This window comes from Kitasatospora sp. NPDC023176 (assembly GCF_055560495.1).
In genome coordinates, this window is the sequence record NZ_JBVHIP010000036.1 from 1 (window position 1) to 57121 (window position 57121).

The window sequence follows — 57121 nt, forward strand, 5'->3', positions numbered from 1 at the left end:
ATCCGATAAAAGGCGCACGCCGAATAAGCACCGAGCCGCCACGCGAAAAGCGAAACGACCGGCACGAACCGGAAGTGGTGTTTCAAGGGATTGGCTACCTCGGGACCGTCCGCGCAGACGCGTGTCCGGTGCTCCCTGCCAGGCAGCTCGAAGAACTGTACGCGCATCTGCGTCCGGATGCAAACGACCTGCAAAAGGGGCAGGCCGGGCCCCGGAGAGAGGGGTCCGGCCTGCTGGACGGGAGGGCTCAGCTGTTGGTGGGGAAGCCGAGGTTGATGCCGCCGTGGGACGGGTCCAGCCAGCGCTGGGTCACGGCCTTGCCACGGGTGAAGAACTGCACGCCGTCCGGACCGTACGCGTGGGCGTCGCCGAACAGCGAGGCCTTCCAGCCGCCGAAGGAGTAGTAGGCGACCGGCACCGGGATCGGCACGTTGATGCCGACCATGCCGACCTCCACCTCGAACTGGAAGCGCCGGGCCGCGCCGCCGTCGTTGGTGAAGAGGGCGGTCCCGTTGCCGTACGGGTTGGCGTTGATGAGCGCCAGGCCCTCGTCGTAGGAGGCGACGCGCACGACGGAGAGGACCGGGCCGAAGATCTCGTCGTTGTAGACGGACATGCCGGGCTTCACGTGGTCGAACAGCGTGGGGCCGAGCCAGAAGCCGTCGGTGGTCGGGCTGCCGTTCTTGTCCTCGGCGGTGACCGGGTGCTTGCGGCCGTCCACGGCGAGCTCGGCACCGTCGGCGACGCCGGACTCGACGTAGGAGGTGACCTTGTCGCGGTGCTGGCCGGTGACCAGCGGGCCCATCTCGGATTCGCCGTTGCAGCCGGGGCCGACCTTCAGGGTGGCGATCCGCTGCTTGATCTTGTCGACCAGCTCGTCACCGATCGGGTCGACGGCGACCAGGACGGAGACGGCCATGCAACGCTCGCCGGCCGCGCCGAAGCCGGCGTTGACGGCGGCGTCGGCGGCGAGGTCGAGGTCGGCATCGGGCAGCACCAGCATGTGGTTCTTGGCGCCGCCCAGGGCCTGCACGCGCTTGCCGTAGCGGGTGCCGGTCTCGTAGACGTAGCGGGCGATCGGGGTGGAGCCGACGAAGCTGACCGACTTGATGTCCGGGTGCTCCAGCAGGCGGTCGACGGCCACCTTGTCGCCGTGCACGACGTTGAAGACGCCGTCCGGCAGGCCGGCTTCCTTCCACAGCCCGGCCAGGAAGTTGGCCGCGGACGGGTCCTTCTCCGAGGGCTTCACCACGACGGTGTTGCCTGCCGCGATGGCGATCGGGAAGAACCACATCGGCACCATGGCCGGGAAGTTGAACGGCGAGATGATCGCGACCGGGCCGAGCGGCTGGCGGATCGAGTAGACGTCGACGCCGGTGGAGGCCTGCTCGGTGAAGCCGCCCTTGATCAGCTGCGGGATGCCGCAGGCGTACTCGACGACCTCCAGGCCGCGGGCGATCTCGCCCAGCGCGTCCGAGTGCACCTTGCCGTGCTCGGACACGATGATCGCGGCCAGCTCGTCGCGGCGAGCGTTCAGCAGCTCGCGGAAGGCGAAGAGCACCGTGCTCCGCTTGGCCACCGAGGCGGTGCGCCATCCGGCGAAGGCCGAGGCGGCGGCGGCCACGGCCTGGTCGACCTCGGCGATCCCGGCGAAGTCCACCTGGCCGGCGACCTGGCCGGTGGCCGGGTCGAAGATGTCACCGCGGCGGGGCGCCGCACCGGCGGTGGCGACCGACTGGCCGCCGATCCAGTGAGTGATGTGCTTGCTCAAGTCCGTCTGCCTCCGAAGTCCCGGGCGGCGTCCTGCCACCGGTCCGGTCTGGCGCCGCCCGCGAGTGGGCCGGGCGACGGAAATTCACGGGGCTACCGCGCTACGTCTTCCAGTCTGGTGGCCGCCGGGGCACGGCTCAACGAACAGGCTGACGGGGATCGCGGATTCAGCCTTACAGGTCGTCCGGTCGCTGCGCCGGACGGGTGAAGCAGGACGGGAGCAGCCTCAGGGCTCCTCGTCCTCCAGGTACGGGTCGTGCAGCCCGTCCGCCGCCTCCTGGGTCTCCAGCAGGTCGAGCCGGAGGTCCTGCGCCCAGGCGAGCGCCCACCGCTTGAGCCCGTCCACCGCCCCGGCCTCGACGCCCCGGGCGCGGAACCGGCCGTCCGCCGCCTCGGCCAGCGTCTCCAGCCGGTCGGCGAGCGCGCCCGGCTGGAAGTCCGGGTCCAACTCCCCCGCCAGGGCGAGCAGTTCACCCTCGCGGTAGTTGCGGGTGAGGGCGTGCACATCGATCAGGTCGCGCGGCATGCCCCGGTCGACCAGCAGCGTGGTGGTGAGTGCCGCCGCGTCCTCCAGGGCGACCACCGGCAGCACCACCGGTGGCTCGCCCGGCTCCGTCACATCGCGGTCCGCCCCCGGAGCACCGGCATCCGCCCCCGGAGCACCGGCGTCCGCCTCCGAAGTGCCGGGTCCTGCCTCCGGAACGCCGAAGTCCAGCCGCACGGGCCGGTGGCCGAGCGGCTCCTTCCGCAGTTCCACCGAGTGCGACCGCCCGCCCAGCGCCAGCCGTACGGTCAGCTGTTCCAGTCGCGGCGTGCCGGGCCGCTCGACGGCCACGCCGCCGGCCGCGAGGTACGCCTCGGCCAGCGCGGCGGCCACCTCCGGCAGGTCGGCCCCGCCGGTGGCCAGGGTGAGTCCGTCCTGCGGGCAGGCGGCGACGCCGTGGGCGCGCAGCGCGTGCCCACCGGCCAGCGCCAAGCCGTACCGGGCGCAGACGGGCCTGGCGAGCGCGGCCAGGCGCAGTTGGGCGGGTCCCGGCCGGAGGGACGCGTCGACGGCGTGCGGGGCGGTGGTCACGCCTCCAGTCTGACCCGGCCCACCGGCCCGCGCGCTGCCGTCGGGAACCACGCGCTGCCGTCGGAGGCACCCCGCGCAGTACCAGTCCCCGCAGTACCCGTCCCCCCCAGTGCCAGCCCCGCGCTACCAGCCCCCGAGCCCCGCCGCCGCCTCGTGCAGGGCCAGCTCCAGCAGTACCGGGTCGTTGAGCCGCCCGGAGCCGTCGGGCGGCACCAGCCAGCGCACGCCCCGGCTGCTGCGCCCGGGATGGGGGACGACGATCCAGGTGCCCTCCCCCGCGCAGCGCACACCGGTGCCGACCCAGCGGGCGGCGGTGCCGACCGGCATCAGGAAGCTGACGTGCTCCTCGCCGAAGTCGGCGAGGACCGGACCGAGGACCGGGCCGCAGGACCCGGTGTGCAGGCCGCCCAGGACGTCCAGGGCGGCGCGCCCGAGCGGCCCGGCGACGGCGAGGACGTCCCAGCGGCGCCCGGCCGGTAGCAGCACCAGGCCCAGCCCGGTGCGTTCCCACTGCTCCCGGAAGTCCTCCGGGTCCGCTGCCACCTGGGCGAGCCAGTGCAGTCCGGTGCTCTCCATGTCGTGTCCCCGCTTCTCGCCGTTCGTGCTGGTCGGGCGCGGCGGGGATAACGAGACCCGCCGCCACCAAGGAGAGGCGGACGGCGGGTCCCTCTTACACAGGTCTCTTACACAGGTCTCTTACACAGGTCTCTTGGTCAGGTCTCCTGCACAGGTCTCCTCCCCGGGCTCTTGCGCGAGTCCCGGGACGTACCAGGTCCTACCGGGCGGGGGCCGGCGGTCAGCTGTCGAAGCCGAGCCCCAGCCGGTCGAGGGTGCGCAGCCAGAGGTTGCGGTGGCCGCCGTTGCGGTCGGCGCGCTCCAGCGAGCGGGTGGTGATCTCGATCCCGGCCCAGCGCACCGGCTCGGGCGGGAACGGCAGCGGCTTGGAGCGCACCATGTCCAGCGAGGTGCGTTCGGTGCGCTCGCCGGCGAGCAGGTCGAGCATCACCTCGGCGCCGAAGCGGGTGGCGCCGACGCCGAGCCCGGTGTAGCCGACGGCGTAGGCGACCTTGCCCCGGTACGCGGTGTCGAAGAACGCCGAGAACCGGCTGCAGGTGTCGATGGCGCCGCCCCAGGCGTTGGTGAAGCGCAGCCCCTCCAGCTGTGGGAAGCAGCGGAAGAAGTGGTTGGCCAGCGTGCGGAAGGTCTCCGGCCGCTGGTCGTACTCGTGCCGGACGTGGCCGCCGTAGTGGTAGACGGCGTCGTAGCCGCCCCAGAGGATCCGGTTGTCGGCGGAGAGCCGGAAGTAGTGGAACTTGTTGGCGCTGTCGCCGAGCCCCTGCCGGCCGCGCCAGCCGATCGCGGCGAGCTGCTCGTCGTCGAGCGGCTCGGTCATCAGCGCGTAGTCGTACACCGGCACGACGTACGGACGGACGCGCTTGAGCAGGGACGGGAACACGTTGGTGCCGAGCGCGACCCGACGGGCGAAGACCCGGCCGTACGGGGTGCGGGCCGCCATCCCGCTGCCGTGCTCCCGCAGCTCGGTGGCCCGGGTGTGCTCGAAGATCCGGACGCCCTGGCCCAGGCAGGCCTCCTTGAGGCCCCAGGCGAGCTTGGCGGGGTGGACCATCGCCACGCCGTCCTTGTCCCAGAGGCCGCCGAGGAAGGTCGGCGAGTTCACCTCGGCGCGCAGCTGGTCGGCGTCCAGGACGGTGAGGTCGAAGCCGTAACGGGCGACGGCCTCGGCGACCTCGTGGAGTTCCTCGACCTGGTGGGGCTGGGTGGCGACGTCGATCTCGCCGGTGCGCTCCCATTCGGCGTCGATGCCGTAGCGCTTGAGGGTGGCCTCGATCGCGTCCAGGTTGGCGGCGCCGAGGCGTTCCAGCTGGGCGAGTTCGGCGGGCCAGCGCTCCAGGCCGTTGCCGAAGCCGTGGGTGAGGCTGGCCGCGCAGAATCCGCCGTTGCGCCCGGACGCGGCCCACCCGACCTCGTTGCCCTCGACCAGGACGACGTCCAGCGAGGGGTCGCGTTCCTTGGCGATGAGGGCGGTCCACAGGCCGGAGTAGCCGCCGCCGACGACCAGCAGGTCGCAGGTGGTGTCGCCGACCAGGGCGGGCAGCGCCTGCGGCCGGCCGGGGTCCTCCAGCCAGAAGGGGGTGGGCCTGGCGTCACTGAGCGCGCGGGCGGAGTCCATGCATTATCAGCCACTTTCCACGGATAGGTGATGGTTCGGGCCACCGCTGACCGACCGTACGTCAGGCGGTGGCCTTCCGGCGGTTGCCGAGCCACTGGCCGGCCACGGTCAGCGCGACCGCGGCGACGAACATCGCGGTGCCGATGACGTTCACCTGCACCGGGATGCCGCGCTGCGAGGCGCCCCAGACGAACATCGGGAAGGTGACCGTGGTCGGGCCCGAGTTGAACTGGGTGATGATGAAGTCGTCGAAGGAGAGCGCGAAGCTGAGCAGCGCGCCGGCGGCGATGCCGGGGGCGGCCAGCGGGAGGGTGACCCGCAGGAAGGTCTGGACGGGGGTCGCGTAGAGGTCCTGGGCGGCCTGTTCGAGCCTCGGGTCCATGCTCATCACGCGCGCCTTGACGGCCGTCACCACGAAGCTGAGGCAGAACATGATGTGCGCGATGAGGATGGTGGTGAAGCCGAAGGGGATGCGCATGTTGAGGAACAGCGTCCCCAGCGAGGCGGCCATGACCACCTCGGGCATGGCCATCGGCAGGAAGATCATCGCGGTGGTGGCCGAGCGGCCGCGGAAGCGGTAGCGGGCCAGCGCGAAGGCGACCATGGTGCCGAGCACGGTGGCGCCGATGGTGGCGAGCACCGCGATCTGCAGGCTGAGTGAGAGCGACTGGCACATGTCGGCCACGCCGCAGGGGTTGGTCCAGGCGTCGGTGGAGAACTCGTTCCACTCGTAGTTGAACTTGCCGACCGGCTTGTTGAACGAGAAGGCCAGCACGACCAGGTTGGGCAGCACCAGGTAGGCCAGGGCCAACAGCCCGGCCAGCACCACCAGGCGGGCGCGGACCCACTTCAGGATGCGGGACATCAGACCAGTTCCTCCGTCCCGGCCTTGCGCATGTAGACCGTCACCATGCCCAGGATCAGGGCCATCAGGATGAAGCTCAGCGCAGCCGCCGTGGGGTAGTCGAGCACGTTCAGGAACTGCTTCTGGATGCCGTTGCCGACCATCTGCTCGCTCGGCGAGCCCAGCAGCTGGGCGTTGATGTAGTCGCCGGAGGCCGGGATGAAGGTGAGCAGGGTGCCCGCGACCACGCCCGGAAGCGAGATCGGGAAGGTGACCTTGCGGAAGGTGGTGAAGGGCCGGGCGTAGAGGTCCCCGGCCGCCTCGTGCAGCCGGGGGTCGATCCGCTCCAGCGAGGTGTACAGCGGCAGGATCATGAACGGCAGGAAGTTGTACGTCAGGCCGCAGACCACGGCGAGCGGGGTGGCGAGCACCCGGTCGCCGGAGGTGAGCCCGACGGCGTTGGTCACGTCCAGGACGTGCAGGGTGTTGAGCGCGCCGACCACCGGGCCGCCGTCGGACAGGATGGTCTTCCAGGCCAGCGTGCGGATCAGGAAGCTGGTGAAGAACGGCGCGATGACCAGGATCAGGATGACGTTGCGCCAGCGCCGGCTCGCCTTGAAGGCGATGGTGTACGCCAGCGGGTAGCCGATGGCCAGGCAGAGCACGGTGGCGATGGCCGCGTAGGAGAACGAGCGGACGAAGTGCCACTTGTACTCGACCAGGGCGTCCCAGTAGGTCGCGAGGTGCCAGGTGACCTTGAAGCCCGCTTCGAGCGAGCCGGTCTGCAGCGAGGTGGACGCCTGGTAGACCATCGGGACGGCGAAGAAGACGACCAGCCAGGCGATGCCGGGCAGCAGCAGCCAGTACGGCGTGAGCTTGCGCCGGGGCTTCGGGGTCCGGTCGCCCAGCGGACTGCTGTTCGGAGGTACGGCCTGCGGCGGCGCCGCCGGGGTGGTGGTGGTCACGCGGCCTCCTCCCCGGTGCCCGCGTCGATCGCCTGCGAGGCGTCCAGGGCGAAGGAGTGCGCCGGGTTCCAGTGCAGCAGCACCGGGGCGCCGGGGACGATCCGGGCGTCGCGCTCCATGTTCTGCTCGAACACGGTGACCTCCTGGCCGCCGTCGGTGCGCACCACGTACTGGGTGGAGACCCCGATGAAGCTGGAGTCGAGCACCGTGCCGGCCAGCCTGTTGCGGCCCTCGGCGACCTCCTCGGCGGCGTGGGTGATGGTGATCTTCTCCGGGCGCACGCCCAGGTGGACCTGCTTGGCCTCGGTGGCGCAGCGGGCCTTCGGCACCGCGAGCCGGGCGCCGCCCACGCTGAGCAGCAGGTCCTCGCCCGCGCCGCCGGTGACCTCGGCGGGCAGCAGGTTGGACTGGCCGAGGAAGTTGGCCACGAAGGTGCTGCCGGGGTTCTCGTACAGGTCGGCGGGCGCGCCCAGCTGCTCGACCCGGCCGCCGTTCATCACCGCGATGGTGTCGGCCATGGTCATGGCCTCCTCCTGGTCGTGGGTGACGTGCACGAAGGTGATGCCGACCTCGGTCTGGATCCGCTTGAGTTCCAGCTGCATCTGGCGGCGCAGCTTGAGGTCGAGGGCGCCGAGCGGCTCGTCCAGCAGCAGCACCTGGGGGTGGTTGATCAGCGCGCGGGCGACCGCGACGCGCTGCTGCTGGCCGCCGGAGAGCTGGTGCGGCTTGCGCCGGGCGTACTGGCCGAGCTCGACCAGCTCCAGCATGGACTCCACCTGCTTCTTGACGTCCTTCTTGCCGCGTCGGCGCAGGCCGAAGGCGACGTTCTCGAAGATGTCCAGGTGCGGGAAGAGCGCGTAGCTCTGGAAGACGGTGTTCACCGGCCGCTTGTACGGGGGCAGGGCGGTGACGTCCTGGCCGCCGATCAGGACGGTGCCGCTGGTGGGCTCCTCCAGGCCGGCGATCATGCGCAGGGTGGTGGTCTTGCCGCAGCCGGAGGCGCCGAGCAGGGCGAAGAAGGAGCCCTGGGGGACGGTCAGGTCGAGCGGGTGGACGGCGGTGAACGAGCCGTAGGTCTTGCCGATGCCGGTGAGGCGGACGTCGCCGCCGGCCGCGTCGCGCAGCTGGTCTGTCATGGGGTGTCTTCCTGGGTCTGTCGGCCGGGGGTGGGGTCAGGCGCCGATGAGCTTGGAGAACTTCTGCTCGAAGTCGCTCTCCTCGCCCTCGGTGAGGGTGCGGAACACGTGCGCCTTGGCCGCCATCTCGGGGGTGGGTACGACCAGCGGGTTGGCCGCGCTGTCCGGGGCGATGGTGGCGAGCTCGTCCTTCATCCCGGTGACGGCGGAGACGAAGCCGATGCCCGCGACCAGCTGCGCCGCGATCTTCGGCTGATAGTAGAAGTCGATCAGCTTCTCCGCGTTCGTCTTGTGCCGTGCCTTGGCCGGGACCAGCATGTTGTCGGTCGAGGCGAGGTAGCCCTTCTCCGGGATCACGAACTCGATGTCCGGGTTGTCGGCGCGCAGTTGGATCAGGTCACCGCCCCAGGCGACGCAGGCGGCGATGTCCCCGGAGGACAGCTCCTGGCCGTAGTCGTTGCCGGTGAAGCGGCGGATCTGCTTGTCGTCGACGGCCTTCTGCATCCGGGCGATCGCGCCGGCGTAGTCGTCCGCGGTGAACTTCGCCGGGTCCTTGCCCATGTCCAGCAGGACCATCCCGATGCTGTCGCGCATCTCGGAGAGGAAGGTGACCCGGCCCTTGAGTTCGGGGTCGTCCAGCAGTTGGGAGACGCTGGTGACCTCCTTGCCCCTGGTCGCCTTGCGGTTGTACGCGATGACGGTCTGGATGCCGGCCCAGGGGTAGGTGTAGAGCCGGCCCGGGTCCCAGTCGGGGGCGCGGAAGCGGGCGTCGACGTTGGTGATCGCGGTGGTGACGTTCGCCGGGTCGAGCTTCTGCGCCCAGCCGAGCCGGATCAACCGGGCGGCCATCCAGTCGGTGAGCACCACCAGGTCGCGGCCGGTGTCCTGGCCGGCCGCCAGCTGCGGCTTGACCTTGCCGAAGAACTCGACGTTGTCGTTGACGTCCTCGTTGTACTTCACCTTGACGCCGGTGGCCGCGGTGAAGGCGTCCAGGGTGCCGTGCTTCTGCTTGTCCTTCTCGTCGGTGTCGATGTACAGCGGCCAGTTGGAGAAGTCGACCTCCTTCTCGCTCTCCGAGAGGTCCTTGGCGGCGTTGGCGGTCGAGTCGCCGGTCGCCCTGGGGGCCGCCGGGATCCCGCAGGCGGCCAGGGTTCCCGCTCCGGCGGTCAGCGCGGCGGCGCGCAGCAGGCTGCGGCGGCCGACCGCGGCCCGCCCGCTGGTCAGACTGCGTTCCCAGGCCCTGCGGACCGGTTCGGGCAGACCGTCGGTGAGCTCGTCGAACGCCTTGAACGCCTTGAACGCCATGGAACGGGCCTCCTGGGGAAGAGGGGTGCGTGGGGGAGCACCCCGGTCTGGGGGGGTTATCTGTCTCCGAAGACGGTGCGGTGCCAGTCCTTGCGGGCCACCGCGGTGGTGTCGAACATGACGTGCTTGACCTGGGTGTACTCGTCCAGCGAGTACTGCGACATGTCCTTGCCGTAGCCGGACGCCTTGTAGCCGCCGTGCGGCATCTCGCTGATGATCGGGATGTGGTCGTTGACCCAGACGCACCCGGCCGCGATCTCCCGGGTGGCGCGCAGCGAGCGGTGCACGTTGCCCGTCCAGGCCGAGGCGGCCAGGCCGTACGGGGTGTCGTTGGCCAGCCGCAGGCCCTCGTCGTCGCCGTCGAAGGGCAGCACCACCAGCACCGGGCCGAAGACCTCGCCCTGGACGACCTCGCTGTCCTGGGCCGCGCCGGTGATCAGGGTCGGCGCGTAGTAGGCGCCCCGGGTGAGGTCGAATCCGTCGTGGCCCCGGGCCGGCGCGGGGCCGCCGGTGACGACGGTGGCGTAGCCGCGGGCGCGCTCCACGAAGCCGGCCACCCGGTCCCGGTGGGCGTACGAGACCAGCGGGCCGAGGTCGGTGTGGGGGTTAAGCGGGTCGCCGATCCGGATCGCCGCGTACAGCTCGGCGACCCCGGCCACGAAGGCGTCGTAGAGCGGGCGTTGGACGTAGGCGCGGGTCGCGGCGGTGCAGTCCTGGCCGCCGTTGATCAGCGAGGCGGCGACGGCGCCGTGCACCGCGGCGTCCAGGTCGGCGTCGTCGAAGACCACGAAGGGAGCCTTGCCGCCGAGTTCCAGGTGGGTGCGCTTGACGCCGGCGGTGGCCAGTTCGGCGACCCGCCGGCCGACGGCGGTGGAGCCGGTGAAGGAGACCATCGCGACGTCGGGGTGGGAGACGAGGTGCTCGCCGGCCGTACGCCCGGCGCCGGTGACCACGTTGACCACGCCGTCCGGGATGCCCGCCTCGGTGCAGGCCCGGGCGAACATCAGCGAGGTCAGCGGGGTCAGTTCGGCCGGCTTGAGGACGATGGTGTTGCCCGCCGCGATCGCCGGGAGGATCTTCCAGGCGGCCATCTGCAGCGGGTAGTTCCACGGCGAGATCGAGCCGACCACGCCGATCGCCTCGCGCCGTACGTAGGAGGTGTGGTCGCCGGAGTACTCCCCGGCCGCCTTGCCCTCCAGGTTGCGGGCGGCGCCGGCGAAGAACGCGGCGTTGTCGACGGTGCCGGGGACGTCGAACTCGGTGGCCAGCTTGACCGGCTTGCCGGTCTGCGCCGTCTCCACCCGGGCGAGGTCCTCCCCGGCGGCGCCCAGCACGGCCGCCAGCCGGGTGAGCGCCTCGGACCGGGCCCCGGGGGTGGCGGAGGACCAGCCGGGCAGGGCGGCCCGCGCGGCGGCGACGGCGGCGTCCACGTCCCCGGCGGTGGCCAGCGCGACCTGCTCGACCATGCTGCCGTCGGCCGGGTTGACGACCTGGAAGGGCTCGCCGCGCCCCCGGGTCCGGCCGCCCGCGATGTACTGCGCGCCCGCGCCGAAGTCGGTCAGGTCCATCTGGGTTCCTCCAAGTGCTCGCGGTTCGACCGCGCTGCGGCGAAACGCTTCCGCGGTGGGGGTCTGCGGTCCCGCTGACCTTGCCAACTGCGGGGTTGACGTGACAAGGGTCACTTCGACAGTCTCGACACGAAGGGCCTTACAGAGTGCAAGGCTCATCGCAGGGCAACAGGTCGTCGGGCCGATGGATGATTCACCTGACACCCTGTCCCCTCCCCTTCCGCTCACCCCCCGGCCCCAGGAGGCCCGCGATGCTCCCCACCGTCGCCCGAGTCCTCGACCTGGAGGTGATGCGGCGCGGCCTGCCCCAGGTGGTGGCCGGCGCCGACCGCCTGGAGCGGCCGGTCCGCTGGGTGCACGTCAGCGAACTGCCCGACGTCGCCGGGATGCTGCAGGGCGGCGAGCTGGTGCTGACCACCGGCATCGCCCTGCCCGAGGACCGCGAGGGCCTGGCCCGCTACGTCCGCGACCTCGACGAGGTCGGCGTGGCCGGCCTGGTGGTCGAGTTCGGCCGGCGCTACTTCGACTCGCTCCCGCGCGCCCTGGTGCACGCCGCCGAACAGCGCGGACTGCCGCTGATCGTGCTCCGCCGCGAGGTGCGCTTCGTCGCCGTCACCGAGGCCGTGCACGCCCTGGTGGTGAACGCCCAGCTGGAACAGCTGCGGATCTCCGAATCGGTCCACCAGGTCTTCAACGAGCTGGTGGTGGAGGGCGCCGAGCCGCCCGAGGTGATCCGCCAGGTGGCCCGGATGGCGGGCGCGCCGGTGGTCCTGGAGAACCTGGCCCACCAGGTGCTCGCCCACGACACCGCCGGACGCCCGGAGGCCGAACTCCTGGAGGACTGGGAGCGCCGCTCGCGCGGGGTCCGTCCGCCCGGCCGCACCGGCCACGACCCGCGCAGCGGCTGGCTGGTGACCACCGTCGGCGCCCGCGGCCAGGACTGGGGCCGGCTGGTTCTGGCCCTGGAGCCGGGCCCGCTGCCGGAGGGCGAGGCGCACCCGCACGCCATGCTGCTGGAGCGCGGCGCCTCCGCGCTGGCGCTCAACCGGCTGGTGGTGCGCGACCGGGAGAGCCTGGAGCGGCAGACCCACCGCACCCTGCTCTCCGGCATCCTCACCCACGCGCTCACCGTCTCCGAGGTGGCCCTGCGCGCCCAGGCGCTCGGCGTCCCGCTGGACGGCCGCCGGCTGGTCGGCGTGGTGCTGCGCCAGCGCCGCGGGCCGATCCCGGCCGCGCTGGAGGCGCAGGCCCGGCTGCGCGACTTCACCGAGCTGGCCGCCGGCGCGGTCCGGGCCTGCCGGCTCTCCGCCCTGGTCGGCGCGCTGGACGACGAGGGCGTCGGCCTGCTGATCGCGCTCGGCGCCCAGCAGGACGAGCACGTCGCCCTGGACTCCTTCTCCGCCACCCTGCGCCGGATGTCCGCCGAGGCCGGCCGGGAGGGCGCCGACGCCCCCGGCCCGGTGGTCGCGGTCGGCTCCTCGGTCGGCTCGGTCCGCGACGCCCGGCGCACCCTGCTGGAGGCCGCCCAGGTCGCCGACGCGGCCCTGCACGACGCGCCCGGCGGGGGCCGGACCGCCTCCTACTACCGGCTGCCGGACGTCCGGCTGCGCGGCCTGCTCCACCTGCTGCGCGACGACGCCCGCCTGCAGACGTACGTGGAGCGGGAGTTGGGCCCGCTGCTGGCCCACGACGCCGAGCACAACGGCCAGTTGGTGCAGATGCTGCGGATCTACCTGGAGCAGGGCCGGAACAAGTCGGCGGCGGCCGACGCCGCCCACCTGTCCCGGCCGTCCTTCTACGACCGGCTGCACAAGGTCGAGCGGATCCTCGGCGTCGACCTCGACCAGGTGGAGTCCTGCCTGTCCCTGCACGTGGCGCTGCTCGCGCTGGACGCCGTCCGCCGGTGAGCGTCACACCCCGGTGATGCGCCCCCACACCTTGTGCAGCTCCGGCCGCTCGGCCGAGGTGACGTCGCGCATGCCGTGCAGCCGGGCCCGCATCTCCTCGGTCGGGAACACCAGCGGGTTCTCGGCGAGATCGGCCTTGTCCTTGTCCCCGCTGTCCGCCAGCACCTCGCGGGCGGCCGGCACCGGGCAGATGTACTCGACGGCCGCGGCGAGTTCGGCGGCCACCTCGGGCTGGTAGTAGTAGTCGATCAGCAGCTCGGCGTTGCGCTTGTGCACGGCCCGGTTGGGGATCATCAGGCTCTCCGCCCACAGCTCGCCGCCCTCTTCCGGCACCACGAAGGCGATGTCCGGGTTCCCGGCGGTGAGTTGGACGGCGTCGCCGGAGTAGGCCTGGCAGGCGATCGCGGCACCGGAGGCGAGGTCGCTGGTGTAGTCGTTGCCGGTGAAGCGGCGGACGTGGCCGGTGTCGACCATCCGCTGCACCAGGTCCATCGCCTTGTGGGCGTCGTCGTCGTCGAAGCGCGCGATGTCCGCGCCCTGGGAGAGCATCAGCAGCCCGAGCGCCTCGTCCAGCCCGGCGAACAGCGTGATCCGGCCCTTGAGGTCGGGCGCCCACAGGTCGGCGGTGGACTTCAGCTCCCGGCCGAGCGCCTTGCGGTTGTACGCGATGCCGGTGATCCCGGACTGCCAGGGCACGCTGCGCCGGCGCCCCGGGTCGAAGACCGGGTTCGCCAGCTGCGGGTCCAGGTTGGCGGTGACGTTGGGCAGGTTGTCCCGGTCCATCGCCTGCACCCAGCCGAGCGAGACGTACCGCCCGGCCATCCAGTCGCTGATCACCATCAGGTCCCGACCCGGGTCGGCGCCCTGGGTGAGCACCGGGCTGATCTTGCCGAAGAACTCGTCGTTGTCGTTGATGTCCTCGGTGTAGGTGACCGCGATCCCGGTCTTCTCGCTGAAGGCGTCCAAAGTCGGGCGCCGACCCTGGTCGTCGGTGTCGATGTACTGCGTCCAGTTGGAGAAGTTCAGCCGCTTGTCGCGCTCCGAGCGGTCCGGCGCCGAGCGGCGGTCCTCGGCGACGTACGCGGACGGGATGCCGCAACCGGTCAGCGTGCCGGCGCCGAGCAGCGCGGCCCCGCCGAGCACCGAACGTCGGCGCATGACACGGAAGTCGGAGGGTCGGGTCAGGGTGGAGCTGCGGGACATGTGGGGCCTTCCGGAGCGTGGAACGGCCCCGGGAACACGCGGGTGCGCCCGGGGCCGTCCTGGTAGGTACGTCAGACGGTGTGCGCGTCGGTCAGCGACAGCACCTCGTCCAGCACCGCGAGGCCGGTCTTGGCCTCCTCCTCGGTGACGGTGCACGGCGGGACGACGTGGAAGCGGTTCATGTTGACGAACGGCCAGAGCCCGCGCCGCTTGCAGGCAGCGGCCAGCTCGGCCATCGGCGCGTTGTCGGCGCCCGCGGCGTTGTAGGGGACGAGCGGCTCCCGGGTCTCCCGGTCCTTCACCAGGTCCAGCGCCCAGAACACACCGAGGCCGCGCACCTCGCCGATCGAGGGGTGCCGCTCGGCCAGCTCGCGCAGGCCGGGGCCGAGCACCGTCTCGCCGATGTGCCTGGCGTTCTCGACGATGCCCTCCTCCGCCATGGCGTTGAGGGTGGCCACCGCCGAGGCGCAGGCCAGCGGGTGCCCGGAGTAGGTGAGCCCGCCGGGGAACGGCCGCTCGGCGAAGGTGGCGGCGATCTCCGCGTTGATCGCCACGCCGCCCAGCGGGACGTAGCCCGAGTTGACGCCCTTGGCGAAGGTCATCAGGTCCGGCACGACGCCCCAGTGGTCGGCGGCGAACCACTCACCGGTGCGGCCGAAGCCGGCCATCACCTCGTCCAGGATGAACACGATCCCGTACCGGTCACAGATCTCCCGCACCCCGGCCAGGTAGCCCGGCGGCGGGATCAGGATGCCGGCGGTGCCGACCACCGTCTCCAGGATCACCGCCGCGACCGTGCCCGGCCCCTCGAACGCGATCACCTGCTCCAGGTGCTCCAGCGCGCGCTCGCACTCCTGCGCCTCGTTCTCGGCGTGGAAGTTGGAGCGGTAGGCGTACGGGCCCCAGAAGTGCACCACGCCGGAGACGCCGGTCTCGTTGGCCCAGCGCCGCGGGTCGCCGGTCAGGGCGATCGCGTTGGCGGTGGCGCCGTGGTACGAGCGGTAGGTGGACAGCACCTTCTGCCGGCCGGTGTGCAGCCGGGCCAGCCGGATGGCGTTCTCGACCGCCTCCGCCCCGCCGTTGGTGAAGAAGATCTTGTCCAGGTCGCCCGGGGTGCGCTCGGCGATCAGCCGGGCCGCCTCACTGCGCGACTCGACCGCGAAGCCGGGGGCGATGGTGCAGAGCTTCGCCGCCTGCTCCTGGATCGCGGCGACCACCTTCGGGTGCTGATGGCCGATGTTGGTGTTGACCAGCTGCGAGGAGAAGTCCAGGTAGCGGTTGCCGTCGTAGTCCCAGAAGTACGAGCCCTCGGCGCCGGCCACCGCGAGGGGGTCGATCAGCGCCTGGGCGGACCACGAGTGGAAGACGTGCGCGCGGTCGGCGGCCTTGACGGCCTGGCCGGCGGCTGAGTCAGCGGTGGGGATGCTCATGCCGGTAAGGCTAGGGCCGCCCGCCCCCGAAGTGCAGTTTCATCCTGTCAGCCGGACGCACGACCCGCCGACAGGGTGCAAAGCGACAGGGCCCGGGTCGAAAAGACCCGGGCCCCTCGTCAGTTCGGACGATTCCCGACTAGATCGCGGTCATGACGTGCTTCACCCGGGTGTAGTCCTCGAAGCCGTACGACGACAGGTCCTTGCCGTAGCCGGACTTCTTGAAGCCGCCGTGCGGCATCTCGGCGACCAGCGGGATGTGGGTGTTGATCCAGACGCAGCCGAAGTCCAGGCGGCGGGACATCCGCATGGCGCGGGCGTGGTCCTTGGTCCACACCGAGGAGGCCAGCGCGAACTCGACGCCGTTGGCGTACTCGACGGCCTGGTCCTCGTCGGTGAACTTCTGCACGGTGATGACCGGGCCGAAGACCTCGTTCTGGATGATCTCGTCGTCCTGGAGCAGGCCGGAGACGACGGTCGGGGCGTAGAAGTAGCCCTTGTCGCCGACCTGGTGGCCGCCGGCCTCGACCTTGGCGTGGGCGGGCAGCCGCTCGATGAAGCCCGCCACCTGCTTCAGCTGGTTGGCGTTGTTCAGCGGGCCGTAGAGCACGTCCTCGTCGTCCACGCCGCCGGTCTTGGTCTCGGCCGCGGCCTTGGCCAGCGCCTCGACGAAGGCGTCGTGGATCGACTCGTGCACCAGCACGCGGGTGGCGGCGGTGCAGTCCTGGCCGGCGTTGAAGTAGCCCGCCACCGAGATGCCCTCGACGGCCTCGGCGATGTCGGCGTCCTCGAAGACCACGACCGGGGCCTTGCCGCCCAGCTCCAGGTGGACGCGCTTGACGTCTTTGGAGGCCGACTCGGCGACCTGGATGCCGGCCCGGACCGAACCGGTGATGGAGGCCATCGCCGGGGTCCTGTGCTCGACCATCAGCTTGCCGGTCTCGCGGTCGCCGCAGATGACGTTGAAGACGCCGGCCGGCAGGTCCAGCTCCTTGAGCACGCCGCCGATGATCTCGGCCAGCAGCACGGTGGAGGCCGGGGTGGTGTCCGAGGGCTTCAGCACGACGGCGTTGCCGGCCGCGATGGCCGGGGCGAACTTCCAGACCGCCATCATCATCGGGTAGTTCCACGGCGCGACCTGGGCACAGACGCCGACCGGCTCGCGGCGGATGATCGAGGTCATCCCGTCCATGTACTCACCGGCGGCCTTGCCCTCCAGCAGGCGGGCGGCACCGGCGAAGAAGCGGATCTGGTCCACCATCGGGCCGATCTCCTCGGAGAGGGTCAGCGCGCGCGGCTTGCCGGTGTTGCGCACCTCGGCGTCGACGATCTCGTCGGCCCGGGTCTCGATCGCGTCGGCGATCTTGAGCAGCAGCTTCTGCCGGGTGCTCGGGGTGGCATCGCGCCAGATCGGGAACGCGGCGGCCGCCGAGGCCATGGCGGCGTCCACGTCAGCGGCACCGGACAGCGGCGACGTCGCGTACACCTCGCCGGTGGTCGGGTCGACGATGTCGAGCGTGCGGCCGTCGGCCGCGTCGACGAACTCACCGTTGATGTAGTTGCGCAGCGTGCGAAGGTCGCTCACGGGTCTCTCCTCGGTCTGGGCCTGCGGCATTGCAGATTCCGGCGCCATGGTACGTCGGCGGATCCGGCCTACGAAGGGTGCCGAGTGGCCGGGCCCGGAGCGGCACCGTCCACTGGTGGCGGAATGCGCGCCGCCCTGCGGGGGCTCGCGCGTACCGTGCCAGGGTAGCCGCAACACTGCCGGGATCGACAGGTGCTGCCCGCTCACACGATGAAATCCGCATGCGTTTTCCCGGAGCGCGACGAAATCAGCAGTTTCCACGCTTGCGAACAGAGGAACGATCAGGCACAGTGGCCGCGTGGCCAACCGCGACCGGAACGCCAGCGTTCCCCTCGACGCCGCCTCCAAGGCGATCATCGAGCAGCTCCAGGAGGACGGGCGCCGCCCGTACGCCGCCATCGGCAAGGCCGTCGGCCTGTCCGAGGCAGCCGTACGTCAGCGCGTGCAGAAGCTGCTCGACCAAGGCGTGATGCAGATCGTCGCCGTCACGGACCCGCTCACCGTCGGCTTCACCCGCCAGGCGATGGTCGGCATCCGGGTCGAGGGCGACATCGAGCCCGTCGCCGACGCGCTGGCCGCCCTCGACGAGGTCGACTACGTCGTCTGCACCGCAGGCTCGTTCGATCTGCTGGCCGAACTGGTCTGCGAGGACGACGAACACCTGCTCGAAATGATCAACAAGCGCATCCGCGCGCTTCCCGGCGTGCGGAGCACCGAGAGCTTCGTTTACCTGAAGCTCCGGAAACAGACCTACACCTGGGGCACCCGATGACAGCCGACCCGGCGCAGAAGGACCTTTCCAAGACCGCCTACGACCACCTGTGGATGCACTTCACCCGCATGTCGTCGTACGAGAACTCCCCCGTGCCGACCATCGTCAAGGGCGAGGGCACCTACGTCTGGGACGACAAGGGCCGCAAGTACCTCGACGGCCTGGCCGGCCTGTTCGTCGTCCAGGCCGGTCACGGCCGCGAGGAGCTCGCCGAGGCCGCCGCCAAGCAGGCCAAGGAGCTCGCCTTCTTCCCGGTGTGGAGCTACGCCCACCCGAAGGCCGTCGAGCTGGCCGAGCGACTGGCCCACTACGCCCCGGGCGACCTGAACAAGGTCTTCTTCTCCACCGGTGGCGGCGAGGCCGTCGAGACCGCCTGGAAGCTCGCCAAGCAGTACTTCAAGCTGACCGGCAAGCCGACCAAGTACAAGGTCATCTCGCGTGCCGTCGCCTACCACGGCACGCCGCAGGGCGCGCTGTCCATCACCGGCCTGCCGGGCCTGAAGGCCCCGTTCGAGCCGCTGGTGCCGGGCACCCACAAGGCCCCGAACACCAACATCTACCGCGCCCCGGCCTTCCTGGCCGGCCCCGACGGCACGGTCGACCCCGAGGCCTACGGCCGCTGGTGCGCCGACGAGATCGAGGTGGCCATCCTCAACGAGGGCGCCGAGACCGTCGCCGCCGTCTTCGTCGAGCCGGTGCAGAACGCCGGCGGCTGCTTCCCGCCGCCGCCCGGGTACTTCCAGCGCCTGCGCGAGATCTGCGACCGCCACGACGTGCTGCTGGTCTCGGACGAGGTCATCTGCGCCTTCGGCCGCCTCGGCACCATGTTCGGCGCCGACAAGTTCGGCTACCAGCCCGACATGATCACCTGCGCCAAGGGCATGACCTCGGGCTACTCCCCGATCGGCGCCACCATCATCTCGGACCGCCTCGCCGAGCCGTTCTACAAGGGTGACAACACCTTCCTGCACGGCTACACCTTCGGTGGGCACCCGGTCTCCTCCGCGGTGGCGCTGGCCAACCTCGACATCTTCGAGCGCGAGGGCCTCAACCAGCACGTGCTCGACAACGAGGCCGCGTTCCTGGGCACCCTGAACAAGCTGCGCGACCTGCCGATCGTCGGCGACGTCCGCGGCAACGGGTACTTCTACGGCATCGAGCTCGTGAAGGACAAGGTCACCAAGGAGTCGTTCAACGACGACGAGGTCGAGCGCGTGCTCTACGGCTTCCTGTCGAAGGCCCTCTTCGACAACGGCCTGTACTGCCGCGCCGACGACCGTGGCGACCCGGTCGTCCAGCTGGCCCCGCCGCTGATCTCCGACCAGTCGACCTTCGACGAGATCGAGCAGATCCTGCGGACCAGCCTCACCGACGCGTGGGCGAAGATCTGACCTCCTGAGCCTTCTTCCCCACCCTCCGCCGAAGGGCGGTCCCGCTCCCGCGGGGCCGCCCTTCGGCGTTCACACCACCGGCACGGAACATCACAGTCGTACGACCAAACATGCCTGAATGCGGGTGATTTGCCCGTGATGGCCCAGAGCGCCGCAACCGCGACCGGCCCCGGTCGTTCTAATCTGACGACTGTCATATCCCTGCGGCCACCCAGGATGGAACCTCATGTCAGCGGCACCGCCTGACAACGACGTGCTGTGGGCCCGAGGGATCGTCAAGTCCCACTCCGGCACCCCCGCCCTGCGCGGCATCTCCATCGGCGTCCGCGAGGGCGAGGTGCTCGCCGTCACCGGCCCCCGCGGCTGCGGCAAGAGCACCCTGCTCGGCTGCCTCTCCGCCCAGCTCCCGGTCGACGAGGGCGAGGTCTGGTTCAACAGCGCCCCCGTCCACACCCTCGGCCGGGCCGGCCGCGAACGCCTCCGCCGCGACCGCTTCGGCTTCGTCGGCTCCGAGCCGCACCTGGTGCCCGAACTGACCGCCCGCGAGAACGTCGCCCTGCCGCTGCTGCTCGCCGGCGCCGGCAACAAGGCCGCCTACACCGCCGCCGACGAATGGCTGGAACGCCTCGACGTCGGCGAGATCGCCCGGCAGCGCCCCGACCGGCTGGTCCAGAGCCAGCGCCAGCGGATCGCCGTGGCCCGCGCCCTCGCCCCGCTGCCACCCGTCGTCTTCGCCGACGACCCCACCGCCCCGCTGCACCGCGAGGCCGCCGACCAGGTCCTGCGGATACTGACCAGCGCGGCCCGCTCGCACCAGCTCACCCTCGTCCTGGCCACCCACGACCCCGAGCTCGTCCGGTTCGCGGACCGCGCCGTCGCCCTCGTCGACGGACGGCTCACCGCACCCGCCGCCCCCGTCCCGCGCGGCACCGCCGCCCCCGGCACGGCCGGTGCCTCCGCCGTCACGGCCACCCGCCGCTGACGAAGCCGGGAGCGTGTCCTGTGGGTCCTCGCCGCTGAAAGAGTCGACGTGTTCTACCTCCGTCTGGCCCGGGGCTACCGGGTGCCCGACCTCGGCCGCTGGCTGCTCACCGCACTGGCGGCCGCCGTCGTCGCCGCCTTCCTGCTGCGCTCCCTCGGCCGGGCGCTGAGCGACCCGCTCGGCGGCGCCGACGCCCTGGTGCGACTGCTCTGGTGCCTGCCCCCGCTCGCCGCCGTCGCCTGGTTCGCCGCCGTCGCCGCCCGCTCGGTGCCCGCCCGGCGTCCCGAGCGGATGGCCGGCCTCACCGCCGCCGGGGCCGGCTCCCGCCGGATCCGCACCCTGATCGCCGGCGAGGTCGCCCTCGCCTGCACCCTCGGCAGCGTGCTCACCCTGCTGGTCTTCCTGGTGCTGCGCAACGACATCGCCGGGCCCTCGCTCGCCCCCGACCTCGGCATGGGCGTGCCGCTGCCAGCCGCCGCGCCGGTCACCCTGCTCGCCCTGGTCCCGCTCACCGCGGGCCTCGCCGCCGGCTGCGCGGTGCCCGTCGCCGAAACCCTGCCCGGCGGCCGCACCCACGGCCGGACCGACTTCGGCCCGCTGCGGATCGCCGTACCGGTCGGACTGGTCGTCATCGGCGCCGCACTCGAACTCATCGCGCTGCGCCCCGGCGCCCCCGCCGACGGCCGTCCGATCCACCTGCCGGCCGGACTCGGCAGCACCAGCACCGCCGCCCTCGGCGGCTGGACCGCCAGTGCGCTCGGCCTCGCCCTGCTCACCGGCCCGCTGCTCGCCTGGACCGGGCGGCTGCTCGCCCTCGGCCGGCCCACCCCACTGCGACTGCTGGCCGGACGCGGCCTCACCGCCCAGGCCCGCCGGCTCGGCCCGCCACTGGCCGTCCTCACCCTGGTCGTCGCCCTGGTGCTGACCACCGTCCGCTACTGGATCGGCACCCCCGACAGCGCCGACGCGCTGCCCGCCGTCGAGGCCTGCCTGGTGCTCGGCTGCGCGGCCGCCGCGGTGATCGCCCGGCTCGCCGAGGTCCGCACCGACCGACGGGAGATCACCGACGCGCTGCTGCGCCTCGGTGCCTCCCCCCGGCTGCTGTTCGGCGCGGTCGCGCTGCGCACCCTCGCGGTGGGCACCACCCTGCTGCTGACCGGCGGGGCGACCGCCGCACTGGCGGCCGCCGGGCTGCGCTAGCTCCCGCTCGGTTCCTCAGCCCGCCGGTCCCTCAGCCCGCCGCTTCCTCAGCCCGCCGCGGCGAGCTGGCCGCAGGCGCCGTCGATCTCCTGGCCGCGGGTGTCCCGGACGGTCGTCGGCACGCCGTGCGACTGCAGCCGGCGGACGAACTCGCGCTCGTCCTCGGGCCGGGAGGCGGTCCACTTGGAACCAGGGGTCGGGTTCAGCGGGATCAGGTTGACGTGCACCCGGTGGTTCTTGATCAGTCGGCCGAGCAGGTCGGCGCGCCACGCCTGGTCGTTGATGTCCTTGATCAACGCGTACTCGATGGAGATCCGGCGACCGGACTTCTCCGCGTAGTTCCAGGCCGCGTCCAGCACCTCGGCGACCTTCCACCGGGTGTTCACCGGGACCAGTTCGTCGCGCAGCTCGTCGTCCGGAGCGTGCAGCGACAGCGCCAGCCGGCAGCTGAGACCCTCGTCGGCCAGCCGGTTCATCGCCGGGACGAGACCGACCGTGGAAACGGTGACGCCGCGCTGGGACAGACCGAAGCCGTCCGGCGCCGGGTCGGTCAGCCGGCGGATCGCGGCCAGCACCCGGTTGTAGTTGGCCAGCGGCTCGCCCATGCCCATGAAGACCACGTTGGACAGCCGCGCCTCGCCGCCCGGGATCTCACCGGCCTTGAGCGCGCGCATCCCGGCGGCGATCTGCTCGACGATCTCGCCGGTGGACAGGTTGCGGGTCAGCCCCGCCTGGCCGGTGGCGCAGAACGGGCAGTTCATGCCGCAGCCGGCCTGCGAACTGATGCACATGGTGACCCGGTCCGGGTAGCGCATCAGCACCGACTCGACGAGCGTGCCGTCGAACAGCTTCCACAGCGTCTTGCGGGTGGCGTCGTCGTCACAGGACACGTGCCGCACCACCGACATCAGCTCGGGCAGCAGGCTCTCGGTGAGCTTCTCCCGGCTGGCGGCGGGGATGTCCGTCCAGCTCGCCGGGTCGTTCGACATCCGGCCGAAGTAGTGGTTGGAGAGCTGCTTGGCGCGGAACGGCTGCTCGCCCAGCTCGGCGACGGCCTCCTTGCGCTCGGCGGGGCTCAGGTCGGCGAGGTGTCGCGGGGGCTTGGCGCCGCGCGGCGCGACAAAGGTGAGTTCTCCGGGCTTAGGCATGGTTGTTCCAGTGTCGCAGACGCGCGAGGGCCCCGGACGCCTGGCGTCCGGGGCCCGTGCTCGGATCCGCGGGTCAGCTTCCGACGAAGGCCGCCAGCAGCAGCCAGACCACCGGAGCGGTCGGCAGCAGCGAGTCCAGCCGGTCCATGATCCCGCCGTGGCCGGGCAGCAGGGTGCCCATGTCCTTGATCCCGAGGTCGCGCTTGATCATCGACTCGCCCAGGTCGCCCAGGGTCGCGGTGACCGCGGCACAGCCGCCCAGGATCAGGCCCTGCCACCAGCTGCCGCCGTCGATGATCAGCTGCATCAGCAGGGCGCCCGCCAGCATCGACAGGCCGATACCGCCGGCCAGGCCCTCGCGGGTCTTGCCGGGGCTGATCGTCGGGGCCAGCTTGGTCCTGCCGAACTTGTAGCCCACCGCGTAGGCACCGGTGTCGCTGCAGATCGTGACGATCAGGAAGAGCACGATCCGTTGGGGGCCGTCGTCGGCCGCCAGCATCATCGCCACGAAGGTCGCCAGGAACGGCACGTAGAAGGCGGTGAACACACCCGCCGTTATGTCGCGCAGGTAGTTCTCCGGTGGCGCGGCCATCCGCCAGACCATCACCGCCAGCCCGGTCAGCGCGAGCGAGGCCGCGGCCCACTGGACGCCGGCCCAGTAGCCGGTGGCGACCATCGCGATGCCGCCCACCACCAGCGGGATCAGCGGCACCTTGATCTGCTTGCGCTCGGCGAGCCGGCTGGTCAGCTCCCAGCTGCCGACCGCGACCGCGGCCATCACGACGAACAGGAACAGCGCCTTGACCACGAACAGCGTGGCGACGATCACCACGCCGAGGCCCACCCCCACGCCTATGGCGGCTTGGAGGTTACGGCCACCGCGCTGCTTGCGCGGCTCCGGCTGCGGGGCGGGCTGGGCGGCCACGGGTGTCTCCTGCCCTGGATGGGACGACGGCACGAAGGGGGGCTGCCCGGCCGCCCAGTGGCTCTGCGGCGGCGCGGGATGCACCGGAGCCCCCGGGTACGGCCGGGCGCCGTGGCCGGGGGCGGGGGTGACGTCGTCGGATATCGCGCGCAGCACGACCGTCTCCGTCACTCCGGGCGGCGCCGTCTCGGGCTGCTCGTCCCGGAACAGCGGGCCGCCCATCCGACCGGGCTCCCGGGCCTGATCCGTACCGGGGTCGGCGGGCGCGCCGGGGGCGGTCGGCCGACCGTGCGCCGGGTGCCGGCCGGGGGCCGGGTACTGACCCGGGTACTGCCCGGGGGCCGGGTACCCGCCGGGCGCCGCCGACGCGCCCTGGGCCGGGCCGTGGTCGGGCGCGCCGGGGTGCGGGCCGGGATCGGCCGGTACGGGAGGCATGACCTGAGTCTCCTCCGCGTCGCCGCCCCAGTACACCGGAGGCTGCTGCGAGTGATCCGAACGGAGGGCCCGGTCGCCCGGCACGTCCTGGTGGGCGGCCCGGTCGCCGGGGCGCCCGGGGAAGGGCTGCGCCTGGTCCGGCGCGCCGGGAACGGGCCGACCGGGAGCCGGCCGGCCCTGCTCCGGCGCCGGGTGCTCGCCGTACCCCGGCGCCGGACTGGCCGGCGGCCGGGGTGCCTGCGGCTGCGGCGCCGGACGATAGGGCTGGAACTGCTGGTCGGACGGGCCCCAGTAGCCAGGGGCGTCAGGGGCGTCGTTCATCAGACCTCGAGCAGCTCGGCTTCCTTGTGCTTCAGCAGCTCGTCGACCTGGGTCACGTACTTGGCCGTGGTGTCGTCGAGCTCCTTCTCGGCGCGGCGGCCGTCGTCCTCGCCGACCTCGCCGTCCTTGACCAGCTTGTCGATGGCGTCCTTGGCCTTGCGGCGCACCGAACGGATCGAGACCTTGGCGTCCTCGCCCTTGGTGCGGGCGATCTTGATGAACTCGCGCCGGCGCTCCTCGGTCAGCTCCGGCAGCACCACCCGGATGATGGAGCCGTCGTTCGACGGGTTGACACCCAGGTCGGAGTCGCGGATCGCCTGCTCGATGGCCTTCAGAGCGGTCTTGTCGAACGGCGAGACGACCGCCATCCGGGGCTCCGGCACCGAGAACGAGGCCAGCTGGTTGATCGGCGTCACGGCGCCGTAGTACTCGGCGACGATCTTGGCGAACATCGCCGGGTGGGCCCGGCCGGTGCGGATGGCCGCGAGGTCGTCCTTGGCGACGACGACGGCCTTCTCCATCTTCTCCTCGGCCTCGAGGAGGGTCTCTTCGATCACTGTGGTCTCCCTGTCCGGTTCATCTGCTGTTGTCCCGACCGGCGTCGGCATCGGGGCCGGTCGCGGCGGACGCCGCCCCGCACGGCTGGTTGCTGCTCAGGCCCGGACAGAATCCTGGCTGATGAGTGTGCCGATCTTCTCACTCTTCACCGCACGCGCGATATTGCCCTCCGCCAGCAGTTCGAAGACCAGCATCGGGAGGTTGTTGTCCTTGCACAGCGTGATCGCGGTGAGGTCGGCGACCTTGAGGTCGCGCGCGATGACCTCGGAGTACTCCAGCGCGTCGAACTTCACCGCGTCCGGGTTGGTCCGGGGGTCGGAGTCGTAGACGCCGTCCACGCCGTTCTTGCCCATCAGCAGGACGTCGGCGTGGATCTCCAGGGCGCGCTGGACGGCCGTGGTGTCGGTGGAGAAGTACGGCATGCCCATACCGGCGCCGAAGATCACCACCCGGCCCTTCTCCAGGTGCCGGACGGCCCGCAGCGGCAGGTACGGCTCGGCGACCTGGCCCATGGTGATGGCGGTCTGGACCCGGGTCTCGATGCCCTCCTTGACCAGGAAGTCCTGCAGCGCCAGGCAGTTCATGACGGTGCCGAGCATGCCCATGTAGTCGGAACGGGCCCGGTCCATGCCGCGGACCTGCAGCTCGGCGCCCCGGAAGAAGTTGCCGCCGCCGATGACCACCGCGACCTCGGTACCGGCGCGGACGACCGTGGCGATCTCACGGGCGATCGCGTGCACGACGTCCGGGTCGACGCCGAGCCCGCCACCACCGGCGAAGGCTTCACCGGACAGCTTGAGCAGCACCCGGCGGCGCGAGCCCGCCTTGGGGTCCTGCGCGGTCTCCTGCGTCTCCTGCATGGACTTCTCCTTTATTGCACCTGCTGGCTCACAGGCCTGGGCGTGCGGGTGCCCGGTCTGCGTGTACACGAGAGGAGGCCACTGCCGCGGGAACCGGTTCGGTGTCCTGCACGGCAATGGCCTCCTCGTCGTTCATGGTGCCGACACGGCCCGCCCATGGACGGTTGGCGCTGGGTGAGCCCGTTCGGCGTTCCGCCCGCCCTGGTCAGCGGGCGGGGGCGGTTCCCAGCCTAAAGGGGCCGGGGACCAGGTGGAACGTGGCTCAGGCGCCGACGCGGAAGCGGGCGAAGCGCTTGAGGGCGACGCCGTTCTCCTCGAGGACCTTGGCGACGGTCTTCTTGTTGTCCTTCGCGAAGGCCTGCTCCAGGACGGAGTTCTCCTTCACGAAGCCGGTGACGCGGCCCTCGACGATCTTCGGCAGGGCGGCCTCCGGCTTGCCCTCCTCGCGAGCGGTGGCCTCGGCGACGCGGCGCTCGTTCTCGAGGTCCTCGGCCGGGATGTCCTCGCGGGACAGGAACTTCGGCGCGAAAGCGGCGATGTGCTGCGCGACGTCCTTGGCGACCTCGGCGTTCTCCTTGTCCAGCTCGACCAGGACGCCGACGGCCGGCGGCAGGTCAGGGCTGGTCTTGTGCAGGTAGACCGCGACGAAGCCGTCACCGTCGAACTGGGCGAAGCGACGGAAGACGATCTTCTCGCCCAGGGTCGCGTTGGCCTCGTCGACGAACTGCTGAACGGTCTTGCCGGCCTCGATCTCGGAAGCCAGGGCGGCGTCCAGGTCGGCCGGGGCGGTCTTGGCGACGTGGGCGGCGATCGCGTCGGCGACCTCGACGAACTTCTCGCCCTTGGCGACGAAGTCGGTCTCGCAGTTCAGCTCGACCAGAACGCCGGACTTCTTGTCCTCGGCGATCAGCGCGGCGACGGCGCCGTTGGAGGCGTCACGGCCCTCGCGCTTGGCAACACCCTTCTGGCCCTTGATGCGAAGGAGCTCGACGGCCTTCTCGACGTTGCCCTCGGCCTCGTCCAGGGCCTTCTTGCAGTCCATCATGCCGGCGCCGGTGAGCTCACGGAGCTTCTTGACGTCCGCGGCGGTGAAGTTCGCCATGGTGTGAATCTCTTCTCGCGTCTCGCGTGTCTGCGTGGGGATGCGCCGGGACCGATGGTTCGGTCCCGGCGCGGGAGAGAGGGGCACCTGCCGGTGTCGTACCGGCGGGTGCCCCTCACCCTTGGTACGTCAGGCCTGCTCGGCCGGAGCGTCGGCGGCGGGGGCCTCCTCGGCCGGAGCCTCGACGGTGGGGGCCTCAGCGGCCGGGGCCTCAGCGGCGGCGGGGGCCTCCTCGGCCTTCTTCTCGCCCTCGATGAGGTCCTTCTCCCAGTCGGCCAGCGGCTGGTCGGCGCCCGGCTCGGCCTTGGTGTCGCCCTTGGCGACACCGGCGCGGGACTTCAGGCCCTCGGCGACGGCGTCGGCGATCACGCGGGTCAGCAGGGTGACGGAGCGGATCGCGTCGTCGTTGCCCGGGATCTTGTAGTCGACCTCGTCCGGGTCACAGTTGGTGTCGAGGATGGCGACGACCGGGATGTTGAGCTTCCGGGCCTCGCCGACCGCGATGTGCTCCTTCTTGGTGTCCACGATCCAGACGGCGCTGGGAACGCGCTGCATGTCGCGGATACCGCCGAGGGTCTTCTCCAGCTTGTCGTGCTCGCGCTGGAGGACCAGGAGCTCCTTCTTGGTGAGGCCGGAGCCGGCCACGTCCGAGAAGTCCAGCTCGCCGAGCTCCTTCAGGCGCTGCAGACGCTTGTAGACGGTCGAGAAGTTGGTCAGCATGCCGCCGAGCCAGCGCTGGTTCACGTAGGGCATGCCCACGCGGGTGGCCTGCTCGGCGATGGCCTCCTGGGCCTGCTTCTTCGTGCCGACGAAGAGGACGCTGCCGCCGTGGGCAACGGTCTCCTTGATGAACTCGAAGGCGCGGTCGATGTAGTTCAGCGACTGCAGCAGGTCGATGATGTAGATGCCGTTGCGCTCGGTGATGATGAAGCGCTTCATCTTCGGGTTCCAGCGGCGGGTCTGGTGACCGAAGTGGACGCCGCTCTCCAGCAGCTCCCGCATCGTGACGACGGCCATTGCCGTGCTCCTCAGGTGTTACGGCCCGACTGTGGCGGTCCCTCGGGGGTTCCCCTCGGGTGAAGTGCCTACGGCCGGGTCAGTCTCGGTTGTCCGTGGCGGCCAGGTGACAGCCACGCCTGACGCCCCGATCGTGCCGAGCCGCTTCCACCCGTTCGGTCCGGGGACCGGTCGGGCTCGGCGGACCGAGCGGCACTCGCACCTGGCGGGGCCGCGGAAGAACCGCGTCCGACCGCCGGTGGCGGGGCGTGCGAAGTCGACCCGGTGGACCGGGTCGCGTGTGAAGTGTACGGGAAGCGTCGAGCAGCGAGCCACTTCGCGGGCGCGCGAGGGCCTGCGGACGGGCTGCGGAGGAGCAGGCCACGAGCGGCCGACGGTCCGTGGACGGTCTGGGAGGCCGGCGGGCAGGAGCCCTGGGGAACGGCTTCGGCGGACGGGGCCGCTGCGGACGGAGGACGGGTGCCGACTGCTCGGCCCACTGCCCGCCGAACGGTCCTCGTATGCCGTTTGTACACCGGATGGCGGCGCCCGTACACCCGTCCGGGGGATGGCGGTCGGAGTGAGGGGTGGTTTGTCCACAGGCATCCGGATGTGGGTGGTGCGGGAGTGGGGGCACGGCCAGCCTCGGGGCATGACTGGACGCCGTGGGGTTCGAGGGATGGTCACGGGGGTGGCGCTGGCGGCGCTGCTCGCCCTGGTGGGGGTTGCGGGTGCGCGGGAAGTGCCGAGGGTCGAGTGGGCGGCTGGTGCGGTGGGGGCAGCGGAGGCCCTGGCGGGGGCTCCGGCGGGCGGCGTACCGGGTGGAGGTGGCGCCGGCGGTGATTCCGGCGGTGATTCCGGTTGGGGTGTGGCGCGGGCCTGGCCGGTGGGCGGGCCGGGCGGGTTGCTGGGGCGGTTCGAGCCACCGGCGAAACCGTGGGCGGCCGGGCACCGGGGAGTGGACCTCGCCGCCGCACCCGGGACGGATGTGCGGGCGGTTGCCGCCGGCGTGATCGCCTTCTCCGGGCTGGTCGCGGGGCGCCCGGTGGTGACCGTCAGCCATCCGGGATCCGGGACTCCCCCGCTGCGGACCACCTACCTGCCCGTCCTCGGCAACCTCCCGGTCGGCACCGCGGTGGCCGCCGGGCAGGTGATCGGGCAGCTCGCCCCGGAGGGGCGGCACTGCGGCACTCGGGACTGCCTGCACTGGGGGCTGCTGCGTGGCGGCCGATACCTCGATCCGCTGGCCCTGCTCGGCACGGGCCGGGCACGCCTGCTGCCGCTGACCAGGACGGGGCGCGCGGACGGGGCGGACGGAACGACCCGGGGGCAGGGCAGCGGACCGGGCGGGAGTTCGACGGCGGTTCGGGCGGTGGTTACGGTGGCTCAGGTGCGGTCGAGACCGCGCAGCGCCAGGGCGACGGCGGCATCGGCGACCGCCTCGGGGGACTCGACCGGGCAGCCGGCCCGGTCCCCGGCAGCGAACTGCTCGGCCCGGCGGACGGCCGCCTCCACGATCCCCTGCAGCAGCGCCGCGGCGAGCCGGGGCTGTTCGTGGCCGAGGTCCTCCAGGGCCCGGACGACCAGACCGGCGAGCCGGCTGTGCGCCGCACGGATGCGCTCACGCGCGGCCTCGTCCAGTTCCAGTGCCGAGATGGCCATGACCGCGCGGTGCCTGGGGTCGCCGGCCAGCACCAGCTGACCGCGGACGTACGCCTCGATCCGCCCGGCGGCGGTGTCGCAGCTCGCCATCCCGGCTTCGATCTCGGCCGCCCAGAGCGGGAAGTCCGCCTCGCACAGCGCCTCCACCACGGCGGCGCGGGAGCGGAAGTACTCGTAGACGGAGGAACGCGCCAGCCCGGTGCGGGCCGCGAGCGCGGAAAAGGTCAGGGCCTCCATGCCACCCTCGGTGAGCAGGATGCGGGCAGCATCCAGGAGGGCTGCCCGCTGCAGCTGGCGATGCTCGGCCACCGTGGCCGCTCGGATCTTCGGCACGCTCCCACTGTACGGAGCCCTACCTACGGCCGGTACAGCGCCGCGCATCCGGGCGCGGGGGGCGGGCCCGGCGGGCGGCTCCGGCGTTCGCTACCGGACGTCCGAGAGCTTGGCGCGCAACTGGAGGACGGACTTGGTGTGGATTTGGCTCACCCGGCTCTCCGTGACCCCCAGCACCTGTCCGATCTCGGCGAGGGTGAGCCCCTCGTAGTAGTAGAGCGTCACCACGGTCTTCTCCCGCTCGGGGAGGGTGTTGACCGCCTGGGCCAGCAGTCTGCGCAGCTCGCGGTCCTCGGCCACCTCGACCGGGTCGTCCGCGCCGTGGTCCTCCAGGGTGTCCACCAGGCTCAGCCGGTCGCCGCCCTCCCCCACCGGGTGCAGCAGTTCGTCCAGCGCCACCACGTTGGCGAGTGACAGCTGGCTGAAGATCGCGTGCAGGTCCTCGATCGCGATGCCCATCTCGGCCGCGACCTCGGGGTCGTGCGGCGTCCGGCGCAGCCGGGCCTCCAACGTCGCGTAGGTCCGTTCGACGGCCTTCGCCTTCTGGCGCACCGAGCGGGGGATCCAGTCCAGGGCGCGCAGCTCGTCGATGATCGCGCCGCGGATGCGGCTGATCGCGTAGGTCTCGAACTTGATGGCACGCTCGATGTCGAACTTCTCGATCGCGTCGATCAGCCCGAAGACCCCGGAGGAGACGAAGTCGGCCTGCTCGACGTTGGAGGGCAGACCGACCCCGACCCGACCCGCCACGTACTTGACGAGTGGTGAGTAATGCAGGATCAGCTGCTCGCGCAGCCGTTGGTCGCCGGTCTCCTTGTACGAGCGCCAGAGCTCTTCGAGCGCGCTGCGCCCCGGGGCGCCGCCCTCCCGCCCGTCCGCGCCCTCCCCCGCGCCCATCCGTTCGCGACGGGGCCGGGACACGGGTGGGGACGTGGCGTCCGGCGCGGGGGCGCTCAAAGGCAACCGGGGGGCGCGGTCGACGGCCGCGCCCCCCGGCGCGTCCGCCTCGCCCACCGCCCCGGTGGTGTGGGCCGGCTGGGCCGGCTCGGTGGTGTGGAGCGTGTCGGTGCTGTGGGCCGTGTCGGCACCCTTGGTCGTGTCAGCGTCCCTGGTCGTGTCCGCGGGCTGGCCCGGCACCACCGTCGGCCGGCCGCCCTGACGCGACAGGCCCCCCATCGTCCCCGCCGCTTTGGGCGGGAACTCGGTCACGGTGCGCCGCTCGGTCCGCGGCCCTCCCGAGGACCGAGCGCCACCGGTCACTCTGTGTCCGGGAATGTGTGTGGGCATACGTTGGTCTGCGCCGTTCTGCCGAGTCATGTGCTGATAGGGAAGGCATGTGGAGCGTAGCGTGACCGACTCACTGCAAAGCGCTACCGCCACTCGGTCGTCCCCCGATCCGGTGGCGTTCACTCACCGGATCCGGGCACACGAGCGGAAGAACCGGATCAGCAGGTCAGCCGGACCGTGCCCGCTCGCCTCCCCCGGGCGCACCCGTGTTCGTCCTTCCGCCGCTCACCTCCTCCGCACCGCTCGCCAGTGCGCCCCGTGCCGCTCCACGAAGCCGAGCGACACCAACTCGTAGAGCCGCTGCAGGACTTCGTCCGGCGGGAGACCGGACTGGCGGGCCAGCCGCTCGACCGGAGCGCCCTCCGCCGTGGCCGGCACGGCCTCCAGCACCCGGGCCACCGGTGGCTCCAGCAAGTCCCTCGGCAGGACCGGACCGCTGCGCTGCGGGGCCAAGTCCTCCCCGATCGCGCCGACCAGTTCGGTGATCTCGGCCGCGTCGGTGACCAGCGTGGCGCCGCCGCTGCGGATCAGGGCGTGCACCCCGGCGGAGAGCTCCGAGGTGACGGGGCCGGCGACGCCCATGGTGTGGCGGTTGAGGTCCCGCGCTCGCCTGGCCGTGCTCAGGGCTCCGCTGCGCACGGCCGCCTCGACCACCACGGTGCCCCGGGTCAGCGCCGCGATGACCCGGTTGCGGAGCACGAAGCGGAAGCGGTTCGGGTGTTCTCCGGGCGGGAGTTCACTGACCAGCAGGCCCTGGACACCGATCCGCCGGATCAGTTCGGCGTTCCCCTTCGGGTAGGCCACGTCAACTCCGCAGGCCAGCACGGCGACGGTCATCCCGCCGACGGCCAGCGCCCCTCGGTGGGCCGCGGCGTCGATCCCGTACGCGGCTCCGGAGACCACGACCCAGCCGCGCTCGGCCAGTTGGGCCGAGAGCTCACCCGCGACATGGGCGCCGTAGGCCGTGCAAGCCCGCGAGCCCACCACCGCCACCGAGCGGAGGGCGAGCAGCCGCAGTGACCCGGTGCCGGTGGTCCACAGCCCGATCGGGCGTCCGTCGCCCAGGTCGTCCAGTTGACTGGGCCATTCCGTGTCCCCCGGAATGATGAAGCGCCCACCGATGTCCCGTACCCGTTTCAGGTCGTTCGCCGGGTCGAGGCCCGGGAGTCGCGCCTGGTAGGCGGCCAACCGGGCGGCGTCCAGCCCGGGATGGTCGGGGACATCGCCCTCCCGGATCGCCCGGACCACCTCCACGGCGGGGAGTTGGCCGAGCCAGCGACCGACCACCGCGTCGCCCGGTTCGCTGAGCCGGTTGAGCAGGGCCCGGGCGTGGCGCTCCGCTTCGAGCCCGGCCGGCGGACCGGCCTCGGCCGTTCGCGGTGCTCGGGGTGCTTGGGGTGCTTGAGGTGCTCGGGGTGCTTGGAGGTGTCCCAACAGCTGGTTCATACCGCCTCCTCCTTGTTCGCCGGGGGCTCCTTCGGTGTGTCGGGCCAGTCGTCCTCCGGGCCGGTCCTGCGCTGCGCCGGGATGACCCCGGCCCGGCCGTAGCCGCGTTCGGGCAGCGGGAGCCCCTGCTCGACCCCGGTGCGCAGGACCAGGGCGGTGCGCACGTCCCGCTGCTCCGGCCGGTCGCGGCCGGCGAGGTCGGCGACCGTCCAGGCGACCCGGAGCACCCGGTCCAGACCGCGGGCGGTCAGCAGACCGCGCTCCAGCTGACGGGCGACGTCGTTGAGCGCACCGGGCCCGAGCTGCCACCGGGTCCGCAGTTCGTGGCCGGGCACCTCCGCGTTGGTCCGCCACGGGGTGTGCGCCAGCCGGGCCGCGGCCCGCTCCCGCGCGGCCAGCACCCGGGCCGCGACGGTCTCGGTGCTCTCGGCGGTGGTGTCCCGCTCCATCAGCTCGATCCTGGTCACCGGGGCGACCTGGACCTGGAGGTCGACCCGGTCCAGCAGCGGCCCGGAGAGCCGCCCCTGGTACCGGCTGACCATGGCCGGGGTGCACTCGCAACCCTCGCCCCGCCGTGAGTACCGGCCGCACGGACAGGGGTTGGCGGCCAGACAGAGGAGGAACCGGGCCGGGAGCCGGAGCGATCCGGCCGAGCGGGCGATCACCACCTCGCCCGACTCCAGCGGCTGACGCAGCGCGTCGAGCACCCGCACCGGGAACTCCGGCGCCTCATCGAGGAAGAGCACTCCCCGGTGGGCGAGGGACACCGCCCCCGGTCTCGGCAGACCGCTGCCGCCACCGACGATCGCGGGCATCGTGGTGGAGTGGTGCGGGGCGCAGTAGGGCGCGGTGTCGATCAGTGGACGCCCGACCGGGAGCAGGCCGGCCACCGAGTGGACGGCGGTGACCTCCAGCGACTCCTGTTGGGTCAGCGGCGGGAGAAGTGAGGGCAGCCGCTCCGCCAGCATCGTCTTGCCCGCGCCCGGCGGCCCCTTGAGGTAGAGGTGGTGTCCTCCGGCCGCGGCGATCTCCAGGGCTCGCCGGGCCTCGTACTGACCGGCCACGTCGGCCATGTCGAACCGCAGGGCCCGGTCGTCGGACAGGCCCCGGACGCTCGCGCTCGGCAGCATCAGGCCGGCCATCAGCGGATCCGGTCGACCGCCGATCGGCTCGGGCGGCTCCTCCGGTGGCGTCGCCCCGGTCAGGACGGCGACCAGCTGGCGCAGGCTGCGGACCCCGAGCACCGTCACCCCCGGGACGAGCGAGGCCTCGGGCGCCGTCTGCTCGGCGACCACCACTCGTTCGTACCCGGCTTCGGCAGCGGCCAGCACCGACGGCAGCACCCCGCGGACCGGCCGCACCCGGCCGTCCAGCCCGAGCTCGCCGATGAGCAGCAGGTCGGCGATGGAGGACGGGTCGAGCCGTTCGGCGGCGGCCAGCACGGCGCAGGCCACCGCGAGGTCGAAGCCGCTGCCGCTCTTGGGCACCGAGGCGGGGCTGAGCCCGACGGTCAGCTTGCGCTGGGGCCAGGCCTCCCCGCTGTTGCAGACTGCGGCGCGGACCCGGTCGCGGGCCTCGGTGAGTGCCTTGTCGGGCAGGCCGACCAGGGTGAACGCGGCCACCCCGGGCTCCAGATCGGCCTGGACCTCGACGATCACCCCGTCGACCCCGACCAGCGCGACGGAACAGGTACGGGCGAAGGCCATCTCAGAGCACCCCCCGCAGGTGGTCGACCAGGGCCGCACCCCGCGCCCGGTTGACCACGGCGACCAGGTCGATCCGCACCCCGCCCGGTGGGGCGGGCGGCCACTGCGGATCGGACGGCCCGGGGTCGTACCCGGGCCCGGCCAGCCGGGCGAAGTGCCCGGGCCAGCGTTCGGCCAGCCAGCGCTCCGCCAGCCGCTGCAGCCGGGCGGCCTTGACCCGGTCGATGGCCTCGCTGGGCTGCTGGAAGCCCCGCTCGGAGCGGGTCTTCACCTCGCAGACCGCGACGGTGTCGCCGTCCAGGGCGACGATGTCCAGCTCGCCCTCGACGCAGCGCCAGTTGCGGTCGAGGATGCGGAGCCCGGCCTCCGCGAGGTGACGGGCGGCGACCCGCTCCCCGTAGCGGCCGAGCCCGCTCCTGGTGGTGCGGTCCTGGTCCGCCCGGTCGTCCGCCTCGTTCTCGGCCGCGTTCGGTACGGCCTGGTCCTGCACGATGGTGTTCTGCATGGTGACCACCTCCGCCGAGGAGGCTGCACCACCGCGCAAGCCGAAGCCGGGAATTACCGGTTGCCTGTGGATAACCCGGGCCTGGGGACAACTCCTGTCACCCGCAGGAGTGAGAAGCCCTCGTCACGCGAAATTCGGCTGGACAACGCGGGACGGAGTCGTCCAACGTCAGTTCCCGAAGCCGGACTCGTCCGAGGGCAGCTCCAGATCGCTCTTCGCGAGTTCCTCGATGTTCACGTCCTTGAAGGTCAGCACCCGGACCTTACGGACGAACCGGGCCGGCCGGTACATGTCCCAGACCCACGCATCCGCCATCGACACCTCGAAGAACACCTCGCCCTGGACCGAGTGCACCTGCAGCTCGTAGTCGTTGGTGAGGTAGAAACGTCGCTCGGTCTCGATCACGTACTTGAACAGGCCGACGACGTCCCGGTACTCCCGGTAGAGCTTGAGCTCCATCTCGGTCTCGTACTTCTCGAGATCTTCGGCACTCATCCAGGCGTCCCCTCAACTTGTCACGTCCACCCATTGTGGACCACCGCACCCACGCTCAGAGCCGTACCGGATCGACCGGCGGGCCCTCTGCCAGCAGTCGTCCCAGGAAGCCCGCCAGCCCGACCGGATAGACCGTGTCGGCGGTCCCCCGCAGTTCCTCGACCGTCCACCAGCGCGCCGCGAGCAGCTGGGCGTGTTCGTCCTCGCCCATGCCCGAGTGGTCCAGATCCGTCTCCGCGGTCCGGGCCAGGTGGAACCACTGCTCCTGCTCGTAGCGCTGTCCCTGAAAGGAGAACGACACCGTGCCGTACGCCACCAAGGGCCCCAGGTCCACACCCCGCAAGCCGGTCTCCTCCGCGAGCTCCCGCTCGGCGGCCTCCCGCACGTCCTCCCCCGGCTCCAAGCCGCCGCCGGGCGTGAACCACCACGTCTCGTCGGGGACCGCGGGGTCGGCCCCCCGGAAGAGGAGGATGCGGTCCTGCCCGTCCAGCAGCAGGATCCGCGCCGCCCTGCGACGCTGTGCAGTCATGGCAGCGCTCCACGCTCCTTCCGTTCGCATCGATGGCGCTACCGATCCTGCCACCCGGCGCGTCCGTCCGGGGCGATGTTCGGCAGAGCGGCCCGGCCCGCGACGGCCGCGCTCAGGAGCTGCGCTCCCGGCGGAACCGACGCGCCAGTCCCGTGACCCCGCCCACCGCCGAGGTCACGACGATCAGCGCCGCGCCCGCAACGCTGGCGTAGGCGGCCGGCTCCAGCGGTCCCGGGTCCGCGGCCCTCGGGCCCGCGAAACCGTCGAAGGCCGCGGTCCGGTGCAGCAGGCCGGTCCGCCCGGAGGGCAGCAGAGTGGCCTCGACCCTGGCCTCGACCGCGGTGGCCGGGACGGTCCCGCCGTCGACCTCCAAATGGGTGCGGGAGTCGAGCGAGCCGACCCGGTTGTCGCCGAGCAGGAACAGCCGGCCCTGCGGCACGGTCACGCTGAACGACTCGCCCTGGCGGCCCTGGGTCGCGAGGTACGGCTCGTCCACCGGTTGTCCGTTGACCGTCAGCCGGTGGTCGTCCGCGGTGGTGGCGACGGTGTCACCGCCGACCGCGACGACCCGCTTGACCATGAGCTCCCCGCCCCAGGCCTGGTCGCGGAAGACCACCACGTCGCCCCGGCCGATGGCGCCGCCGTCGACCTTGCGGGCGAGCACGGTGTCGCCGACCTGGAGCGTCGGGTGCATCGAGGCGGTGGGGATCTTGTACGGCCGGTAGTCGACCGCGATCAGGGCGAAACCGCCGATCATCATCAGCAGCCCGAGCGCGAGCGCGACGCCCTGCAGCACCGCGGCGGGCCTACGGCCGGGACGGGTGGGCGCGTCCGGCTGGCCGGCCGACTGTTCCACGACACTGCTCATCGAAACCGTCCACCTCTGGCCGACCGGAGAACACCACTGGCACGCCGGTGGCTCGGACGCGAACGCCGACGGGCCGTGGCACGTCCGAGCAGATTACTCGTCGGTACCACGGCCCGCGCAAGGGTCGGGGAGGAGCTGGTAGAGCTCAGGACTCCTTCCGGTGCTCCGTCCGGGCCCGCACCCGGCGCACCAGCGGAAGCAGGACGACAGCCCCCACCGCACCGGCCACGGGGGGCGCGACCGGCAAGGCCGCCGCCAGACCCTTCTGGTCGAAGGTGTCCGGCACCGGGAGCGTGGACCAGTGGCTGACCGGCCAGGCCACCACGAAGGCGCGCCCGATCACGTTGTCCACCGGCACGGTGCCACCGCCCGGCTGGTCCATGTGGAAACGGGAGTCGAGCGAGTCGGCGCGGTGGTCGCCCATCACCCAGATCCGGCCGTTGGGCACCTTCACCGGGCCGAAGGGCTGCGTCCCGCAAGGGGTGTTGCCCGGGTAGATGTACGGCTCGTTGAGCGCGACACCGTTGACCTTGACCGGCCCGTCGTCCTTGCACTCGACGGTGTCACCGCCGACCGCGATGACCCGCTTGATCAGGTCCTTCTCGTTGGCGGAGGGCATCAGCCCGACGAAGCTGAGCACGTCCTGCACCCCGCGGACGAAGGAGTTGCTGCTCTGCTGGGTCGGCTCGTCGTTGAGCCAGCCGCCCGGGTCGTGGAACACCACCACGTCTCCGCGCTCGGGCTCGGATCCGAACCAGGGGGTCAGCTTGTCCACCAGGACGCGGTCGCCGACCTGCAGCGTGTTCTGCATCGACTCGGACGGAATGGAGAACGCCTGGACGAAGAAGGTCTTGATCACCAGCGCGAGGATCAGCGCGATGCCGATCAGGATCGGCAACTCCTTCAGGAAGGAGCGCTGCTTGCGCGGCTTGGCCGGCGCCTCCGACTCCGACTCGTCCGCCGACCCGCTCTCCGGCCGCGGGGGCTCCGCGGGGCCGTCCGACCCGGTGCCGTTCTCATCTGCGGTCTGGGCCGCCGTGTCCTCGACCGCGGCGGAGGGCGCCGAGGACTCGGCGGACCGGCTCACCCGTCCGCCCGGGCCCTCGGGTTCCCCGGCACCTGAGCGGGCACCGATCACCAAATCCCCCACAACGTCTCCTCCCTGCTGTGCGGACGCCTGCGCGCCCGCGCTCAGAGTGCCGCACAGCGGGCACCACGCTCACCACGACCATGAACGCATCAGGGTTGCCCACAGTGGACTCCCCTGACACCAACACGACCTCGGCACACGGCCGGAACCGCTCCCGGCCGCACCTGCACTTCTCTATCACTCCAAGGCATCCGGCTCGCGGTTCCACACGCACTGTCCGTCCGTTCAGGGACCGCGGCGGCTCACTCCGGAGGCCGCCTCGACCGGCGAACGACGAGCGGAAGGATGCCCAACACACCCATAACGAGCGGAGGTTCCATGGGAACCGGCCCAACGCCCATCGATTCCGGCGCAGTTCTGGCGACCTCCGGGGTCGCGGCAAGAGCGGAGAGTGAACCCGGTTCATCGAGTTGATGGAAGCGGCCCAGTGGCCAGGCGATCACGAAGGCGCGACCGACCACATCGGTCAGCGGGACGGTGCCCTGGCCCGGATTGCCCATGTGGAAGCGGGAGTCGGCGGAGACGTCGCGGTGGTCCCCCATCACCCACAGCCGCCCCTTCGGCACCGTCACCTTGAACGGCTGCCGCGACGGCGGGTTGCCCGCCGCGAGGTACGGCTCCTCCACCGGGTGGCCGTTGACGCTGAGCCGCCCCTGCGCGTCACAGCACTCGACGGTGTCCCCGCCGACACCGATCACGCGCTTGATCAGGTCCTGCTCGTTGTCGGACGGCAGCAGTCCGACGAAGGTCAGCACCTGCTTGGCCGGGCCCAGTACCGGACCGTCGTCGGACGGCTTGCGATCGTTCTCCAGCCAGCCGCCCGGGTCCTTGAACACCACCACGTCGCCGCGCTGCGGCTCACTGCCGAACCAGGGGGTCAACTTGTCCACCAGCACCCGGTCCCCGACCTGGATGGTCTGCTCCATCGAGCCCGAGGGGATCACGAACACCTGGATCAGGAAGGTCTTCATCACCAGCGCCACCAACAGGGCCACCAGGATGATCAGCGGGAACTCGCGCAGCAGCGAACGCTTGCGCCGACGCGCCGCGCGTCGGGCGCTGCGGCGTCGATCGGCGCGGCCGCGGACCGGTACGGCCGGGTCGGCCCCGGCGTGGGCAGCCTCGCCCCCGCCCGGCTCCGGGGCCGGGCGGTCGGCGACCCGTCCCCTACCCCTGCTCCCCATGACCGTCCGTCCCCCCGATCGCGGCGAAGGCCGCGGGCCGGTCCAGGCTGGTCAGGCGCGAGAACGGGTAGATCACCCAGTCGGCCCGGCCGATCACTCTGTCCTCGGGCACGAAGCCCCCGCCGGGCTCGCCGAGGTGGTCGCGCGAGTCCCGGGAGGCGCTGCGGTGGTCGCCCAGCACGAACAGCTTGCCGCGCGGCACCAGGATGTCGAAGGGCACGTCGGACGGCTGGTCGCCCGGGTCCAGGTAGGCGGTCTCCTCCACTGGCACGCCGTTGACGGTGAGCGGGGCACCCGGACCGGTGCTCCGCACCCGGTCCCCGGCGACGCCGATCACGCGTTTGACGTAGACCGTGTCCCCGGCCGGGGCCAGCCCGAGGTCCCGGCCGGCCGAGCGCAGACTGTCCCAGAACCCCGGCGGCTCGGCCGACTCGGGGAGGAAGGAGCCCGTCCCGTCGAAGACCACGACGTCGCCCCGCTGGGGGTGGCTACCGAAGGCGTAGGCGAGTTGGTTGGCGATCAACCGGTCGCCGGGCCGCAGGGTGTTCTCCATCGAGCCGGAGGGCACCGTGAACGGACGGGCCACGAACGCGTTCACCAGGAGCAGGGCCGCCAGGCAGATGCCGACCAACAACAGCAGGTCCCGCGAACGCGGTCGCCCGGGTTCCTCGTCGTCGGCCTCCTCGTCGGCCTCGCCGTCGGCCGCGTCCTCGCCCGCGTGCGCCGTCTCGGCCCGGCCCTGGCCCGGGTCCTGGCCGCTGCTGTCGGCACCGCTCTCGGCGTCGCCCTGGCCACTGCCCGAGCCCTGGTCGAAGCCCCGGCCCTGGTCGAAGCCCCGGCTCTGGCCCGCATCGCCGGCCGGAACCGGCACCGCCCCCGGCACCTCCCCCGCCCCCGTTCCCGCCCCCGGCACAGAAACGACCGCGGACCGCGACAGCGAGTCCGCACCGGTGGGTGCGGGACTGCTGTCGCGGTCCGCGGGTGGTTCGTGCGTGCTCATCGGGCGCTGAGCTTACCTTGCGGCAGCCCGGCCCCTCGGAGCGATCCGGTCCCCCGGCGCGGCCGGGGGTCCGTGGATCAGCGGTCGCGCTTCTCCTTGATCTTCGCGGCCTTGCCGCGGAGGTCACGCAGGTAGTACAGCTTGGCGCGGCGAACCGCACCGCGGGTCACGACCTCGATCTTCTCGACGACCGGGGTGTGCACCGGGAAGGTGCGCTCCACGCCGACGTTGAAGCTGACCTTGCGGACGGTGAAGGTCTCACCGACGCCGGCGCCGTGGCGACGGATGACGACGCCCTGGAAGACCTGGACACGGGAGCGGTTGCCCTCGATGACCCGGACGTGAACCTTCAGGGTGTCACCGGCGCGGAAGGCCGGGATGTCGGTGCGCAGCGAGGCCGCGTCGACAGCAGCGAGCTTGTTGCTCATGTTGCTCTCCATCGCAGGCGCCACGGGCCGCCTACGGAAGTTCGTCACAATGGGGTGAGCTGCGGGCCGCATCGGCTGGCGGCGATCCCCCCGTGGCGAGGGCGCCGGTCCATGTGTTCCCTACGGAAGGGAACCAGCGACAGACAGCAGCGGCCTATTCTTCCACATCACCGGGTGCGGACCGAAATCGGCCCAGCTCCTCGTCCCAGGCCAGGCCCAGGACGCTGAGCGCGGCCCGGTCCTTCTTGTCGAAGGCGCCGGCCTGCCAGCGCCCGACCAGGTCGGGCCGGTTGGCCAGGGTGCGGGCGAAGGCCTGCTCCCGCCGCCACCGGGCGATCTTGCCGTGGTTGCCGCTGAGCAGCACGTCCGGCACGGTCCGGCCGCGCCACTCGGCGGGCTTGGTGTAGACCGGGCCCTCCAGCAGGTCGGCCATCGCACCGGGGGCGAAGGAGTCGTCCCGGTGGGACTCGGCGTTGCCGAGCACGCCGGGCAGCAGCCGGGCGATGGCCTCGACCATCACCAGCACCGCGACCTCGCCGCCGGCCAGCACGTAGTCGCCGATCGAGGCCTCGACCACCGGCATGCGGGTGGCCGCTTCCTCGATGACCCGGCGGTCGATGCCCTCGTACCGCGCGGGGGTGAACGCCAGCCAGGGGCGGCCCGCCAGTTCCTGGGCCAGCTCCTGGGTGAACGGGCGCCCGCTCGGGGTCGGCACGACCAGCGTGGGCACCTCGCCCGCGGGCCCGCCGGCCACCACCGCGTCCAGCGCCTCGCCCCACGGCTCGGGCTTCATCACCATGCCGGGGCCGCCGCCGTACGGGCTGTCGTCGACCGTGCGGTGCACGTCGTGGGTCCATTCCCGCAGGTCGTGGAGGTGCACGTCCAGCTGGCCGCGGGCCCGGGCCTTGCCGACCAGCGAGATGTTCAGTGGTTCCAGGTACTCGGGGAAGATCGAGACGACGTCGATCCGCATCCCCGACTGAGCGCCCTGAACTCCCTGAGCAGCCCGAACAGCGTCCCGGTCGGCCTCCTGGGCTGAATCCTGGGCTGAATCCTGGACGGCGTCCCGGGGAGTCTGCTCGACACTCACTCCGACTCCTCCGGCTCCTCCGAAGCGCCGCCGGCGACGTCGGCCTCCCCGAGGTCGATCAGCCCGGGCGGCGGGGTGATCACGGCCCGCTGGTTCTCCAGGTCGATGGTCGGCACGATCTGGCTGACGAAGGGCACCAGCACCTCCGTGCCGTCGGCCTTCTCCACCATGAGCAGGTCCTGGTACGGCAGGTGGAGGACCTCGGTCAGCTCGCCGACCCGGGTGCCGTCGACCAGCACCACGTCGAGGCCGACCAGCTGGTGGTCGTAGTACTCCTCCGGGTCGTCCGGGCGCTCCTCCGGGTCGACCTCGGAGATGAGCAGGGTGCCCCGCAGCGCCTCGGCCGCGTTGCGGTCCTTGACGCCGGCGAAGCGCAGCAGCAGTCGGCCGCTGTGCACCCGGCCGGACTCGATGGTCAGGGGCCCGGCCGAGGCCGGGTCGGTGAGCAGGACGGCACCGGGGCCGAGCCGGAGTTCCGGCTCGTCGGTGCGGACCTCGACACTGACGTCCCCCCTGATGCCGTGGGCGCGGCCGATCCTGCCGACGACGAGCTGCACGGTGATCGTTCTCCTGGGGTTGCTGAGCGAGAAGGCAAAGACAGATGGGCGGGGACGGACGGGACGCACGCGGCCGGAGCCGACGGGTGCAGGCCTACCGACCGGGCCGCGGATGCGAAAAAGGCCGACCGGGACGACATGCGTCCCGGTCGGCCTCAAGCCTGACGGCTGAACGAGCAGCAGCGTCAGCGAATGCTGTCCACGTCGACCAGGTCGACCCGAACGTTGCGACCGCCAAGGGCGCCGACCACGGTGCGCAGTGCGCGCGCCGTGCGGCCGCCCCGGCCGATCACCTTGCCGAGGTCATCGGGGTGCACCCGCACCTCGATGGTGTTACCCCGACGCAGGTTGCGCGAGCGCACCTGCACCTCGTCGGGGTGCTCGACGATGCCCTTCACCAAATGGTCGAGGGCGTCCTCGATCACGATCAGGCCTCGGCGGCGGCGTCGGCCTCAGCCTCGGCCTTGTCCGACTTCTTGGCCTTCGGGGTGATGGCGACACCGGTGGTGGCGTCCTCGAAGCCGGCGACGGCCTTCGCGAACAGGTGCGAGAAGTCCTCGACCTTGGGCTCGGCGACCTTCAGCGGCTCCGGAGCCGGCAGGCCCTTGAACTTCTGCCAGTCGCCGGTCAGCTTGAGGATGGCGAGGACCGGCTCGGTCGGCTGGGCGCCGACGGACAGCCAGTACTGGGCGCGGTCGCCGTCGACCTCGATCTTCGAGGGGTTGTAGGTCGGCTGGTAGATGCCGATCTCCTCGATCGCGCGACCGTCACGCTTGGTGCGGGCGTCGGCGACGACGATGCGGTAGTGCGGGGAGCGAATCTTGCCGAGACGCTTGAGCTTGATCTTGACTGCCACGGGAGTGGGTTCTCCTGGTGTTGACGTGGGTGAGCGGCCCTGCCGTCCGCGTGGGGTTGCGGGGCGGGCCGTTCAAGGGACACGCCAGCCGTAGGAGAGAGGGGTCCTGCTCGGCTGCCGAGTACTCAGCTGTCCATTCTGCCATACCGGCGCGAAGGGTCTTCACCCGGCCGTCGCGGCCGGCACTCGCCGATGCCCGGCGGACAGGGCCACGCCCGGCAGACAGCGCCCGGCGAACGGCACCCGGCAGAGCGCCTCGCGAACGGCATCCAGCGGACAGCGCCCGGCAGACAGCGCTCGGCGAACGGCGCCAGGACAGGCGCCGCGGGTGGAGGCTCAGGGCTCGACCGGGAGCCCCCGCTCCCGGTCAGCCCACAGACTCACCGATGTCACCGATGTCACCGTCGCCGATCACCCCGGCCGCGCCGACTGCCCGCACAGTCGCCGACCGGTCCCGGCTCCGGGTTATGCGATCTTGAACGGTTGCTGGCACGCACCGCAGACGATGGACGCCTGGGCGAGCACCGACGGCACCACCCGGACGTTGCGACCGCAGCCGCAGACCGCCTTGACCCGGACGCCGCCCCCGGAGGAGCCGTGCCGGGCGGCCGGGCCGCGGAAGGCGCGGTTGGTGCCGTCGCCGGCCACCGCTTCCTGGTGCGCACCGAGGGCGCGGTCCAGGCGCTCGATGGTCTCGGCGTACCGCTCCTGCGTCTCCTTGAGCATGGTCACCTGGGAGAAGCCGCTACTGGCGTGCGGTTCGACCGGGTGCGCCAGGCCCAGCTCGGAGGCGAGCATCAGGAAGCGCCGGTTGTGGTAGCGGCCGGCGCGCGAGGTGTCCCGGATGTCCCGGGCCGCGGCCAGACCGTGGGCAGCCTCGTGGAGGAGCCGCTCGAAACCGAGCCGCGTGCCACAGGCCGAGGAGGACTCGCCGATCAGCGCCTCGGGAGAGGCCAGATCGGGAAGGTCCTGGTGGTAGGCCTGGATGTCACTCCAGGCGGCGGCCAGTTCGGCCGCGAGGACGAGGGGCTGTGTCGTGCTCACGCTAGACCAACGATGCAGAGTTGGCCGATGTTCCGCATGTTCCCGTTCTCCGGGAATTCCCAGGGAACTCCCAGGAATGCGCGACTGCGCGCGAATTGCGCGTTCCGGATCTGACGCAAGACCAACCCCCTGCCGGTTTCGGCCCGTCGCAACGTCGGCGGGCCTCGTGAATTCCACCCAGGAGGCGGGCTGTCGCCCCCAGGACGTACGGCCCGTGGACCCGCCGAAGTTGACAGGGCCACGGGCCGTACACCGTACCGCTATTCCGTTAATACCGGCAGTTGACCGGCCAGTAGGGATGTAGCCCACTCGGGCTCCTCCGGCAGAGTTACCGGATTCTTACCCATCCGCATTCCGGGCAAATGTCGCCGGTAACGGTCATTAGCTGCCGACGGCCGTCATCAGTACGCGCATCAGTATGCGCGACAGTACGCGTAGCAGTGCGTGCCGGTCCGCACATCAGTACGGTCAGTACGCGCGCGAGACGATCGCGATATTGCCGTCCTGGTCGTCCGTCTGCGGCACCGAGCCGTCGGCCGCGATGATGCAGCGCACCGTGACGCCCTGCTCGGACAGCTTGGCCTCGCCCTCCGGACCGAGGTCGGCCCAGGAGATCCGGCCCCAGCCGGTCGCGGCGGCCTCGACGGCCTCGTCGAGGGTCTTGACGTCGACGGTGCGGGCCTCGCGGCGCTCGCGGGACTGGCGCAGCAGCAGCGCCTGGTCCTCCTCCAGGATGCCCGGCAGCAGGGCGGCCAGGGCGTCGATGGAGACCGGCTCCTTGCCGCCGGGGATGCGGCGGGCCAGCATCGCGGTGCCGTTCTCCAGGTCGCGCGGACCGACCTCGATGCGCAGCGGAACGCCCTTGAGCTCCCAGTCGACGGCGCGGCGGCCGAACGGGGTGTCGGTGCGGTCGTCGACCACGATCCGGATGCCGGCGGCCTCCAGCTGGGCGCCGATCTCGCGGACCTTGGCGATGACCGCGTCGTCGCCCTTGATGGCCAGCACCACGGCCTGGACGGCGGCCAGGCGCGGGGGCACCCGCAGGCCGTTGTCGTCGCCGTGGGACATGATCAGGCCGCCGACCATACGGGTCGAGACGCCCCAGGAGGTCTGCCAGACGTACTCGCGCTCGGCGCCCTGCAGCTGGTAGGTGGTGTTGAACGCCTTGGCGAAGTTCTGGCCCAGCTCGTGGCTGGTGCCCAGCTGCAGCGCCTTGCCGTCGCCCATCATGCCCTCGAGGGTGAGGGTGTTGATGGCGCCGGCGAAGCGCTCCTTGGCGGTCTTGCGGCCGAGCACGACGTCGATGCCGAGCACGTTGGTCATGAAGTCGCCGTAGACCTGGGTGTGGATCATCGACGCGTACGCACGGGCGTCCTCGTAGGTGGCGTGGGCGGTGTGGCCCTCCTGCCAGAGGAACTCGGTGGTGCGCAGGAAGACGCGCGGGCGGAGCTCCCAACGGACCACGTTGGCCCACTGGTTGATCAGCAGGGGCAGGTCCCGGTGGCTCTGCACCCACTTGGAGAAGTACTCGTTGATGATGGTCTCGGAGGTGGGCCGGACGACGACCGGCTCCTCCAGCTGCTTGCCGCCGCCGTGGGTGACCACCGCGAGTTCGGGCGCGAAGCCCTCGACGTGCTCGGCTTCCTTGGTCAGGTACGACTGCGGGATGAACATCGGGAAGTAGGCGTTCTGCGCGCCCGCCTTCTTGATGCGCGCGTCCATCTCCTGCTGCATCCGCTCCCACAGGCCGTAGCCGTACGGTCGGATGACCATGGTGCCGCGCACCGGACCGTTGTCGGCCAGCTCGGCCTTGTTGATGAGGTCCTGGTACCAGCGCGGGAAGTCTTCCGCCTGAGGGGTGAGAACGGGTGCCTTAGCCATGGGCGGAATGGTACGGGGATCGGCCCCCTCACTTCGAATCGCCATCACACCCGCGGCAGGGGGAGGACACCCGCAGCCGTGGGACGCCGCCCGCAGGGGGGCGCACGACCGCGACACGCGCGCACCACCCTGCACCCCTCTGGACGCCGGGCCCGACCCGCTGTTCGCTGGAGTGGGGCGGGACTTTGGGGGAGCCATAGCAGCACACCGAAGGACCGGATGGGAGGCCGCGATGGCTTCAGCTCGGACGACCGGCACAACCGCACGACCGACGGGCGCACGACCGCACCACCCGCAGCAGGGGGCCGCCGGGCCCGCGCGGGCGCGCGACTGGGCGGAGATCCAGGAACGCATGCTGGTACCGCTCTACGAGGCGGTGTACGACCGTCTGGAGGTCGGCCCGGCGAGCAGCGTGCTGGGACTGGGCTGCCGGTCCGGACTGGCCCTGCTGCTCGCCGCCGGGCGGGGCGCCCAGGTCGCCGGGCAGGAGCCGCGGGACGAGCTGCGCGAACTGGCCCGGGACCGCCGGCTGCGGGTGTGTGCGGGGGCCCGGCCGGCCGCCGCTGTCCCCCGCTCGGCCCATTCGCTGGTAACGGTCTTCGACCAGCTGCCCGGCGCCGCCGAGCCCGGCCGGGTGGTCGCCGAGGCCGCCCGGCTGACCCTCCCGGGCGGGCACGTGGTGCTGGCCGCCTGGGGGCCGCCGGAGCGCTGCGAGAGCGCCCCGGTGCTGGACGTGGCCCGCCGGATGGCTGGGCGGACCACCGCGCGCGACCCGTTCGAACTGAGCGCGCCGGGTGCGCTGGAGGATCTGCTCGTCCCGGGCGGCCTGCGCCCGGCCGGCAGCGGCCGGGTGAGCTGCCCGTTCGCCTACCCGGACCTCGACAGCGCGGTGCGCGGGCTGCTCTCCACCGGGCTGTTCGAGGCGGCCGAGGAGTTCTCCGGCGGCGCGCTGGTGGCCAAGGAGCTGGAGGAGGTGCTGCAGCCGTACCTGCGCCCGGACGGCTCGGTCCGGATGGAGAACCTCTTCCGCTACCTGGTCGCCGAGCGGCCCCGCTGAGCCGCGACGGGAACCCCGAGCGGCCCCGCTGATCCACGACGGGAACCCCGCGCGGGACGGCTCCGCCGGCACACCGAAACCGGGGGCGCCCGCCATCACGGCGAGCGCCCCCGGCTTACCGGTTCACGCCTCCTCGTCGGAGGTCTTCCGCGGCACCCCCGCCGCCCGGTAGGCCGCCTCCTCGTCCAGCGTCTCCGCCTCCAGCAGTGCCGCCGCCAGCGCGTCCAGCCGGGGCCGCTGCTCGGTCAGGATGCGCACCGCGTCCTCGTAGCACTCGGCGACGATCCGCCGGGCCTCCTCGTCCACCGCGTCCAGCGTGGTGGGCGCCGCCGAGAGCCCGTACGCGCCCTGCGCGTCCGCGGGCACCGCGGTGAGCCGTCCGACCCGCTCGCTCATCCCCCAGCGCCCGGCCATCCCGCGGGCGATGTTGGTGACCTGCTCCAGGTCGCTCTCCGCGCCGGTGGTGATCACTCCGTAGACCACCTGCTCGGCCGCCATCCCGCCGAGCGCGCCGATGATCCGGCCGCGCAGGTAGGGCTCGGTGTACGAGTAGCGGTCGTTCTCCGGGGTGGAGAGGGTGACGCCGAGGGCCCGGCCGCGCGGCACGATAGTGATCTTGCGGACCGGGTCCGCGCCCGGCTGGAGCATGCCCAGCAGCGCGTGCCCGCTCTCGTGGTACGCCGTCCGCTCGCGCTCCTCCTGCGGCATCACCAGCGGCCGTACGGCGCCCAGTTGGACCTTCTCCAGGGCGTCCGAGAGGTCCCGCTCGTTGACCGCGTCCTGCTCCCGCTTGACGGCCAGCAGGGCGGCCTCGTTGACCAGGTTGGCGAGTTCGGCGCCGGTCATCCCGGGGGTGACCTTGGCCAGTTGGGTGAGGTCGGTGTCGCCGGCCAGCGGGACGGTCCGGGTGTGGATGCGCAGGATCGCCGCGCGCCCCTCCCGGTCCGGCGGGCTGACGGTGATCCGGCGGTCGAAGCGGCCGGGGCGCAGCAGCGCCGGGTCGAGCACGTCGGCCCGGTTGGTCGCGGCGATCACGATGACGCCCTCGGAGCCGGTGAAGCCGTCCATCTCGGTGAGGATCTGGTTGAGCGTCTGCTCGCGCTCGTCGTGCCCGCCCATGCCGCCGCCGGCGCCGCGCTGGCGGCCGATGGTGTCGATCTCGTCGATGAAGATGATCGCCGGGGCGACCTTGCGGGCCTCGGCGAAGAGTTCGCGGACCCGGCTGGCGCCGACGCCGACGATCATCTCGATGAACTCGGAGGCGGAGGCGGAGAAGAACGGCACGTCGGCCTCGCCGGCCACGGCCCGGGCCAGCAGGGTCTTGCCCGTCCCGGGCGGGCCGCTGAGCAGTACCCCGCGCGGCATCTTGGCGCCGAGCCTGCGGTAGCGCTCGGGGTTCTTCAGGTAGTCGACCACTTCGGTGAGTTCGGCCTCGACCTCGTCGATGCCGGCCACGTCGGCGAAGGTGGTGCGCTTGCCCTGGTCGGCGGTGACCGGCTTGGGCGGGGCCTTGCGGCCGAGCGGCCCGCCGCCGAGTCCGCCGGCCATCCGGCGGGCGAGCAGCACCCAGATGAAGATCAGCAGCAGCATCGGGGCGAGCGAGAGCAGCAGGTTGGTGAGGAAGCTGCGCTGCTGGACCGGCGAGGTGGCGGTGACCTCGACGCCCTGCTGCTGCAGGGTGGCCCACAGGTTGTCGCCCGCGAAGGAGGGGCGCTGGGTGTCGAACTCCGTGTAGTCGCCCTTGCCGCCGTCGGGTTTGGGCTGGGCGCTCTTGAGGGTGCCCTCGATCGCGTCGCCCTTGGAGTAGATCTTGGTGATGTTGCCCTTGTTCAGCTGGTTGTTGAACTCGGTGTAGGAGATCGTGGTGGCGCCCTCGTTGCCGAAGAACGACAGCAGCAGGTCGGAGATCAGGAACACCACGAGTGCGGTGAGGACGAGGCCCGCCCAGCCGCCGGGCATCCGGCGGCGGGGCGGCGACGGGGGCGGGGCGCCCTCGGACCGCCAGGGCTGGTCGGGGGTCTGGCGCGGCGGCACGGGTTCGGTCACCCACCGGACAATACGGACGGGCGCTCGGACGGGCCAACCGCAACGCCGCGCCCGACCGGCCGTACGGCCGCGCCCAGGCCCCGCAACCAGGCCCGCGACCAGACCCCCCGAGCGGGCCCGCGACCAAGTCCCCGACCAGGCCTCCGACCAGCGGTGATGACGTCCCGTCGGAAGCTACCCGGCGGAGCCCGGCCACTCCTCCGCGGTCAGCGCGAACCGCTCGTGGTCGCGCCAGTCCCCCTGCAGGAACAGCATCCGCGGGGTGAAGCCCTCGTGCCGGAAGCCCAGCCGCTTGGCCAGCGCGATCGAGCGCCCGTTCTCCGGCTGCACGTTGATCTCCAGCCGGTGCAGGCCCAGTCCGTCGGCCGACTGCGGGGCGAAGCAGCGGTCCAGGACCAGCCGCAGGCCCTCGGTCATCCGCCCGGTGCCGGCGAACGGCAGGTACGAGTCGTAACCCAGCGAGGCGTTGCAGAACCGGCCCATCACGATGTTGGCGACGTTCACCTTGCCGACCAGCCCGCCGGTGTCCCGGTCGACGACCAGGAACGTGCGCAGGCCCGCCCCCTGGCGCCCCAGCAGTTCCGGCAGGCCGTCCGGCTCGACCGGGTTCCACCGCCCGATGTGCTCGGCGGACCGTCGGACCGCCTCCGCGTACGCAACCTCGTCCTCGGCCCTCGGGGCCCTGATCGTCACTCGCATGCCGACATCATCGGACACGGCGGCGGCACGCCGTCCTCGAACACGGCAAGGCACCCGGGTACCGCCCCGGGCCCGGCCACGCGAACGGCCACGGACACGCGAACGGCCCGCCGCCCGGAGTGCACCGGACGGCGGGCCGAACAGGACGGCCGGGCCGAGGCCTACAGCATGTCCTTGAACTCCTTGGGCAGTTCGAAGTCGGCCGGGCCCTTGCCCGCGCCGAGGCCGAACGCACCGCCGTCGGCCGGGCCCTGGCCGCCGCCCGGACCGAGCGCGCGGCGCTCGGCGGCCGCGGCCTCCTCCTGCGCCCGCTTCAGCGGGTTGCCGCTCTTGCGCTTGCCCTTGGCCTGCGGGGCCTTCTTACCGGACTTCTTCGCGCCGCCGCCCATGCCCGGGATCCCCGGCATGCCGGGCATGCCCTTGCCGGAGGCCATCGCGGACATCATCTTGCGGGCGTCGAAGAACCGCTCGACCAGGTTCTTGACCTCGCCGACCTGGACGCCCGAGCCCTTGGCGATGCGGGCCCGGCGGGAGCCGTTGATCAGCTCCGGCTCGGCGCGCTCGGTCGGGGTCATCGACTTGATGATCGCGCCGACCCGGTTGACGTCCTTGTCGTCGATGTTGTTGATCTGCTCGCGGATCTGGCCCATGCCGGGCAGCATGCCGAGCAGCTTGGAGATCGAGCCCATCTTCTGGACCTGCTCCAGCTGGGACAGGAAGTCGTCCAGGGTGAAGGCCTTCGGACCGCCGCGCAGCTTGGCGGCGATCTTCTCGGCCTCCTCCTGCGAGAAGGTCTGCTCGGCCTTCTCGATCAGCGAGAGGACGTCGCCCATGCCCAGGATGCGCGAGGCCATCCGGTCCGGGTGGAAGGCGTCGAAGTCGTCGACCTTCTCGCCGTTGGAGGCGAACATGATCTGCCGGCCGGTGACGTGGGCGACCGACAGGGCGGCACCACCGCGGGCGTCGCCGTCGAGCTTGGAGAGCACGACACCGGTGAAGTCGACGCCGTCGAGGAAGGCCTGCGCGGTGGTGACCGCGTCCTGGCCGATCATCGCGTCGACGACGAACAGGACCTCGTCCGGGTTCACCGCGGCGCGGATGTCGGCGGCCTGCCGCATCAGCTCGGCGTCGATGCCCAGGCGGCCGGCGGTGTCGACGATGACGACGTCGTACTGCTTCTGCTTGGCGTACTCGATCGAGTCCTTGGCGACCTGCACCGGGTCGCCGACGCCGTTGCCCGGCTGCGGGCCGTAGAAGGCCACGCCGGCGCGGTCGGCGACCACCTGGAGCTGGTTGACCGCGTTGGGCCGCTGGAGGTCGCAGGCGACCAGCAGCGGGGTGTGCTTCTGGGACTTGAGCCAGTGGCCGAGCTTGCCCGCGAGGGTGGTCTTACCGGCACCCTGCAGACCGGCGAGCATGATGACCGTCGGGCCGCTCTTGGCGAACCGCACCCGGCGGGTCTCGCCACCGAGGATCGCGATGAGCTCCTCGTTGACGATCTTGATGATCTGCTGCGCCGGGTTCAGCGCGCCGGAGACCTCGACGCCGAGCGCCCGCTCCTTGACCTGCTTGATGAAGGCCCGGACGACCGGCAGCGCGACGTCCGCCTCCAGCAGCGCGATGCGGATCTCGCGGGCCGTGGCGTCGATGTCCGCCTCGCTCAGGCGGCCCTTGCCCCGGAGGTTCTTGAACGTCGCTGCGAGGCGATCGGAAAGAGTGTCGAACACGTCGGCGCGGGTCCTCTGCGGCATCGGTATCAGTACGGTCGTCGTCCCCCAGGGTATCCGGCCGCCCCGGGTACGGTCTCCACCCCCGTACGGAAGACCTCCCTCCCCCGTACGGCGGCCCCCTCAGCCCAGCGCCGCCCGGACCGCCGCCACCACCTCCCCGGCCCGCCCCGCGGTGAGCGGACGCCCCGCCGGATCGGTCAGGTAGAACGAGTCGACGGCCTCCGCTCCCAGCGTGGAGACGTGCGCGGTGCGCACCCGGACGCCCGCCCCGTCCAGCGCCCGCCCGATCCGGTGCAGCAGCCCGGGGGCGTCGTGCGCGCGGACCTCCAGCACGGTCGCGGTCGCCGAGGCCACCGCCGGCGCCACCGCGACCAGCGGCGGTGGCGTCGCTATGCCCCGGCGGCGCGGCGCGGCGGCGTCCCGCTCGGCGAGGCGGCGGGAGACGTCCAGCGAGCCGTCCAGCGCCCGGCGCAGGTCGGCGCGCAGCCGGGCCGCCTCCGGCAGCTCGCCGAACTCGGCGGCCACCCGCCAGGACAGCAGCAGCACCGGGCCCGCCCCGATCGGGTCCAGCTCGCGCAGGCCGGCGGAGCGGACGGTCAGCCGGTGCAGCGCGAGCACCCCGGCCACCGTGCCGAGCAGCCCGGGCCGGTCCGGGACGGCCAGGGTCAGCTCGACGCCCATCGGCTCGGTGCCCGGGTCCGCGCCCACGGCCTGGGCCAGCAGCGACAGCGCGGGGGCCCCGGTGCGGGCGGCCTCGACGGCGAGCCGCTCCTGCTCCGCGCTGGGCGCGCTCTCGGCGGGCGCGGCGCCGCCGCCGGCCAGCTGGGCGGCGACCCGGGTCACCAGGCCGTCCACCAGCGAGGCCCGCCAGGTGCTCCACGCCGCCGGGCCGGTGGCCAGCGCGTCCGCCTCGGTGAGCGCGTGCAGCAGTTCCAGCTCGGGCAGGGTGCCGACCGCCTTGGTGACCGCCTCGACGGTGGCCGGGTCGTCCGGGTCGCGCCGGGTCGCGGTGTCGACCAGGGTCAGGTGGTGGCGGACCAGCACCGCCAGGGTCTCGGTGTCCTCGGGAGGGAAGCCCATCCGGGTGGTCAGGTCACGGACGATCACCTCGCCGGCCTCGCTGTGGTCGCCGGGCCAGCCCTTGCCGATGTCGTGCAGCAGCGCGGCGACCAGCAGGAGGTCCGGCCGGGCCACCCGGCGGGTCATCGCGGCGGCCCGGACGGCCGTCTCGACCAGGTGCCGGTCCACCGTCCAGCGGTGCACCGCGTTGCGCTGCGGACGGCAGCGCACCCGCTCCCAGTCCGGCAGCAGCCTGGTCACCAGCCCCTCCGCCTCCAGCGCCTCCCACACCGGGACGGCCGCCTCCCCCGCCCCCAGCAGGGTCACCAGCTGCTCGCGCGCCTCGTCTGGCCAGGGCACCGGCAGCGGCCGGCACTCGGCGGCCAGCCGGCGCACCGTCGCGTACGAGACGGTCAGCCCGTTCTGGGCGGCGGCGGCCGCGGCGCGCAGTGGCAGCACCGGGTCGGCGGCCGGGCGGGCGGCCTGGGCGAGCACCGCCTCGCCGTCCTGCTCGACCACGCCCTCGGCGAGCGGGCGGCGCGCGACGGCGCCCCGGGCCACCGCGCCGGTGCCGCGCCCGGCACCGGTGAACGGGAAGCCCAGCCGGACGGCCCGGCGGCCCCGGCCGGAGCGGGCGGCGAGCACCCGGTCGACCGCCCGCCAGGTGACGTCGCTCGCGTAGGAGACGGTCCGGGCGGCCTCGTAGACCTGGCGCAGCAGGGTGTCGGCGTCCAGCACCCCGAGCCGCTCGGCGACCTGGTCCTGGTCCTGGAGGCTGAGCCGCTCGGTGGCCCGGCCGGTGGCCAGGTGCAGGGCGTCGCGGACGTCGGCGAGCCGCAGGGCCGCGGCGTCCAGGCCGTCGCGGGGGGCGTCGGCGAGCCAGGTCGCGGCGACGGCGTCGAGCGCGACCAGGTCGCGCAGGCCGCCACGGGCCTCCTTGAGGTCGGGCTCCAGCAGGAAGGACAGCTCGCCGTGCCGCTCGGCCCGTTCCCGGCCCAGTTCGCGCAGCTCGGGCAGGCGCACGGGGGCGCTCGCGCGCCAGTCGGTGAGCACCGCGGAGCGCAGCGCGGCGGTGAGCGCCGCGTCCCCGGCCAGGTGGCGGGCGTCCAGCAGGCCGAGCTGGGCCTTGAGGTCGGCGGCGGCCACCGCGCGGGCCTCGGCGGGGGTGCGCACCGAGTGGTCGAGACTGGCGCCCGCGTCCCAGACCGGGTACCAGATCCGCTCGGGCAGTTCGCGGGCGACCGGGCCGTCGTGCAGCAGCAGGACGTCCAGGTCGCTGCGCGGGGACAGCTCGCCCCGGCCGTAGCCGCCGACGGCGACCAGCGCGACGCCGGAGGCCGGGGCCCCGGCGGCGGCGAACAGCGCGGCCAGCCAGTCGTCGGTGAGCCGGGCGAGCGCGCGGCGGCGCGGGCGGCCGGTCGGTCCGGGCCGTTCCAGCAGCGCGGTCCGGGCCGCCACGTGGTCCAGGGGATCGGGGGAGCTGGTCTCGGTGGTCATGCGCGGGATCCCGTCCGTGTGGTGCGGGTGAGCCGTCGTACGGCTGAGCGGGGATGCGCCGAAGGGCGGGCCCGCCCCGGGCAGGGGCGGGTCCGCCGGATCGGTCAGTGCCTCACAGGGCGTCCGGGCCGCGTTCGCCGGTGCGGACCCGGACGGCGGTGTCGACCGGGATGCTCCACACCTTGCCGTCGCCGATCTTCCCGGTGCGGGCGGCCTTCACCAGGACGTCGATCAGCGCGTCGGCGTCCTCGTCCTCGACCAGGACCTCGATCCTGATCTTCGGCACCAGGTCGACGGTGTACTCGGCGCCCCGGTAGACCTCGGTGTGGCCGCGCTGGCGGCCGTAGCCGCTGGCCTCGGTGACGGTCAGGCCGTGGACCCCGAAGGCCTGCAGGGCGGCCTTCACCTCGTCCAGGCGGTACGGCTTGATCACGGCGGTGATGAGCTTCATCGGGCGTCGACCTCGGTCTTCTTGGCGGGCTGTTCGGCGGTCTTGTCGGCAGGCGTCCCGGCGGGCTTCCCGGCCTGCGCGGAGCCGGGGCCCGCGGACGGGAGCGCCCGGGCCAGGCCCGCCCCGACGGCACTGAAGTCGTAGGCGGACTCGGCGTGTTCGGCCTGGTCGATGCCGGCCACCTCGATCTCCTCGGCGACCCGGAAGCCGACCAGCTTGTCCACGGCCTTGGCCAGCAGCCAGGAGAGCACGAAGGAGTACGCCGCGACCACCGCCACGCCCATCGCCTGCTTGCCGAGCTGGCCCAGCCCACCGCCGTAGAACAGGCCCTTGGCGGTCTGGCCGACCCCGCCGGTGGCGAACAGGCCGATCAGCAGCGAGCCGATCGCGCCGCCCACCGCGTGCACGCCCACCACGTCGAGCGAGTCGTCGAAGCCCCAGCGGTACTTGAGCGAGACGGCGGCGGCGCAGACGGCGCCCGCGATCAGGCCGATAGCCACCGCGCCGAGCGGGCTGACCGAGCCGCAGGCCGGGGTGATCGCGACCAGTCCGGCCACCGCGCCGGAGGCGGCGCCCAGCGTGGTGAAGGCGCCGTGCCTGAGCTTCTCGAAGACCAGCCAGCCGATCAGCGCCGCACCGGTGGCGACCTGGGTGTTGACCATCGCCATCGCGGCCACGCCGTTGGCGGCCAGCGCCGAGCCCGCGTTGAAGCCGAACCAGCCGAACCACAGCAGCCCGGAGCCGAGCATCACCAGCGGCAGGCTGTGCGGGCGCATCGGGTCCTTCTTGAAGCCGACCCGCTTGCCCAGCACCAGGCAGAGCGCGAGGCCGGCGACGCCGGCGTTGATGTGCACGGCCGTTCCGCCGGCGAAGTCGATCACGCCGTTTCTGTCGCCCAGCCAGCCGCCGTTGCCGTTGTCCATGAAGAACACCCAGTGCGCGACCGGGAAGTAGACGACCGTCACCCAGAGCGCGATGAACAGGCCCCAGGCGGAGAACTTGGCCCGGTCCGCGACAGCGCCGCTGATCAGCGCCGGCGTGATGATCGCGAACATCAGCTGGAAGACCGCGAAGGCCGTGACCGGGATCGACCCGCTCAGTTCGTTCAGCCCGATGCCGCGCATCCCGAGGAAGTCCAGGTTGCCGATGAGTCCGGCGAAGGCGTCGGGCCCGAAGCTGAGCGAGTAGCCGTACAGGACCCACAGCACACTGACGATGCCGAGCGAGAGAAAGCTCATCGCCAGCATGTTCAGTGTGCTCTTGGCCCTGACCATGCCCCCGTAGAAGAAGGCCAGGCCCGGGGTCATCACCATGACCAGGGCCGCACTGATGAGCACGAAGGCGGTGTCGCCCGCGCTGAAGCCGTCCGGCATCGGCGTCTCCTCTGCGTCCAAGCCGCTCCGCCCCCGGGTACCTGTCCCGTGCCAACCCGGGGGTGTCGGCGATGACAGGAGAGTGCCGAAGGCTGGTTTCGGCCAGTGCGGTCGGTTGTTTCGCGGCCGTGACGCGTGCGACGCGCGGGTTACGGGCGCGTGAACCGCGGCCCTGTCGTTGGGCCGGATGGGTTACCGTGCCGCCGCACCGCACGGTCCGTGGCCGGGAAAGCCACCGACCGTGACGGCGGCGGCCGTCACGGTCGGTGGAGTCTCCGGCCGGGGTCCGCTCAGACCACCGAGACGAACTCCGGGATGTCCTGGACCACCCGCTCCTTGAGCCGGCTCACCGCGTCCACGCCCTTGAAGCGGGCGGCCGCGGCCTCCGTGGTCTTGCGGACCCGGGAGTTCAGCCGCTCCGAGCGCACCTTGGTGGCGATGTCCACCGCCTGCTCGGCGTACCGCGCCGCCTCCTCGGCCTCCTTCTGCAGCAGGTGCACGCTGGCCATGCCGATCAGGTTGAAGGCGTACGAGCGCACGTGGTCGTCGTCCTGGCGGAACAGGTCGACGGCGCGCCCCATCACCGGCGCGGACAGCGAGGCGTACAGCTGGGCGTTGTCCGAGTGGTAGGCGAGGTCGCGGTAGGAGTGGGCGTTCTCGGCGTTCAGCTCGGCCGGCGAGAAGAACTTCAGCCAGTCCGGGTCCCCGTCGCCCTCGCGGATGTCGGTGAAGGTGTCCTCGGCCAGCCGGATAGCCCGGGCGCAGCGGTTCACCTCGCCGATGGTGGCGTAGGCGCGCGCCTCCATCGCGAACAGCAGGGCCTGCTGCCGCGGGGTGGCGGAGTCCCGGCTGCCGTACTGGGCCAGGTGGATCAGCTCCAGGGCGTCCTCGCCCCGGTTGAGGTGAATCATCTGGCGGCTCATGTCGGTGAGGATCAGCGCGCCGAACGGGCGGTCGCCGGCCTCCTTGGCGGCGTGCAGGGCGAGCACGTAGTACTTCTGCGCGCTCGGGTGCATCCCGACGTCGTAGGACATCCAGCCGGCCAGGTGGGCGAGTTCGGCGGTGAGCCGGAACAGCCGCTTGGTGGTGTCCTCGTTGTACGTCTCCTGCAGCAGGTCGGTGACCTCGTGGAGTTGGCCGACCACGGCCTTGCGGCGCAGCCCGCCGCCGTTCTGGGCGTCCCACTGGCGGAACATGACCGTGGTCTGCTCCAGCAGTTGCAGCTCGGGCTCGGAGAGCCGGCCGGTGAACACCTCGCCGCCGTTGGCCGCGGTGAGGATCGGGGTGGGGATGCCGGTCGGGCCGGGGGTGAGCCAGCGCTGCATCGGCTCGATCAGCGCGGCGCCGGCGGTCAGCGCGAGCGAGGTGCCGAGGAAGCCCCGGCGGTTGAGCATCAGGTCGCTGCGGGAGTAGTCACTGATCAGCTGGACGGTCTGCGGGGCGCTCCACGGCAGGTCCACGCCGCCGCCGACGGTGGAGACCGGGATCGCGGCGCGCAGGCCGAGGTCCTCGATCGAGA

Annotated in this window: 49 protein-coding genes and 1 pseudogene (1 of these 50 cut by a window edge); 7 read left to right on the forward strand and 43 right to left on the reverse strand. The window is 72.1% G+C overall.

Annotation, left to right across the window (positions count from 1 at the left end; translation table 11 throughout):
- Positions 1 to 247: 247 nt before the first annotated feature.
- From ACZ3YL_RS34195 to ACZ3YL_RS34235, 9 genes are all read right to left on the reverse strand, one after another.
- Entirely contained in the window at positions 248 to 1771 is a 1524-nt protein-coding gene (locus ACZ3YL_RS34195; protein WP_188307045.1) for a CoA-acylating methylmalonate-semialdehyde dehydrogenase, read from the reverse strand.
- A gap of 225 nt (positions 1772 to 1996) precedes the next feature.
- Positions 1997 to 2845: a nucleotidyl transferase AbiEii/AbiGii toxin family protein gene (locus ACZ3YL_RS34200; RefSeq protein WP_465661263.1), complete on the reverse strand. Its 849-nt coding sequence runs from the start codon at positions 2843 to 2845 to the stop codon at positions 1997 to 1999.
- A 123-nt stretch (positions 2846 to 2968) separates the two neighbouring features.
- Positions 2969 to 3421: a hypothetical protein gene (locus ACZ3YL_RS34205; RefSeq protein ID WP_188307047.1), complete on the reverse strand. Its 453-nt coding sequence runs from the start codon at positions 3419 to 3421 to the stop codon at positions 2969 to 2971.
- A 220-nt stretch (positions 3422 to 3641) separates the two neighbouring features.
- Positions 3642 to 5036: an NAD(P)/FAD-dependent oxidoreductase gene (locus ACZ3YL_RS34210; RefSeq protein ID WP_188307048.1), complete on the reverse strand. Its 1395-nt coding sequence runs from the start codon at positions 5034 to 5036 to the stop codon at positions 3642 to 3644.
- A 61-nt stretch (positions 5037 to 5097) separates the two neighbouring features.
- Entirely contained in the window at positions 5098 to 5901 is an 804-nt protein-coding gene (locus ACZ3YL_RS34215; RefSeq protein ID WP_465661265.1) for an ABC transporter permease, read from the reverse strand.
- The gene (locus tag ACZ3YL_RS34220) at positions 5901 to 6845 is read right to left on the reverse strand and encodes an ABC transporter permease (protein WP_411293030.1); all 945 of its coding nucleotides are present in this window, start codon (positions 6843 to 6845) and stop codon (positions 5901 to 5903) included. Before ACZ3YL_RS34220 ends, ACZ3YL_RS34215 begins: the two co-directional genes overlap by 1 nt.
- Complete coding sequence (locus tag ACZ3YL_RS34225) at positions 6842 to 7981, reverse strand: ABC transporter ATP-binding protein (protein ID WP_188307050.1); 1140 nt, start codon at positions 7979 to 7981, stop codon at positions 6842 to 6844. The genes ACZ3YL_RS34220 and ACZ3YL_RS34225 overlap by 4 nt, the downstream gene beginning before the upstream one ends.
- A gap of 36 nt (positions 7982 to 8017) precedes the next feature.
- Positions 8018 to 9286, reverse strand: a complete 1269-nt coding sequence (locus ACZ3YL_RS34230; RefSeq protein WP_188307051.1) for a polyamine ABC transporter substrate-binding protein — start codon at positions 9284 to 9286, stop codon at positions 8018 to 8020.
- Positions 9287 to 9342: 56 nt separating this feature from the next.
- On the reverse strand, positions 9343 to 10854 hold the full coding sequence (locus tag ACZ3YL_RS34235; protein ID WP_465661268.1) for a gamma-aminobutyraldehyde dehydrogenase: 1512 nt from the start codon (positions 10852 to 10854) through the stop codon (positions 9343 to 9345).
- Positions 10855 to 11105: 251 nt separating this feature from the next.
- Between ACZ3YL_RS34235 and ACZ3YL_RS34240 the strand changes: the two genes are divergently transcribed.
- Complete coding sequence (locus ACZ3YL_RS34240) at positions 11106 to 12761, forward strand: PucR family transcriptional regulator (RefSeq protein ID WP_188307053.1); 1656 nt, start codon at positions 11106 to 11108, stop codon at positions 12759 to 12761.
- 3 nt (positions 12762 to 12764) lie between these two features.
- Here the strand turns inward: ACZ3YL_RS34240 and ACZ3YL_RS34245 are convergent, their stop codons facing one another.
- From ACZ3YL_RS34245 to ACZ3YL_RS34255, 3 genes are all read right to left on the reverse strand, one after another.
- Entirely contained in the window at positions 12765 to 13964 is a 1200-nt protein-coding gene (locus ACZ3YL_RS34245) for a polyamine ABC transporter substrate-binding protein (RefSeq protein ID WP_465661271.1), read from the reverse strand.
- A gap of 71 nt (positions 13965 to 14035) precedes the next feature.
- A complete protein-coding gene (locus ACZ3YL_RS34250) occupies positions 14036 to 15394 on the reverse strand; it encodes an aspartate aminotransferase family protein (protein ID WP_188307055.1) in 1359 nt (452 codons plus the stop codon).
- A gap of 139 nt (positions 15395 to 15533) precedes the next feature.
- Entirely contained in the window at positions 15534 to 17009 is a 1476-nt protein-coding gene (locus tag ACZ3YL_RS34255) for a gamma-aminobutyraldehyde dehydrogenase (protein ID WP_188307056.1), read from the reverse strand.
- Between the two features lie 268 nt (positions 17010 to 17277).
- Here ACZ3YL_RS34255 and ACZ3YL_RS34260 point away from each other — a divergent pair, with 268 nt between their 5' ends.
- The 4 genes from ACZ3YL_RS34260 to ACZ3YL_RS34275 all read left to right on the forward strand — a co-directional run bounded on the left by ACZ3YL_RS34260 (position 17278) and on the right by ACZ3YL_RS34275 (position 21324).
- On the forward strand, positions 17278 to 17751 hold the full coding sequence (locus ACZ3YL_RS34260; RefSeq protein WP_030306695.1) for an Lrp/AsnC family transcriptional regulator: 474 nt from the start codon (positions 17278 to 17280) through the stop codon (positions 17749 to 17751).
- The gene (locus tag ACZ3YL_RS34265) at positions 17748 to 19142 is read left to right on the forward strand and encodes an aspartate aminotransferase family protein (RefSeq protein WP_188307057.1); all 1395 of its coding nucleotides are present in this window, start codon (positions 17748 to 17750) and stop codon (positions 19140 to 19142) included. Before ACZ3YL_RS34260 ends, ACZ3YL_RS34265 begins: the two co-directional genes overlap by 4 nt.
- A 226-nt stretch (positions 19143 to 19368) precedes the next feature.
- A complete protein-coding gene (locus tag ACZ3YL_RS34270) occupies positions 19369 to 20124 on the forward strand; it encodes an ABC transporter ATP-binding protein (protein ID WP_188307058.1) in 756 nt (251 codons plus the stop codon).
- A gap of 48 nt (positions 20125 to 20172) precedes the next feature.
- Positions 20173 to 21324: a hypothetical protein gene (locus ACZ3YL_RS34275; RefSeq protein ID WP_465661274.1), complete on the forward strand. Its 1152-nt coding sequence runs from the start codon at positions 20173 to 20175 to the stop codon at positions 21322 to 21324.
- Between the two features lie 47 nt (positions 21325 to 21371).
- On the opposite strand, the gene rlmN is transcribed toward ACZ3YL_RS34275, so the two are convergent.
- The 6 genes from rlmN to rpsB all read right to left on the reverse strand — a co-directional run bounded on the left by rlmN (position 21372) and on the right by rpsB (position 27690).
- Positions 21372 to 22472: a dual-specificity RNA methyltransferase RlmN gene (gene rlmN, locus ACZ3YL_RS34280; RefSeq protein ID WP_188307060.1), complete on the reverse strand. Its 1101-nt coding sequence runs from the start codon at positions 22470 to 22472 to the stop codon at positions 21372 to 21374.
- Between the two features lie 73 nt (positions 22473 to 22545).
- Positions 22546 to 23832 (reverse strand): phosphatidate cytidylyltransferase, encoded by a 1287-nt coding sequence (locus ACZ3YL_RS34285; protein WP_465661276.1) that lies wholly within the window; start codon positions 23830 to 23832, stop codon positions 22546 to 22548.
- 320 nt (positions 23833 to 24152) lie between these two features.
- Positions 24153 to 24710 (reverse strand): ribosome recycling factor, encoded by a 558-nt coding sequence (frr, locus tag ACZ3YL_RS34290; RefSeq protein WP_188307061.1) that lies wholly within the window; start codon positions 24708 to 24710, stop codon positions 24153 to 24155.
- A gap of 96 nt (positions 24711 to 24806) precedes the next feature.
- Positions 24807 to 25571, reverse strand: coding sequence for a UMP kinase (pyrH, locus tag ACZ3YL_RS34295; protein ID WP_030056790.1), 765 nt, complete (start codon positions 25569 to 25571; stop codon positions 24807 to 24809).
- Positions 25572 to 25833: 262 nt separating this feature from the next.
- Positions 25834 to 26673 carry a translation elongation factor Ts gene (gene tsf, locus ACZ3YL_RS34300; protein ID WP_188307062.1) on the reverse strand — a complete coding sequence of 280 codons (840 nt, stop codon included), beginning with the start codon at positions 26671 to 26673 and terminating at the stop codon, positions 25834 to 25836.
- 129 nt (positions 26674 to 26802) lie between these two features.
- A complete protein-coding gene (gene rpsB, locus ACZ3YL_RS34305) occupies positions 26803 to 27690 on the reverse strand; it encodes a 30S ribosomal protein S2 (protein WP_465661279.1) in 888 nt (295 codons plus the stop codon).
- 658 nt (positions 27691 to 28348) lie between these two features.
- Here rpsB and ACZ3YL_RS34310 point away from each other — a divergent pair.
- A pseudogene (locus tag ACZ3YL_RS34310) lies at positions 28349 to 28852 on the forward strand (peptidoglycan DD-metalloendopeptidase family protein); the annotation flags it as partial.
- A gap of 203 nt (positions 28853 to 29055) precedes the next feature.
- Here ACZ3YL_RS34310 and ACZ3YL_RS34315 read toward each other — a convergent pair.
- From ACZ3YL_RS34315 to proS, 18 genes are all read right to left on the reverse strand, one after another.
- Positions 29056 to 29640 carry a TetR/AcrR family transcriptional regulator gene (locus ACZ3YL_RS34315; RefSeq protein WP_465661314.1) on the reverse strand — a complete coding sequence of 195 codons (585 nt, stop codon included), beginning with the start codon at positions 29638 to 29640 and terminating at the stop codon, positions 29056 to 29058.
- A gap of 114 nt (positions 29641 to 29754) precedes the next feature.
- The gene (gene whiG, locus ACZ3YL_RS34320; RefSeq protein ID WP_188307083.1) at positions 29755 to 30561 is read right to left on the reverse strand and encodes an RNA polymerase sigma factor WhiG; all 807 of its coding nucleotides are present in this window, start codon (positions 30559 to 30561) and stop codon (positions 29755 to 29757) included.
- Positions 30562 to 31176: 615 nt separating this feature from the next.
- Positions 31177 to 32397: a DNA-processing protein DprA gene (dprA, locus tag ACZ3YL_RS34325; RefSeq protein ID WP_465661281.1), complete on the reverse strand. Its 1221-nt coding sequence runs from the start codon at positions 32395 to 32397 to the stop codon at positions 31177 to 31179.
- Positions 32394 to 34103 carry a YifB family Mg chelatase-like AAA ATPase gene (locus ACZ3YL_RS34330; RefSeq protein WP_188307065.1) on the reverse strand — a complete coding sequence of 570 codons (1710 nt, stop codon included), beginning with the start codon at positions 34101 to 34103 and terminating at the stop codon, positions 32394 to 32396. The genes dprA and ACZ3YL_RS34330 overlap by 4 nt, the downstream gene beginning before the upstream one ends.
- 1 nt (position 34104) lies before the next feature.
- Positions 34105 to 34608, reverse strand: coding sequence for a YraN family protein (locus ACZ3YL_RS34335; protein ID WP_188307066.1), 504 nt, complete (start codon positions 34606 to 34608; stop codon positions 34105 to 34107).
- Positions 34609 to 34776: 168 nt separating this feature from the next.
- Positions 34777 to 35103 carry a DUF2469 domain-containing protein gene (locus tag ACZ3YL_RS34340; RefSeq protein WP_030056781.1) on the reverse strand — a complete coding sequence of 109 codons (327 nt, stop codon included), beginning with the start codon at positions 35101 to 35103 and terminating at the stop codon, positions 34777 to 34779.
- Positions 35104 to 35158: 55 nt separating this feature from the next.
- On the reverse strand, positions 35159 to 35632 hold the full coding sequence (locus ACZ3YL_RS34345) for an NUDIX hydrolase (RefSeq protein ID WP_188307067.1): 474 nt from the start codon (positions 35630 to 35632) through the stop codon (positions 35159 to 35161).
- 112 nt (positions 35633 to 35744) lie between these two features.
- A complete protein-coding gene (gene lepB / locus ACZ3YL_RS34350) occupies positions 35745 to 36500 on the reverse strand; it encodes a signal peptidase I (protein ID WP_188307068.1) in 756 nt (251 codons plus the stop codon).
- A 145-nt stretch (positions 36501 to 36645) separates the two neighbouring features.
- Complete coding sequence (gene lepB, locus ACZ3YL_RS34355; RefSeq protein WP_188307069.1) at positions 36646 to 37650, reverse strand: signal peptidase I; 1005 nt, start codon at positions 37648 to 37650, stop codon at positions 36646 to 36648.
- A gap of 242 nt (positions 37651 to 37892) precedes the next feature.
- Positions 37893 to 38834: a signal peptidase I gene (gene lepB, locus ACZ3YL_RS34360; protein WP_188307070.1), complete on the reverse strand. Its 942-nt coding sequence runs from the start codon at positions 38832 to 38834 to the stop codon at positions 37893 to 37895.
- Positions 38818 to 39705: a signal peptidase I gene (gene lepB / locus ACZ3YL_RS34365; RefSeq protein ID WP_465661285.1), complete on the reverse strand. Its 888-nt coding sequence runs from the start codon at positions 39703 to 39705 to the stop codon at positions 38818 to 38820. The genes lepB (ACZ3YL_RS34360) and lepB (ACZ3YL_RS34365) overlap by 17 nt, the downstream gene beginning before the upstream one ends.
- A gap of 206 nt (positions 39706 to 39911) precedes the next feature.
- Entirely contained in the window at positions 39912 to 40262 is a 351-nt protein-coding gene (gene rplS / locus ACZ3YL_RS34370; protein WP_030243502.1) for a 50S ribosomal protein L19, read from the reverse strand.
- Between the two features lie 154 nt (positions 40263 to 40416).
- The gene (trmD, locus tag ACZ3YL_RS34375; RefSeq protein WP_188307084.1) at positions 40417 to 41235 is read right to left on the reverse strand and encodes a tRNA (guanosine(37)-N1)-methyltransferase TrmD; all 819 of its coding nucleotides are present in this window, start codon (positions 41233 to 41235) and stop codon (positions 40417 to 40419) included.
- Positions 41236 to 41348: 113 nt separating this feature from the next.
- Positions 41349 to 41909, reverse strand: coding sequence for a ribosome maturation factor RimM (gene rimM / locus ACZ3YL_RS34380; protein ID WP_188307072.1), 561 nt, complete (start codon positions 41907 to 41909; stop codon positions 41349 to 41351).
- A gap of 185 nt (positions 41910 to 42094) precedes the next feature.
- Positions 42095 to 42334, reverse strand: coding sequence for an RNA-binding protein (locus tag ACZ3YL_RS34385; RefSeq protein WP_030306741.1), 240 nt, complete (start codon positions 42332 to 42334; stop codon positions 42095 to 42097).
- 2 nt (positions 42335 to 42336) lie between these two features.
- Positions 42337 to 42765 carry a 30S ribosomal protein S16 gene (rpsP, locus tag ACZ3YL_RS34390; RefSeq protein WP_188307073.1) on the reverse strand — a complete coding sequence of 143 codons (429 nt, stop codon included), beginning with the start codon at positions 42763 to 42765 and terminating at the stop codon, positions 42337 to 42339.
- A 465-nt stretch (positions 42766 to 43230) separates the two neighbouring features.
- On the reverse strand, positions 43231 to 43809 hold the full coding sequence (locus ACZ3YL_RS34395; protein WP_188307074.1) for a hypothetical protein: 579 nt from the start codon (positions 43807 to 43809) through the stop codon (positions 43231 to 43233).
- Positions 43810 to 44277: 468 nt separating this feature from the next.
- Positions 44278 to 45690 carry a proline--tRNA ligase gene (proS, locus tag ACZ3YL_RS34400; protein ID WP_188307075.1) on the reverse strand — a complete coding sequence of 471 codons (1413 nt, stop codon included), beginning with the start codon at positions 45688 to 45690 and terminating at the stop codon, positions 44278 to 44280.
- 232 nt (positions 45691 to 45922) lie between these two features.
- Between proS and ACZ3YL_RS34405 the strand changes: the two genes are divergently transcribed.
- Positions 45923 to 46747, forward strand: a complete 825-nt coding sequence (locus tag ACZ3YL_RS34405) for a class I SAM-dependent methyltransferase (RefSeq protein WP_411293031.1) — start codon at positions 45923 to 45925, stop codon at positions 46745 to 46747.
- Between the two features lie 123 nt (positions 46748 to 46870).
- Here ACZ3YL_RS34405 and ftsH read toward each other — a convergent pair whose 3' ends face one another.
- The 7 genes from ftsH to nsdA form a co-directional block, all read right to left on the reverse strand.
- Positions 46871 to 48793 (reverse strand): ATP-dependent zinc metalloprotease FtsH, encoded by a 1923-nt coding sequence (gene ftsH / locus ACZ3YL_RS34410; RefSeq protein ID WP_188307077.1) that lies wholly within the window; start codon positions 48791 to 48793, stop codon positions 46871 to 46873.
- 174 nt (positions 48794 to 48967) lie between these two features.
- Positions 48968 to 49492: a GNAT family N-acetyltransferase gene (locus ACZ3YL_RS34415; RefSeq protein WP_188307078.1), complete on the reverse strand. Its 525-nt coding sequence runs from the start codon at positions 49490 to 49492 to the stop codon at positions 48968 to 48970.
- Between the two features lie 161 nt (positions 49493 to 49653).
- Complete coding sequence (gene ffh, locus ACZ3YL_RS34420; RefSeq protein WP_188307085.1) at positions 49654 to 51219, reverse strand: signal recognition particle protein; 1566 nt, start codon at positions 51217 to 51219, stop codon at positions 49654 to 49656.
- A gap of 123 nt (positions 51220 to 51342) precedes the next feature.
- On the reverse strand, positions 51343 to 53778 hold the full coding sequence (locus tag ACZ3YL_RS34425; RefSeq protein WP_465661290.1) for a [protein-PII] uridylyltransferase: 2436 nt from the start codon (positions 53776 to 53778) through the stop codon (positions 51343 to 51345).
- Between the two features lie 112 nt (positions 53779 to 53890).
- Entirely contained in the window at positions 53891 to 54229 is a 339-nt protein-coding gene (locus ACZ3YL_RS34430) for a P-II family nitrogen regulator (RefSeq protein WP_188306615.1), read from the reverse strand.
- Complete coding sequence (locus ACZ3YL_RS34435; protein ID WP_188306616.1) at positions 54226 to 55602, reverse strand: ammonium transporter; 1377 nt, start codon at positions 55600 to 55602, stop codon at positions 54226 to 54228. The genes ACZ3YL_RS34430 and ACZ3YL_RS34435 overlap by 4 nt, the downstream gene beginning before the upstream one ends.
- Positions 55603 to 55892: 290 nt before the next feature.
- Positions 55893 to 57121, reverse strand: partial view of a transcriptional repressor NsdA gene (gene nsdA / locus ACZ3YL_RS34440; protein WP_411293009.1) — the 3' portion only. Its footprint extends 268 nt past the window's final position; 1229 of the gene's 1497 nt are visible here — the last part of the coding sequence; its start codon lies beyond the right edge, outside the window; its stop codon occupies positions 55893 to 55895.

Excerpts from the sequence above, each read along its gene's own strand:
- dprA (WP_465661281.1), bottom strand. The coding sequence starts at position 32,397 with ATGAACCAGCTGTTGGGACACCTCCAAGCACCCCGAGCACCTCAAGCA.
- rpsB (WP_465661279.1), bottom strand. The coding sequence starts at position 27,690 with ATGGCCGTCGTCACGATGCGGGAGCTGCTGGAGAGCGGCGTCCACTTC.
- pyrH (WP_030056790.1), bottom strand. The coding sequence starts at position 25,571 with ATGCAGGAGACGCAGGAGACCGCGCAGGACCCCAAGGCGGGCTCGCGC.
- ACZ3YL_RS34425 (WP_465661290.1), bottom strand. The coding sequence starts at position 53,778 with ATGACCACCGAGACCAGCTCCCCCGATCCCCTGGACCACGTGGCGGCC.
- rlmN (WP_188307060.1), bottom strand. The coding sequence starts at position 22,472 with ATGCCTAAGCCCGGAGAACTCACCTTTGTCGCGCCGCGCGGCGCCAAG.
- ACZ3YL_RS34245 (WP_465661271.1), bottom strand. The coding sequence starts at position 13,964 with ATGTCCCGCAGCTCCACCCTGACCCGACCCTCCGACTTCCGTGTCATG.
- rplS (WP_030243502.1), bottom strand. The coding sequence starts at position 40,262 with ATGAGCAACAAGCTCGCTGCTGTCGACGCGGCCTCGCTGCGCACCGAC.
- ACZ3YL_RS34270 (WP_188307058.1), top strand. The coding sequence starts at position 19,369 with ATGTCAGCGGCACCGCCTGACAACGACGTGCTGTGGGCCCGAGGGATC.
- ACZ3YL_RS34250 (WP_188307055.1), bottom strand. The coding sequence starts at position 15,394 with ATGAGCATCCCCACCGCTGACTCAGCCGCCGGCCAGGCCGTCAAGGCC.
- ACZ3YL_RS34405 (WP_411293031.1), top strand. The coding sequence starts at position 45,923 with ATGGCTTCAGCTCGGACGACCGGCACAACCGCACGACCGACGGGCGCA.
- ACZ3YL_RS34210 (WP_188307048.1), bottom strand. The coding sequence starts at position 5,036 with ATGGACTCCGCCCGCGCGCTCAGTGACGCCAGGCCCACCCCCTTCTGG.
- ACZ3YL_RS34340 (WP_030056781.1), bottom strand. The coding sequence starts at position 35,103 with ATGAGTGCCGAAGATCTCGAGAAGTACGAGACCGAGATGGAGCTCAAG.
- ACZ3YL_RS34265 (WP_188307057.1), top strand. The coding sequence starts at position 17,748 with ATGACAGCCGACCCGGCGCAGAAGGACCTTTCCAAGACCGCCTACGAC.
- ACZ3YL_RS34415 (WP_188307078.1), bottom strand. The coding sequence starts at position 49,492 with ATGCGAGTGACGATCAGGGCCCCGAGGGCCGAGGACGAGGTTGCGTAC.
- ACZ3YL_RS34435 (WP_188306616.1), bottom strand. The coding sequence starts at position 55,602 with ATGCCGGACGGCTTCAGCGCGGGCGACACCGCCTTCGTGCTCATCAGT.
- trmD (WP_188307084.1), bottom strand. The coding sequence starts at position 41,235 with ATGCGGATCGACGTCGTCTCGATCTTCCCCGAGTACCTGGAACCACTG.
- lepB (WP_188307068.1), bottom strand. The coding sequence starts at position 36,500 with ATGAGCAGTGTCGTGGAACAGTCGGCCGGCCAGCCGGACGCGCCCACC.
- ACZ3YL_RS34205 (WP_188307047.1), bottom strand. The coding sequence starts at position 3,421 with ATGGAGAGCACCGGACTGCACTGGCTCGCCCAGGTGGCAGCGGACCCG.
- ACZ3YL_RS34215 (WP_465661265.1), bottom strand. The coding sequence starts at position 5,901 with ATGTCCCGCATCCTGAAGTGGGTCCGCGCCCGCCTGGTGGTGCTGGCC.
- ACZ3YL_RS34330 (WP_188307065.1), bottom strand. The coding sequence starts at position 34,103 with ATGGCCTTCGCCCGTACCTGTTCCGTCGCGCTGGTCGGGGTCGACGGG.
- whiG (WP_188307083.1), bottom strand. The coding sequence starts at position 30,561 with ATGGGCGCGGGGGAGGGCGCGGACGGGCGGGAGGGCGGCGCCCCGGGG.
- ACZ3YL_RS34235 (WP_465661268.1), bottom strand. The coding sequence starts at position 10,854 with ATGGACCTGACCGACTTCGGCGCGGGCGCGCAGTACATCGCGGGCGGC.
- tsf (WP_188307062.1), bottom strand. The coding sequence starts at position 26,673 with ATGGCGAACTTCACCGCCGCGGACGTCAAGAAGCTCCGTGAGCTCACC.
- ACZ3YL_RS34225 (WP_188307050.1), bottom strand. The coding sequence starts at position 7,981 with ATGACAGACCAGCTGCGCGACGCGGCCGGCGGCGACGTCCGCCTCACC.
- ACZ3YL_RS34240 (WP_188307053.1), top strand. The coding sequence starts at position 11,106 with ATGCTCCCCACCGTCGCCCGAGTCCTCGACCTGGAGGTGATGCGGCGC.
- ACZ3YL_RS34285 (WP_465661276.1), bottom strand. The coding sequence starts at position 23,832 with ATGCCTCCCGTACCGGCCGATCCCGGCCCGCACCCCGGCGCGCCCGAC.
- ACZ3YL_RS34345 (WP_188307067.1), bottom strand. The coding sequence starts at position 35,632 with ATGACTGCACAGCGTCGCAGGGCGGCGCGGATCCTGCTGCTGGACGGG.
- ACZ3YL_RS34430 (WP_188306615.1), bottom strand. The coding sequence starts at position 54,229 with ATGAAGCTCATCACCGCCGTGATCAAGCCGTACCGCCTGGACGAGGTG.
- ACZ3YL_RS34230 (WP_188307051.1), bottom strand. The coding sequence starts at position 9,286 with ATGGCGTTCAAGGCGTTCAAGGCGTTCGACGAGCTCACCGACGGTCTG.
- lepB (WP_188307070.1), bottom strand. The coding sequence starts at position 38,834 with ATGGGGAGCAGGGGTAGGGGACGGGTCGCCGACCGCCCGGCCCCGGAG.
- ACZ3YL_RS34255 (WP_188307056.1), bottom strand. The coding sequence starts at position 17,009 with ATGCCGCAGGCCCAGACCGAGGAGAGACCCGTGAGCGACCTTCGCACG.
- proS (WP_188307075.1), bottom strand. The coding sequence starts at position 45,690 with ATGGCTAAGGCACCCGTTCTCACCCCTCAGGCGGAAGACTTCCCGCGC.
- ACZ3YL_RS34335 (WP_188307066.1), bottom strand. The coding sequence starts at position 34,608 with ATGCAGAACACCATCGTGCAGGACCAGGCCGTACCGAACGCGGCCGAG.